Raw genomic sequence first — 55,694 nt, 5'->3', positions numbered from 1 at the left:
GGTGTGAGCGGCTTTCTTTGCTTACTTTCTTTGCCGCGGCAAAGAAAGTAAGTGCCGCCCCGCACAGGGGCAACGCCTGCGCCGCGAGGCGCAATCGCGGATGCCAGAGATAGTGGCAAATCACAAACCGCATCGCGGATGCCAGCGAAAACGGCATAGCGAATCGCATTGCGGATGCCAGCGAAAGCGGCAAAGCGAACCGCGAAAAGCATGAAACCAAACCCAACAGCGTCGCAGACAAAAAAGACAGAGCCATCACCTCGCGGTGTAACCGCCATCCACCGGCATTGCCACCCCGCTAATCATCGAAGCCGCATCACTCAACAAGAACAAAATCGGCTCCGCCACTTCGCGCGGCTCAGCGAACCGCTTCAACGGAATCGCCTGCAAGGCCGGATCGCGTTTGGCCGGCTCGCTCCACGCCTTCACGGCCATCGGCGTCAGCGTCACCGTCGGATTCACGCTGTTCACGCGAATCCCATACGGCCCAAGCTCGACGCACAACACCCGCGTGATCGCATCCATCGCCGCCTTCGACGCGCAATAGCTCAAATGATCGTCGAGCCCGACGAGCGCCGCCTGGCTCGAAACGTTGACAATGCTGCCCGCACGCTTCGCGTCGATCATCCCGCGCGCCACATGCCGCGCGACGAGCGCCGCCCCGCGCGCGTTCACGTTCATCACGCTGTCGAAGCTCGCGGCCGTCGTATCGATCGCGCGCTCCAGCACCGTCGTGCCCGCACAATTCACAAGACCATCGAACACGACATCGAGGAAACCCAGCGCATCGTCAATCGCGCCTTCGTCGCCGACGTCGAGCACCAGCGGCTCGCAGCCCGTCTCCTCCGCAAGCCGCGCCAGTTCGTCGACGTTGCGCGCCGCCGCGACGACTTGCGCGCCGCTCGCGCACAGCAATTCGACCGTCACGCGGCCAATGCCGCTCGACGCTCCCGTGACGAGTATCGAACGCGCTGAAAAATCGAATGACGTGTTCATTTTGCTTGCAGCCGATGCATGATTGGCTTCAACGCCGGGTAGAGATCCGTATAAACGCCGAAGCGCTCCGCGTACACGGCCTGTCGCGCGGGGTCCGGCTTCACGCGCTCGACGAGCTTCACCCAGCCGCCGCGCGCCACTTCCTGCGAAATCAGCTTCGTGCCGTACGCGGCGAGCAGCGCCGCCCCCATTGCCGCTTCCACGTCCTGCTCGATCGTATAGACGGGAAAGCCCGTGATGTCCGCGATGATCGACATCCACAAGTCGGAATGTGCCGCGCCGCCGACGACGATCAACTTGTCGTCGAGCGACTGCGCGCCCTTGCGCCCGGCGACGATGTTGTGCTGCAAAGCGAACGCGACACCCTCGAGCACCGCGCGATACAGATGCGCCCGCGTGTGATACAGGTTCAGCCCGACGAACGCGCCGCTCGCCTTCGCGTCCCATACAGGGCTGCGCTCGCCCATCAGATACGGCAGGAACATCACGCCGTCCGAACCCGCGGGAATGTGTGCGGCGTCTTCTTCGAGCAGTTGATGCGCGTCGCCGTCCGGCAGCGCTTTCGCGGCTTCGATTTCCGCGTGACAAAACTGTTCGCGATACCACGTCACCGATGCGCCCGCCGTAATCGCGCCGCCGAACACATAGATGTCATGCAGTCCGTTGAACACGTGCGGCATGCTGACGAGACCATGCCGCGCATCGACGCCCTGATTGATATACCCCCAGCACATGCTCGTGCCGATCATCGCGACATGCTGGCCGGCGCGCGTGACGCCCGCCGCATAGGTCGCCATCGCCGCATCGACGCCGCCCGCGACGATCGCCGTGCCCGCTTCGAGCCCGAGCTGTTCCGTCCATTGCGACAGCAGGCCGCCCACCACGTCCGACGACTCGACGAGATGCTCGGGCATCATCGTCGCGGGAATGCCGAGCATGTCGAGCGTTTCGTCGGACCAGTCGCGCTTCGCAATGTCGTACACGCCGCCGATATTGCCCGCCGAACTGTGATCGACGGCGACTTCGCCCGTCAGCAGATAGATCACATACGCATTCGGCGGCAAAAAGAAGCGCGTGTTGGCCCACACGTTCGGCTCGTTCTCGCGCAGCCACAGCATCTTCGTATAGCCGTAGTAGCTATCGACGCCGTTGCCCGTGATCGCATAAAGCCGTTCGAGATCGACGTTCTCACGCACCCATTCGACCTGTGCCGTCGCGCGCCGGTCCATCCAGATCAGGCATGGATAAAGCGGCTTCATGTCGCTATCGACGGGAATGCCCGAGCCGCCATACAGGCTGCTCACGCAAACCGCCTTGATCGCCTTCGACGCGACGCCCGCTTCACACGCCTTCGCGACGCAGCGCGAGATGCATTCGACGACCGCCTTCATCCACACGGTCGGCCACTGCTCGGCCCATAGCGGCCTGGGCGTGTCCGGGTGATAGCCGCTCGAATGCTGCGCGACGATTGCGCCGTTCTCGCCGACGAGCACGGCCTTCGTGCTCTGCGTGCCGATATCGACGCCGATGACGTAATTCATAGTGTCTCCGTGTGCGCGTCCTGAGCGGCGCGCACTGTTTATTGATCTGACTATCTGGCTGGCTTCATCAGCACCTTAATCGAGTCGAGCGAGTTGGCGACCTCGATCGCCTCGTCCCACTCTTCGAGCGAGAAGCCATGCGTGACGATGCCCTTCGACGTGACGAGCCCGCGCGCCAGCAGGTCGATTGCAACCGGGTAGCAGTAAGGGCCGAGATGCGCGCCGCGCACATCGAGCTCCTTGCGGTCGCCGATGATCGACCAGTCCATTGTAGTCTCGGCGCCGAACACGGAAAACTCGACGAAACGACCGAGCTTGCGAATCAGATCCATGCCCTGATTCACGCCGGCAGGCACGCCCGTCGTTTCGATGTAGACGTCGCAGCCGTAGTTCTGCGTCAACGATTGAATGATCGCAAGCGCATCGTCCTTGTTCGGATTGATCGTCACGTCCGCGCCGTATTCGCGCGCCAGTTCGAGGCGCTCGTCGACGAGATCGATCACGACGAGCTTCTTCGGCGTCTTCAGATGCGCGACCTGCGTCATCATCAGGCCGAGCGGGCCCGCGCCGGCGATCACCACCACGTCGTCGAGCTGAATGTCGCCGCGATTGACGGTGTGAATGGCGCACGCAAGCGGCTCGATGATCGCGGCATCTTCGAGCGAGATGCCGTCGGGAATCTTGTGGACGATAGCCGTCGGCGGAATGCGCATGTATTCGGCCATGCCGCCGTCCGCGACTTCGCGCTGAAAGCCGAAGATGTTGTGCACTTCGCACATCCAGTACTGGCCGGATTTGCAGTAGCGGCATTTGCCGCACGGCACGATCTGTTCGGCAATCACGCGATCGCCCTTCTTCACGTCGAAATGTTCGGCTGCGCCTTCGCCGAGCTCCTCGACGTAGCCGAAGAATTCATGGCCCGGAATCACAGGCGCTTTCACCCAGGGGCTCGGCCCGCCCCAGAACATCTTGGCGCCGGAATGGCATTTGCAGTCGCTTGCGCAGATGCCGCACGCCGCGATGCGTATCACGAGTTCATGCGCGCGCGCCTGCGGCTTCGTCACGCGTTCGACGCGATAGTCTTTCGGCGCGTGGCACACGATCGCCGTCATGCTTTTGCTGGTGTCCTGAGTGGTCATTGCATTGCCCTGCGAGAAATGGAGAACAAATGGAACGAAAGAGTTTCACTTCTTGCGTTCCCGGCTGATATAAATCGCGAGCAGGATGATTCCGCCTTTGATCACGTTCTGCACGTACGGATTCACGCCGACCATGTTGAGTCCATTGTTCAGCACGCCGAGCAGCAACGCGCCGATCAACGTGCCGATGATCGAGCCGCGTCCGCCCGAAATCGACGTGCCGCCCATCACCACGGCCGCAATCGCATCCAGTTCGAAGCCCACGCCCGCATTCGGCTGGCCACTCATCAGGCGCGACGTCAGCACGATGGCCGCGAATGACGATGTCAAACCTCCGAGCGTGTAGACGATCAGCTTCACGCGTGCGACGCGCACGCCAGAAAGCCTCGTCGCCTGTTCGTTGCCACCGATCGCGTACACGTAGCGCCCGAACGGCATGCGTTCCAGCAGCAGCCACGCGATTGCATAGACGACCAGCATGATCAGCACGGGCGCCTGGATGCCGAACACCTTGCCGCTGCCGAAGAAGCCGACCCAGTCGGGCAAGCCGTCGATGGGATAGCCGCCCGTATAGATCAGCGCGAGGCCGCGCGCGATGCCCATCGTCGCGAGCGTGACGATAATGGGCGGCATGCCCGCGAGCGCAACGAAGAAGCCGTTTGCAAATCCGAACCCCAGCCCGACCGCGATGCCCGTCACGATGGCAGCAACGCCGTTGAGCCCCGCGACCATCAGGCCCGCCGCGAGCGTGCCCGAGAGCGCCATCACGGAGCCGACGGACAGGTCGATGCCGCCCGTCAGGATCACGGCCGTCATGCCGACCGCGATGATCGCGTTGATCGACACCTGGCGCAGCACGTTCTCCAGGTTCGCCGCCGACAGAAAGCTGTCGCTCGCGAACACCATCACAATGCACACGACGAGCAGGCCAATGAACGGATAGAACAGCGTCGAGCGTTTGACGCTCGCCCAGTTCAGGCGAAACGGCGCGCCCGGCGTGTCCGATGCAACCGTCGAAGTCTTGGGAGAAGAGTTAGGCGTGTTCATGCTGTATTGCTCCACGAGTTGCAGCCGATGCACCAGCCGTTGCATAAGTCATCACGGCATTCGATTCGATCTGGCCGCCTTCGAGCATCGCTTCGATACGCCCCTGCCGGAACACGGCGACGCGATCGCACATGCCGACGATCTCCGGCAATTCCGACGAAATCATGATGATCGAGTAGCCGCGCGCGGTGAGTTCGCGCATCAGCAGATAGATTTCCGCTTTTGCGCCGACGTCGATGCCGCGCGTGGGCTCGTCGAAGATGAGGATGTTCGTGTGGTGATTCAGCCAGCGCGCGATCACCACTTTCTGCTGATTGCCGCCCGACAGCGTCGCGACTTCGGTGTTCATCGTCGGCGCCTTCACGCCGACGCGCTTCATGATGTCGGCTGTCGCGCGCGCTTCGCCGCCGTGATCGATGAAAAAGCGACGGCTGCGGTACTTGCCGAGGTTGTTGATCGAGATGTTCTGCTTGATGGAGAACGATGTGATCAGCCCTTCCGTCTTGCGGCTTTCGGGCAGGATGCCGATGCCGGCCTTCAACGCGTCGGCGGGATCGGACAGATTCGCGGGCGCACCGTTGATGCGAATGTCCTTCACATGCGCCGCGTCCGCGCCGATCACCGCGAGCGCGGTTTCCGTGCGGCCCGAGCCGACCAACCCGGCGAAGCCGAGTATCTCGCCTTTGCGCAGCGTGAAGCGGTTCACGGGACCGTCCTTGCGCAGTTGCAGCGCGTTCACTTCGAGCACGGTTTTCGCATCTACGGGCAATGCCGGCTTCGGCGGAAAGCTGCTTTCTATCCTGCGTCCCACCATCATCTCGACGAGGCGGCTCACGTCCGTTTCAGCGACGTCTGTCATGCCGACATACTGGCCGTCGCGCAGCACCGTGATGCGATCGCACACTTCGAAAATCTCTTCGAGGTGATGCGAGATGAAAATCATCGCGACGCCGTGCTGTTTCAACTCGCGCATGATCGAAAACAGATGCGCGGCTTCGGCGGGCGTGAGCGTCGCCGTCGGCTCGTCGAGAATCAGGATGCGCGCGTTCAGCGACAACGCCTTGCCGATTTCGACGAACTGCTGCTGCGCCACCGACAGCTCGCGGATCGGCACGGCGAGATCGATCGCGACGCCGAGCCGGCCGAAAATCTCCGCCGCCGTGCGCCGCATCGTCGAGCGGTCGAGCATGCCGAAGCGGTTGCGCAACTCGCGCCCGAGGAACATGTTCTCGACGGCATTCAGATACGGAATCAGGCTGAACTCCTGAAACACGATGCCGACGCCCGCCGCGACGGCATCGTGATAGTTGATGAAATGCCGCGCCTGTCCATCGATCACGATCGTGCCGCCGTCCGGCTGATAGATGCCGCACAGGATCTTCATCAGCGTCGACTTGCCTGCGCCGTTCTCGCCGAGCAATGCGTGAATCTCGCCGCGCGCGATCTCGAGATGAATGCCCTGCAACGCCTTCACGCCGGGAAAGCTCTTCGTGATGTTGTCGAGTTTGAGGATCGTGTCCATCGTTTTTCCTTTGCGCTTCATGCAGTGGCACGTCACGCGTGCCACTGCATGCGCAATATGTCGCTTACCAGCTGAAGCCCTTCGCGTTGTCCTTGTCGACGAGCTTCACGTCGACGGGAATCGCCTTCGGCACATTGGCGCCCCACTTCTTCGCGAGCGCCACGCCGATCGCGAGGCGGATCTGGTCGCGCGGAAATTGCGCGGACGTTTCGATGAACTTCGAGTTCGGCTTCTGGATTGCGGTGATCGCTTCCGGCGCGCCGTCGACGCTCGTCAGTTTGATGTCCTTGCCCGACGATTCGATCGCGGACAGCGCGCCCATCGACCCGCCGTCGTTCACGCTGAAGACGCCCTTCAGATTCGGATGCGCCTGGATCATGTTCTCGGTGACGGACAGCGCCGTCGCGCGTTCCTGCTTGCCGTTCTGCGTATCGACGAGCTTCACGTTCGGGAACTTCGCGAGGGCCGCCTTGCAGCCGCGCACGCGTTCGAGAATCGGCACGACCGGGATGCCGTCGAGAATCGCCACTTCACCGCTGCCGCCTATCGACTTCGCGAGGTACTCGCACGACATCTGTCCCGCGTCGAAATTCTTTGAGCCGACGAACGAATCAACGGGACCGTTCGCGTTCGCATCGACGGCGACGACCACGGCGCCCGCCTTTTTCGCCGATGTCACCGCCGACTGGATGCCCGTCGAATCGGTCGGATTCACGAGCAGAATGTCGATCTTCTTTTGCAGCATGTCTTCGACGTCGCTCACCTGCTTGCTGACGTCATGGTGCGCATCGGTGACGACGACCGTCGCGCCGATCGATGCGGCTGCGTCATTCAGCGCCTTTTGCATCGTCACGAAGTACGGGTTGTTCAGTTCCTGGAACGTCATGCCGATCTTCAGCGGCGCGGCGCTCGCGCTCGCCGGTGCGAACAGCGGCGCGCCGAGCATCACGGCGGCGAAAGCAAGCGAAGCGCGCACGCGCAAGCTGCGCGTTGGATGCGAAGTGGTGGTGTGGATCATGGCTTGTCTCCGTTTATGAGGATGAGTGCGTCCCTCGCGCAGGGTCGCTGCGCGATGAGCCGTTGAAGCATCGGAAAGATGAAAGCGCGCTAAGGCGTCGTCAGAGGCGGATACGCCGCGGGCGCGGCGCGCGGCTGTCCGCGCGCGTGTTCTTGCGTCTGCGCGGCGGGCACGATCGAAGGCGCGTTGGCGACGCCCTTGCCGAGCGCCGCCGCCGCTTCCGAGGCGACGCGGCTCGCCTCGTTGATGTGCTGGAAGCGGCGGAACTTCGACGGAGCCATGCCTTTCGCGGTGAGAAACTGCCGGTTGAAGTTCGACAGATTGTTGAAGCCGACCTTGTAGCAGATGTCGGTGACGCTCAGTTCATCGTCCATCAGCAGTTGGCACGCAAGGTTGATACGCATCCGGTTTACGTACTGCACGAACGGCAGGCCCGTATGCCGGCGAAAGTAGCGCGAGAATGCGCTGACGCTTTGGCCCGCCAGTTGCGCGAGATCGGATTCGCGCAACTCCGACGCGAGGTTCTTGCCGATATACGACAGCACGTGGTTGATGCGCGTCGATGCGTAGCTGGTCGGGTCGATCTGATACGCGGGGCTTGCGAGCAGTTCGCGGTCGCTCGCGTTCAGCAGGACTTCCATCATCGACAGGAACAGCACGATGCGGCGCAGGCCGCGCGCTTCGAGCAGCTCCATGAAGAGCGGCTGGATCGCCGCGCTGGTCCGCGCGCCGAACGACACGCCGCGGCGCGAATCGGCGAGCAGCGCTTCGAGCGTGCGCCATTCTGGAAAGCTCTGCGTGCAATGCGCGACGAAGTCCTGACCGAACTGCACGACGAGATTGCGCTGCGCGATCGTCACGCCGTCGGGCACTTCGCTGACCCAGTTGTGCGGCAGGTTCGGTCCCATCAGCACGAGGTTGCCCGGCGCGAAGCTGCCGATGTAATCGCCGACGAACATCTTGCCCGTCGTCGCGACGATCAGATGGATTTCAAATTCGGGATGGAAGTGCCAGCGCACCGTACGGTACGGAAAGCCGTGGTACCACGCCTTGAACGACTCGTCGCGGCGCACGCTGACCAGTTCGAGATCGGGTTGCATGTCGGTCTCCGAAAGCCGTCGCTCAAACGAACCGCGATGCGCCGCGCGCACATGGCATCCGATGCGCGTGCTCACGCGCGTTTAGATGCGAGTGCAACCAGGTTGCCGGCATGACGATGCCCTTCATCTGTCTTCCTCCTGTTCCTTCGTCCAGCGCCTCGAGCTTACGTGTCACACGAGGCCCATGCACTTCGTTTGTTTTGTGTACTGAAAGTTAGACCTCTGGCGCACGGGCGGCCACTAGAAATGAGACCGCCGACCGATACTTTTTTGCATTCGGGTTATTCCTGGCCCTTTCACTGTCAAATTTTGATGCAACGCAGCAGCCAGTCTTTGGCCGGATGACTGCGCGACGGCGGAACGCCCGCGACAGCGCCAATGTCCATCCCGCCGCGCTGCGCCACGAAAAGCGCGCTCCTTTGCCTTGACTTTCGAACAGCTGGATACGATCATTAGTTCACATGCAGAGCAAATGCTCTATGCTTCGAATCACCGGCGCACACGGCCGGGGCACCTTCTAGACTTATCTCAAGGAACGCACGCGGAAAGACCGTGCGCACAAGACTTAGGAGACGCACATGAACAGCGGCCAAAGCAGTGGCGCAAGCACGCAGGTGATCCTGCACATCGGCGCAGGGTCGTTTCACCGCGCACATCAGGCGTGGTATCTGCACCGGCTCAACGAAGCCCGTCAGCCTGGCGATCCGCAGTGGTCGCTCACCGTCGGCAATATCCGCAGCGACATGAATGCCGTCGCCGATGCGCTCGCCGCGCAGAACGGCGTCTACACGCTCGAAACGGTCACGCCGCAAGGCGAGCGCGCGTACGAGACGATCCGCTCGATCGAGCGCGTGGTGCCGTGGTCGCAGAATCTCGACGCACTGATCGAAGCGGGCGCCGATCCCGCATGCAAGATCATCGCGTTCACCGTGACGGAAGGCGGCTACTACCTCGACGAGCATGACAAGCTGGACACGGCCAACCCCGATCTCACCGCCGACCTGAACGGCGCACGCACGACCATCTACGGCGCGCTCGCCGCGATTCTCGAAGCGCGCATGCAGCGCAACGCGGGGCCAGTCACGCTGCAGACCTGCGACAACCTGCGCAGCAACGGCGAGCGCTTTCACGCGGGCATGACCGAGTTTCTCGAGCGGCGCGGCGCAAGCGCACTGCGTCAATGGTTCGACGCGAGCACTGCATGCCCGAACTCGATGGTCGATCGCATCACGCCACGGCCCACGCCCGACGTGCGCGAACGCGTGAAGCAGGCGACGGGTTTCGACGACGCCTGCCCTGTGATGGGCGAATCGTTCATCCAGTGGGTGATCGAGGATCACTTCGTCGCCGGTCGGCCGGCGTGGGAGAAGGTCGGCGCGGAGATGGTCGCATCGGTGCTGCCGTATGAAGAAGCGAAAATCCGCATTCTGAACGCGACGCATAGCTGCATCGCGTGGGCGGGCACGCTGGTCGGCCTCTCCTATATTCACGAAGGCACGCTCGACCCCGAGATCCGCCAGTTCGCCTACGACTACGTGACGCAAGACGTGATTCCCTGCCTCACGCCGAGTCCGCTCGATCTGGCGAAGTATCGCGACGTCGTGCTCGACCGCTTCGGCAATCCGTATATTCAGGACACGAACCAGCGCGTCGCCGCCGATGGCTTCTCGAAGATTCCCGGCTTTATCGCGCCGACGCTCTCCGAGTGCTTCGAGCGCAATGTCGAGCCGAACGCGACGGCGATGCTGCCCGCGCTGTTCTTCCGCTTTCTCGACAGATGGCAGCGCGGCCAGTTGCCCTACACGTACCAGGACGGCGTGATGGATGAAGACGTCGTGCGCGGCTTCTTCAAGACGCCCGATCCCGTGCAGGCGTTCTGCGCGGACCGTCTGCTGTGGGGCAGCATGGCGGGCACGGCGTCGCTCGGCAAGGTGGTGCGCGCGGCGCTCGAACGTGTCGATGCGTGGCTCGCAAAACGCAGCCTTTGAAGCCGTTCATATCGATCTGATCGAAACGCAAGTGTCTGGCCGCGCATGGGCACACTCCCGCGCGCGGCCGCTCCCATTGATCGCCGCACTCGATGCCCGCATGGCGTCAGGTCTATTGCGCATGGCATCGCACGCGGCATGCGGCTAAAGTAGCGCATCTCCTACCGACGAAGGTTTCGCGCCCATGTATCTCGGCATCGACCTCGGCACGTCCGAAGTGAAAGTTCTGCTGCTCGCGTCCGATGGTCGCGTTGTCGGCACGGCGGGCTCACCGTTTACCGTCTCGCGGCCGCATCAGCGCTGGTCGGAGCAGAACCCGTCCGACTGGTGGCAGGGCACGCGCGCCGCGCTGTTCGCGTTGCGAGACCGCTTCCCCGAGCAGTTCGCGCAGATTCACGGCATCGGCCTGTCGGGACAGATGCACGGCGCCGTGCTGCTCGACAACGAGGATCGCGTGCTGCGCCCTGCGATCCTGTGGAACGACATGCGTGCCGTCGACGAGTGCGAAGAGCTGTACCGGCGCGCACCGGATCTGCATCGCATCGCCGGCAATCTGGCGATGCCCGGCTTCACGGCGCCGAAGCTGCTGTGGGTCGCGCGCCACGAGCCGGAGATTTTCCGGCAGACGGCCTGCGTGCTGCTGCCAAAGGATTACTTGCGCCTGCAACTGACGGGCGACAAGGTCTCCGATCCCTCCGACGCAGCCGGCACGCTCTGGCTCGACGTTGCGCGGCGCGACTGGTCCGATACGCTGCTCGCCGCATGCGACCTGAACCGCTCGCACATGCCGCGTCTCGCGGAAGGCAGCGCGCCGTCCGGCATGCTGCGCGCTGAACTCGCACGCGAACTGGGCTTGCGCGAGCCCGTCGTCGTGGCGGCGGGCGGCGGCGACAATGCGACGAGTGCGATCGGCATCGGCGCGACGCAACCGGGCGACGGCTTCGTGTCGCTGGGGACATCGGGCGTGCTGTGCGTGATCGGCAACAGCTTCCGGCCGAATCCTGAGTCGGCCGTGCACGCGTTCTGTCATGCGATCCCGGACCGCTGGCATCAGATGAGCGTGGTGCTGTCGGCGGCAAGCTGCTTGCGCTGGGTCTGCAAGCTCACTTCCACCGACGAGCCGACGCTGCTCGCCGAAGTCGAAAAGCTGCCCGACGAGGCCCTCGTCACCGCGCCGCTGTTCCTGCCGTATCTGTCGGGCGAACGCACACCACACAACGATCCGTATTCGCAAGGCGTGTTCTTCGGCATGACGCACGCAACCGATCGCGCGCTGCTCGGTTACGCGGTGCTCGAAGGCGTGACGCTCGCGCTGACGGACGGCCTCGATGCGTTGCGCGCGGCAGGCACGGAGGTCAGCGCACTATCGCTGCTCGGCGGCGGCGCACGCAGCAACTACTGGGCGCAACTGCTCGCCGATTCGCTGAACACGACCACCCGCAAGCACGGCGGCGGCGAGACGGGCGCGGCGCTGGGCGCGGCGCGTCTGGGCTGGCTCGCGGCGGGCGGCGATCCCGCCAGGGTGCTGACCAAGCCGCCCGTCGAAAGCGAATTCACGCCGAACGCGCGGCGTCATGCGGTGCTGCGCGAGCGGCTCGCCAGCTATCGCGCGCTGTACCGGCATGTGAAGCCGATGTTCTCGCCGTCGCGCGAAGCGGCGCCCGCTCGATGACATGCAAAGCGGGATGCCGACGACGGATGCACACGGCAAGCAGCGCAGCAGAACGCTCGATGCGAGCTTCCTGCTGCGCATTGTGAAGTGGCGCGCTCCGGCGCAATTCTGATCAACCCAATCGTGCCCAAGTCCACTGAAAAGCTCGATCTCGCGACGCGCGCCGCCTGGCTGTACTACGTCGCCGGCAATACACAGAACGAGATCGCGGAAAAACTGCAGGTGTCGCGGCCCGTCGCGCAGCGGCTCGTCGCGTTCGCCGTCGAGAAGAATCTGATCCGCGTTCGCGTCGATCATCAGTTGGCGGACTGTCTGTCGCTCGCCGATCAGTTGTCGAAGCGCTATGGCCTGTCGATGTGCGAAGTCGTGCCCGTCGACGACGACAAGCCGGATGAGATCGACCGCAAGCTCGCGGTAGCGGGCGCGCAGGTGATGGAGCGCTATCTGGGCGAAGAAAAGCCGATGGTCGTCGCGGTGAGCAGCGGCCGGACGCTGAAGGCCGTCGTCGATCAGGTCGCCCAGCTGGAGCGGCCGCAGCACCGGCTCGTGTCGATGGTCGGCGCGATTGCGCAGGACGGCTCGTCGAACCGCTATGACGTCGCGCTGCACATCTCGGAGAAGACGGGCGGCAAGCACTTTCTGCTGCCCGCTCCGCTGATCGCCGATAGCGAAGCGGAGCGCTCGCAGTGGTGCAATCACCGTCTGTACCGGATCGTCGAGGCGCTGTCTGGGGAAGCGGATGTCGCGTTCGTCGGCATCGGCAACATCGGCTTGCACTGCCCGCTGCACGAAGACGGCTTTATCACGTCGGATGAGGTGGAAGAGCTGATGTCGCTCGGCGCGGTGGCGGAACTGCTCGGCCTGCCCATCGACGCGAACGGCGCGCGCGTCGAATCGCCGACGGGGCGCCGCGTGACGAGCCTGCGGCTCGATTCGCCGCCCAAGCGTCCCGTGATCGGCTTTGCGGGCGGCGAGCGCAAGCGCAATGCGGTGATCGCCGCGCTCAAGGGCGGCTGGCTGTCGGGCCTCGTGACGGACGAGGTGTGCGCGCGCGCCGCGCTGAATCACGACGCGGGCTCATCCGCGCCGTCACGCGGCTGAAAAAGGCGGCGCGGCGCACGTTCCGCGCGCTTCGATTCAGAGCGCTTCGAGCGCGTGACGCACCCGTTCGACGACGGGTGCCCACTCGCCCAATACCTGCTGCCGGAACAGCCGCGCAGTCGGATACCATGGGTTGGTTTCGCCCGACAGCATCCAGCGCCAGTCGGCCTGCTTCGGCAGCAGCACCCACACCGGCTTGCCGAGCGCGCCCGCCAGATGCGCGACGGACGTATCGACGGTAATCACGAGGTCGAGCGACTCGATCGCGGCAGCCGTCGCGTCGAAATCGTCGAGCAGTTGGCCGAGCGCGCAGATGGGCCAACGATGCGCAAGGCCATCGAGTTGCGCCTCTCCCACGCCCTTTTGCAGCGCGAACCACGCGAGGCCGCGCACCGACGCGAGCGGTTCGAGCGCGCAAAGCGCCGCCGAACGGTAAACGTCGAGATAGTGCTGCGGATTGCCCGCCCACACGAGGCCGATCTTCCTGCTGTCGCCGGCGCTTTGGATCAGACGCGCGCGCCACCTGGCGACCTGCGCAGCATCTGCTGACAGGTAGGGAGTCGCGCAGGGAATCGTGTCGTCTTGCAGCCATGCGGGCACGCTCATCATCCGGCTGTAGTAGTCGTAGCCGCCTTCGGGTGCGTTCGTCAGCACCCGGCGCACGCCACGCACGCGAGAAAAGAGCGGTGCAAGTTCAGCGCTGGTCCACACGTCGACGATAGCGCCTTGGCCGCGCAGCACGTCGGCATAGCGAACGAACTGCAACTGATCGCCCGCACCCTGTTCGCGCGCGAGCAGAAAGCGCTTGCCATCGATCGGCTCGCCCTGCCACTCCGGCATGTCGAGTTTCGGATAGTCACGCAGCCCGCTGCGCGTGGTCTTGCGATGTTCGTAATACGTCCAGCCGCGCTGGTAATTTCCACGCCGCAACTCGGACATGCCGAGCAGCTTGTACGCATCCGAAAGATCAGGCGTGGTTTCGATCGCGCGCCGCAGATGATCGTCGGCCTCGTCATAGCGCGACATGCAAGTCAGCGTGAACGCGATGTTGTTGTGCAGCGTCGACGAGTTCGGCGCGACCTCCAGCGCGCGCTGGTAGGCAGCGAGCGCATCGTCGAACTTCAGTTGCGCATCCGTTGCGAACGCGAGGCCGAAGAGCGCGTGGATATCGTCGGGTTTCTGTTGCAGGATGCGCTGAAAAGCATCGGCTGCTTGCGCGTGTTCGCGCACCGCGTTCAGCGTCGTGCCGAGCCCTTGCAGCACACGCGTGTCGTGTGGCGCGAGTCGCGCGGCATCGCGATAAGCCGCAAGTGCTTCGCCTGGCCGCGACAACTCTTCGAGCACGTCCGCGCTGCCAAGCGCTGCGTCGAAGAAGTCCGCGTCGAGCGCAAGCGCTTGCTGATAGCTGAGCAGCGCCTCTTCGCGCCTGTCGATGCGCCGCAATGCGTTGCCCAGATTGCAGTGCGCCAGCGTATCGTGCGGCGCGCACGCGACGGCTCGGCGAAAAAAGCGCTCCGCGCCTTCATTGTCGGCACATGCGAGCGCCGCGATGCCGCGATCATTCAGGCAATCGGCGTGGTTCGGCGCCAGCGAGAGCGCCGCGTCGAAACGTTCGATCGCACGGTCGATGTGCTGGCGTTGCAGGTACAGCACGCCGAGCATGTAGAGCGTGCCCGCGTCGCAGGGCCGCGCATCGAGGATCGCGAGATAGGCGTTTTCGGCGCCTTCCAGCTCGCCAGCGCGATGGAGCGTAAGCGCATGATCGGCGGCCGGGTTCGTGCCGGCTTCTTGAGGTGTGAATGCGGAAGCGTTGTGCATGGCGTCTTGAGTCGGGCGCACGTCCATGCACGCGCAATGCAGAGTGCAATCGCGCTGATGAAGTGTCCGACGGTATGGACAGGGAACCGACAAAACTCGCGGGCTCCGTTGGCCAGGCGCGCTCTGTCAGACGATGCACAATTTTGGTATGGGATAGGAAGCGAGAATATCGGAAAACTCCGAGTCTCAAATGACAAGTCGTCGTTGCCGCACGGCGACCCGCGCGGCAACGACGCCTATCAGACTGCGCGCTGGATCAGGCAGCCAGCACTTCGACGATCTTGCGATGGAACGCCTGGCCGTCGCTGTCGAACAAATGGCAATGATCCGGCGTTGCGCCGAGCCGGATCGTCGCGCCCTTCTCGTGCCGCTCCAGCGGCGGAATGCGTGCAATCAGCCCATCCGGCGCGACGCTGCTTTCCGCGTACAGATACGCGGCATCGCCGAGCGATTCGACCGTCATGATGCGAGCCGACACGCCGTAGTCGGGCAAGTCGATATGCAGATGCTCGGGACGGATGCCGACCGTCACCTTGTCGCCCTCCTTCGCGCGGCCCGGCTCGACCAGTACGAGCTGCGTCTCGCCCGTTTCGTATTTCACGAGCACGCCCGCCGCCGACACAGACTGCACGACGCCTTCGAGGAAGTTCATCTTCGGCGAGCCGATGAAGCCCGCGACGAAGCGGTTCGCCGGTGCGTGATACAGCGTGTTCGGGCTGCCGACCTGCTCCAGGTTGCCCGCCGACAGCACGACGATCTTGTCCGCAAGCGTCATCGCCTCGACCTGGTCGTGCGTGACGTAGATCATCGTCGTCTTCAGTTCGTCGTGCAGACGCGCGAACTCGAGGCGCATCTTCACACGCAGCGCGGCGTCGAGGTTCGACAGCGGCTCGTCGAACAGGAATACCTTCGGCTTGCGCGTGATCGCGCGGCCGATCGCGACGCGCTGACGCTGGCCGCCCGACAGCTGCTTCGGCTTGCGCTCGAGCAGATGGTCGATGTGCAGGATCTTCGCGGCGTTGCGCACGGCCGAGTCGATCTCCGGCTTCTTCGTGCCCGCGAGCTTCAGGCCGAATGCCATGTTGTCGTACAGCGTCATGTGCGGATACAGCGCGTACGACTGGAACACCATCGCGATGCCGCGCTTGGCGGGCGGCACGTCGTTCATCCGCGTGCCGTCGATATGCAGGTCGCCGCCCGAGATATCTTCGAGGCCGGCAATCATCCGCATCAGCGTCGACTTGCCGCAGCCGCTGGGACCGACGAACACGACGAACTCGCCGTCCTGGATGTCGAGGTTGATGTTGCGCATCACCTCGTTGTCGTCGTAGGCCTTTCTGATGTTGCGCAAAGTTACGCTTGCCATGATGTGTCTCCGTATCGACGGGAGTTCGCGCCTTCGCGCTGACTGCCGTCTCATGCAAAGTAGTTGCAGTTCCCTACTACGTTCAATCGGTTCACCCGGAACCCGGCGTCAAGCTTCACGCCACGGTCACGCGCTGCCGCCATCGCGCGACCAGTTCCGGCAATTGCGTCATATCGTCGAACACGTGTTGCGCGCCCACGCGCCGCAGCGCGCCCATCTGCTCTTCGCTCGCGTGGCCGCCGCCGATGAACCCATACACCGTCATGCCCGCCATCGTTGCCGCCGTCACGCCTGCGACGCTGTCCTCGATGACGAGGCATGCGTCCGGGCTCACGCCGAGATCGCGCGCGGCGGCGAGATACACATCGGGCGCGGGCTTCGGTTGCGGGACGGTGTCCGCGCAGAAGAGCCGGGTGCCGAAATGCCTGACGAGGCCCGTGCGCTCCAGTACCGCTTCGACATACCCGCGATCGCTGTTGCTCGCGCAGGCTTTCCTTAACGGAATGCGTGCAAGCGCCGCCTCGATGCCGTCGACCATCGGCGCCTTGATCGCCGACGCGCTGACCGTCGAGCGAATCGCATCGATGTCGGCGGCCGTCAGCGTCATGCCCAGGGCCGACGCCGCGCCTTGCAGCACACGCTCGGTGCGCATGCCGAGCAGCGGCATCACGACGGGCGCCACGTCCATGCCCGGCCAGCGCGCTTCGAGCTGCTGCACGATGACCGCGGCCGCGACGGCTTCGCTGTCGATCAGCACGCCGTCGCAATCGCAGACGAGGGCGACGCTTCGTGCAGCTTCGGCTTCTGTCCGGATCTCCGTCACTTGACCGCCCCGAAGGTAAGGCCACGCACCAGTTGCTTCTGCGAAACCCAGCCGACGATCAGGATTGGCGCCACGGCCAGCAGCGACGCCGCCGACAGCTTCGCCCAGAACAATCCTTCAGGACTCGAATACGACGCGATGAACACCGTGAGCGGCGCGGCATTCGAACTCGACAGGTTGATGCTCCAGAACGCCTCGTTCCACGACAGGATCACGAGCAAGAGCGCCGTCGATGCGAGCCCCGGCAGCGACATCGGCATCAGCAGATAGACGATCTCCTGCCACGTCGCCGCGCCGTCGATCCGCCCCGCTTCGAGGATGTCGCGCGGAATTTCCGCGAAGTACGTGAACGACATCCACACGGCAATCGGCAAATTGATCAGCGTGTAGACGATCACCAGGCCGGAAACGGTGTCGAGCAGGCCGCTGTTCTTCCACAGCAGATAGATCGGCACCAGCACGCCGACGGACGGCATCATCTTCGTCGACAACATCCATAGCAGCACTTTCTGCGTGCGCCGGGTCGGGAAGAACGCCATCGCGTACGCGCACGGCACGGCGAGTATCAAACACAGCAGCGTGACGCCGACCGAGATCAGGATCGAGTTCCACGCGAAGCCGAAGTAATTGCTGCGCGCGAACACTTCGCGGAAGCTCTCGAGCGTCGGGATGAAGAACAGCGACGACGCGTACGCCTGCTGCTCGGTCTTGAATGCCGTGATCGTCATCCAGAAGATCGGGAAGAACAGCAGCAGCGCGATCAGCCATGCCAGGATGCCCGGAATGCTGCGCCGGACGATGGCGAGCGGCGAATCGGACTTCGACACATGAGTCGTAACGGGTGTAGCAGCAATCTGGCTCATTTTTCGTACTCCCCTTTCAGGTTCTTCGCGAGCATACGCACGAGGAAGAACGACACGATATTCGCGAGCACCACGGCGAGAATGCCGCCTGCCGATGCGAGGCCGACGTCGAACTGTTGCAGGCCGAGCGCGTAGATCAGGTACGACAGGTTGGTCGTCGCGTTGCCCGGACCGCCGCCCGTCGTCGTGTAGATTTCGGCGAAGATCGACAGCAGGAAAATGGTTTCCATCATCACGACCACGGCGATCGCGCGCCTCAGGTGCGGCAGCGTGATGTAGAAGAACATCGAGAACGCACCGGCGCCGTCGATCTTCGCCGCTTCCTTCTGTTCCTGGTCGAGCGACTGGATCGCCGTGAACAGGATCAGGAACGCGAACGGCAGCCACTGCCACGCGACGATGATGATCACGGCCGTCAGTGGATAGTCGGCGAACCAGTCGATCGGCGTGAGGCCGACCGTGCGCATGCCGCTCGCGACGAGCCCGTACACGGGATGCAGGATCATGTTCTTCCAGATCAGCGCGGAGACGGTCGGCATCACAAAGAATGGTGCGATCGCCAGCAGCCGCGCGATGCCCTGCCCGTAGAACTTGCGGTCGAACAGCACCGCGAGCAGCACGCCGCCGACCACGGTGATGACGAGCACGGCGATGATCAATTCCAGCGTATGGGCGATGGATGGGCCGAATGCCGGGTCGCCGGCCAGAAACCGGTAGTTGTCGATGCCCGCGAACCCTTTCTGATCGGGGTTCAGCAGGTTGTAGCGCGAGAACGAAAACCAGATCGTCATCGCAAGCGGGATCGCCATCCATAGCACGAGAACGCCTACGGACGGAGTCACGAGCCAGCGCGCGTGCGCGGCCTTGCGCTCTTCTCGCTCGTGTTCGGTTTGGGGATGGGCATGCATGAGGGGTAGACGCAAGTGTTGACGCATGATGGACCACCTCTTCGGTAGTGCGCGAACCGCGGGGGCTGCGGCACGCTTTGCTGCCAGGGTCCGGCTGACGGTGCGCTGTCAGCCGGCGCTTTGCATCGGTTCGGTCTGAGTGCTGCTTCGGACCCGCCGTCCGCGTCACATCAAAGCAGACGGCGTGCCGATACTACGTTCCTGCATTACTTCTGGTAGCCGGCCTGCTTGGCGGCGCGATCCGCGGTCGCGTTGCCGGCTGCGAGCGCCTGATCGACGGACATCTGGCCCGCCACGGCACCCGAAATGCTCTGGCCGACCACCGTGCCGAACGACTGGAACTCCGGAATGCCGACGAACTGCACGCCCGTGTACGGCACCGGTTTTGCGGTCGGATGGTTCGGGTCAGCCGTCTCGATGGCCTTCAGCACGAAGTCCGCGAACGGCGCGGCCTGCTTGTACTCGGGGCGCGCATAGGTTGACTGGCGCGTGCCCGGCGGCACCGAGGCCCAGCCTTCGTCCTTCGCGGCCAGTTCGATGTACTGCTTCGACGTCGCCCACGCGATGAACTTCTTCGCGGCATCGGCCTGCTTCGACGACTTCGGAATCGCCAGCGCCCACGCCCACAGCCAGTGCGAGCCGTTCGGCGTGGCCTGGGTCGGCGCCGCCGCGAACCCGACCTTGTCGGCGATCTGCGACTGTTGCTTGTTGTACAGCATGCCCGCCGCGACCGTCGCGTCGATCCACATCGCGCACTTGCCGGACGACATCAGCGTGAGGTTTTCGTTGAAGCCGTTCGAGCTCGCCCCCGGGGGACCGTCCTTTTTCAGCAGATCGACGTAGAACGAGACGGCCTTCTTCCATTCCGGCGTGGTCAGCTGCGCACGCCACTGCTCGTCGAACCAGCGGCCGCCGAACGTATTGACGAGCGTCGTCACATACGCCATGTTCTCGCCCCAGCCCGCCTTGCCGCGCAGGCAGATGCCGTAGGTGCCCGCGGACTTGTCGGTGAGCTTGTCGGCGAACTGGGCGATCTGGTCGTAGGTCGGGTTATCGGGCATCTTCAGGCCCTTCGCCGCGAACAGATCCTTGCGGTAATACGTCATCGAGCTTTCGACGTAGAACGGCAGCGCGTACAGCGAGCCGTTGTACGACAGGCCGTCGCGAGCCGTCTTCACGACGTCGTTCAGGTCGTAATCGGCGGGCAGGTTCGTGAGCGGCGTGAGCCAGCCGCGCTTGCCCCACTGCGGCGTTTCATAGGCGCCGATCGTCATCACGTCGAACTGGCCGCTGCCCGTCGTGATATCGGTCGTTGCGCGCTGACGCAGCACGTTCTCTTCCAGAATCACCCAGTTGAGCTTGATGTCGGGATTCGCTTTCTCGAATGCCGGCGACAGCTTCTTCAGCTCGATCATGTCCGGGTTGTTCAACGTCGCGATCGTCACGGTCGCCGCGTTGGCGCTGAATGTGGCGCACGCGAGCGCCGCAGCGCCGAATGCATTGAGCGCGGGTTTGAAGGTGGGCTTCATCGTTTGTCTCCTTTATTCGTACTTGCGTTTTGATCGGCGCTTGCGCACGCCTGCGCCGGACGCCGGGTAACGGGTGCCGGTGCCGGGTGCCGGTGGATGAATGACGGTCAGCTCATCCAGTTGCCGCCGTCGACGTTCAGGGTCTGCGCGGTGATGTAATCCGCATCGGACGATGCGAGGAACAACGCCGCCCCGGTCAGATCCGCCGGCAGCCCCATCCTGCCCAGCGGCACCGCTTCACCGACGAGACGCTTCTTCTCGCCAAGCGGCCGGTTCTCGTAACGCGCGAAGAGCGCATCGACCTGATCCCACATCGGCGTATCGACGACGCCCGGTGCGATGCCGTTCACGTTGATCCCGTGAGGTGCCAGCGCGAGCGCCGCCGATTGCGTATAGCTGAGTACGGCCGCCTTCGTCGCGCAGTAGTGCGACACGAGCGCCTCGCCGCGGCGGCCCGCCTGCGACGACATATTGATGATCTTGCCGCCGTGCCCCTGCTCGACCATGCGCCGCGCGACCGCCTGCATCAGGAAGAACATGCCCTTCACGTTGACGGCGAAGAGCTTGTCGAAGATGTCCCAGGATTCGTCGAGGATCGGGCGCATGTCGAATAGCGCCGCGTTGTTGAAGAGAATGTCGATCTGGCCGAAACGCTGCACCGTTTGGTCGACGATGCGTGCGATGTCGTCACGCTTCGTGACGTCCGCGCTGATCGTCAGCACACGGTCGGCGTCCGTTTCGCGCAGCGCGTGCGCGAATTCGCCTGCTGGTTTCACGTCCACCAGCACGCAACGCGCGCCCTCCTCGAGATACCGGCGCGCCACCGCCTCGCCGATACCGCTCGCCGCGCCCGTCAAAATCGCCACTTTGCGTTGCAGTCGGGCCACAACCTGTCTCCGGTTCGTTTGATTCTTCGAATCAGCATGAGCTAACGCTCGTTTGCCGAGCAATTGCTCTCGTTGTGATCGAATGATCGGATACGAGTCCTGTGATGTCAAGGCGCGCCGCGCAATTTCGATGGTGCAGCGCGGCAGCGTCGCAAGTCCGCTACGGTCGCTTGTTTCTTAAGAATCGGCGATGACTTTGCATCGGGCAATGACAATTTTTCGAGATACGTTATATCATTGCGCCTTCGTTCACCGACTCGCCCGATGGTTACCGGAGGTCGCGCTATGGCCCGTTCATCAGACGCTCAGAACACGCACGCCGCCGCGCCTGTCAAGCAGGCCGCCCGAGTTGCGCAGAAGCTCGCACACAAGCTCGCATGCGCCGATGCGCTCGCTGCCGGGCGCGGTCTCGCGCTGACGACGCTGCGCCGCCAGGTCTACACGCTGATCGCACAAAGCGAACGCCCCGTCGGCGCGTACGAGCTGCTCGCCGCGCTGGAGCCGCAGCGCGGCCGCGTGCCGCCGACGACTGTTTATCGGGTGCTCGATTTCCTCGTCGAGCATGGTTTCGTGCACCGGATCGAATCGAAGAACGCGTTTTTTGCGTGCTGCCAGATGGGCGAGCCGCATCAAAGCCAGTTCCTGATGTGCGACGCGTGCGGCGAAACCGTCGAGATTCCCGGCGACGCACTCGCCGCCCAACTGTCGAAGAGCGCGCCCGCGCACGGCTTCGAAGTGCATCACCAGGTGGTCGAGCTCAGCGGGCTGTGCGCGGCCTGCAAACGCGCGCATGCGTGACGCCGCGAGCAACCCGTTGAACCCGACGCCTCTCAAACCACAGGTCATCCCGATGAAGAAGAACAACCCGCTGTGGACGTTTCTGACGCACGCCGCCGCTTCGATGGTCATGGCCTTCGCGTTCGGTCATGCCGCGCATGCGCAGGACGTGAAGATTCCCGTCGTCGCCGCGGAGAATTTCTACGGAGATGTCGTGCGGCAACTCGGCGGCGACCGCGTCGACGTCACGAGCATTCTGAGCAATCCGGACCAGGACCCGCATCTGTTCGAAGCGAGCCCGAAGACGGCCCGCGCGCTGCAGCATGCAAGCCTTGTTGTGTACAACGGGGCCGACTACGATCCGTGGATGGCGAAGCTGTTGAATGCGTCGAAGAGCGACCAGCGCAAGACGATCGTCGCGGCGGAACTCGCAGGCAAAAAGAGCGGCGACAATCCGCACCTGTGGTACGACCCGCTGACGATGCCCGCCGTCGCACGCGCGGTGAGCGCGGCGCTCGCCTCGGCTGACCCTTCGCACAAAGCCATGTACGATGCGAACCTCGCAAAGTTTCTCGATTCGCTCAGGCCGGTCGGCGACAAGGTCGCCGCGCTGCGCAGCCAGTACGCGCATACGCCCGTCACGGCAACCGAGCCGGTGTTTGGCTATATGTCGGATGCGATCGGGCTCGACATGCGTAACCAGCGCTTTCAGCTTGCCGCGATGAACGACACGGAAGCGAGCGCGTCGGACATCGCCGCATTCGAACGCGATTTGCGCGAGCAGCGCGTGCGCGTTCTGATCTACAACAGCCAGGCTAGCGAGGCATTGACGAAACGCATGCTGAAACTCGCGCAGCAATCGCATGTGCCGACGGTGAGCGTGACGGAAACCCAGCCCGCCGGCACAAACTACCAGCAATGGATGCTGGCGCAGCTCGACGCGCTCGGCAACGCGCTCGCCGCCGGGAATGCCGGCAAGACGGGCGGCGCGAACCAGGGAAAGACTCCATGAACATGCCTCGCCGCCCGCCACCGCCAGTGTCGCCGGGCAACGCGCCCGTGCTCGAACTCGATCGCGTGACGCTCGAGCTCGGCGACCGCACGATCCTGCGCGACACGAGCTTCACGATCAATCAGGGCGAATTCATCGGCGTGCTCGGGCCGAACGGCGCGGGCAAGACCACGCTGATGCGCGCCGTGCTCGGGCTCGTGCCGGCTGCGAGCGGCGAAGTGCGCGTGCTCGGCGAGCCGGTGATGCGCGGCAATCCGTCGATCGGCTATATGCCGCAGACGCGCACCGCCCTCGCGGGCCGGCGGGTGCGCGGCCGCGATTTCGTCGCGATGGCGGCTGACGGGCATCGTTGGGGCCTGCCGCACGCCGATGCGAAAGCGCGCGCGGATGTCGATCGCGTGCTGGACCTGGTCGGCGGCAGCGCACTGGCCGCACGGCCTTTGTCGGAGTTATCGGGCGGCGAGCGGCAGCGGCTCCTGCTAGCGCAATGCCTGCTTTCCAATCCGCGTCTGCTGCTGCTCGACGAGCCGCTGATCAGTCTCGATCCGCATCATCAGAAGACGGTCGTCGAACTAGTGAAGCGTGTGCAGAAGGATCTCGGCATCGCCGTGCTGTTTTCGGCGCACGAGCTCAATCCGCTGCTGCATGCGCTCGATCGCGTGCTGTATCTCGGCAATGGCGTCGCCGCGCTCGGCACCGTCGACGAAGTAATCACGAAGCCGGTGCTGTCGCGTCTGTACGGCTCGACCATCGACGTGATGCGCGTGAACGGCCGCATCTTCGTGATGTCGGGCGACTTCGATGTCGAAAAGCACGATCACGAGCACGAAGACGACGATCATCAGCATGGCGAGCCGCACGGTCATGGGCATTCGCATGGCCACGGGCACGGCCACGCGCATCATCACGCGTCACGCGACGGACACACGCACGATGTTTGAATACGATTTCATGGTGAACGCCTTCGCAGCGTCGGGGATTGTCGCGGTGCTGTCGGGCATCGTCGGCTACTTCCTCGTGATGCGCGGGCAGACCTTCGCGGGACACGCGCTGTCGCACGTCGGCTTCACGGGCGCGACAGGCGCGGTGCTGATCGGCATTTCGCCGATCTGGGGGATGATCGGTTTCACGCTCGCGGCCGGGGTCGGGATGGGCGCGCTCGGCGAAAAACTCGCAGGACGCGACGTGGCGATCGGCGTGACGCTGTCGCTTTCGCTCGGCTTTGGTCTGCTGTTTCTGCACTTCTTTACCGCATACGCGACGCAGGTGACGGCGCTGCTGTTCGGCAACGTGCTCGGCGTGAGTTCGTCGACGCTCGCGGTGCTCGCGGCGATTGGCGTCGTCAGTCTGATCGCGTTGGCCGCGATCATGCGGCCTTTGCTATTCGCTTCGTTGCAGCCGGAGCTGGCTGAAGCGAAGGGCGTCTCGCTGCGGCTCGTGTCGGTGCTGTTTCTGGCGATCGCAGCGCTCGCCGTGGCCGCGTGCACGCAGATCGTCGGCGTGCTGCTCGTGTTCACGCTGATGGTCGGACCGGCGGCGGCCGCGCAGAATCTGTCGACGCGGCTGTCCATTGGACTCGTGCTCGCCGCGCTGCTCGCGCTGGCTCAGGCGTGGATCGGCGTGACGCTCGCTTTCTACACCGACTGGCCGACGAGCTTCGGGATCACGTTGCTCGCGGCGCTCGTTTATGGCGCGAGCTTGCTGGTCGCGCACGTGCGCCGATAAAAAAACGGGCGGCCTTTGCAAGCCATCCCGTTTTGCGTTGAAGCTACGCGCAACGGCGATCAGCCGATCAGCACCTTCGCGTGATGAGCGAGATGATCCTCGATGAACGTCGAGATAAAGAAGTAGCCGTGGTCGTAGCCCTCATGACGTCGTAGCGTGAGCGGCTGACCCGCGGCCTTGCACGCGGCTTCGAATAGATCGGGGTTCAGCTGCTCGGCGAGAAACTGATCGGCGAGACCTTGATCGACCAGAATCCCTTGCGCGAACTTGCGCGCCGCCTTGCCGACGAGTTCGCTTGCGTCGTACTGCTTCCACGCTTCTCGATCCGCGCCCAGGTAGCCGCTAAACGCCTTCTCGCCCCACGGACAGCGCATCGGCGCGGCAATCGGCGCGAACGCCGACACCGACCGATAGATGTCGGGATTGCGCAGCGCAAGCATCAGCGCGCCGTGCCCGCCCATCGAATGGCCAAAGATGCCGAGCCGCGCGCCGTCTATCGGCAACTCGTTCAAGGCCGTCTCGCGCAACTCGTCGCGCACGTACGAGTACATCCGGTAATGCTTCGACCAGGGTTCCCGCGTCGCATCGACATAGAAGCCCGCGCCGACGCCGAAGTCCCACGCATCCGTCTCGCCCGGCACGCCTGCGCCACGCGGGCTCGTATCCGGCGAGATCAGCGCGATGCCGTGTTGCGCGGCGAAGCGCTGCGCGCCCGCCTTGATCGGAAACGTCTCTTCGGTGCAGGTCAGTCCGGCGAGATAAAACAGCGCCGGCACTTTCTTCTGCGATCCCTCTTTGGGCATGAAAACGGAGAAGCGCATCGGCAGGCCGATCGCCTTCGACGCGTGCTTGTAGATGCGCTGCGTGCCGCCGAACGACGCGTGCGATTCGATCAGTTCGAGCATCGCGCGCTCCTTCAGTAGATGACGACCGAGCGGATCGATTCGCCTTTTTTCATCAGGTCGAAGCCTTCGTTGATCTGATCGAGCTTCAGGTGGTGCGTAATCAGATCGTCGATGTTGATCTTGCCTTCCATGTACCAGTCGACGATCTTCGGCACATCGGTGCGGCCACGCGCGCCGCCGAACGCCGAGCCCTTCCATTGACGGCCCGTGACCAGCTGGAACGGTCGCGTGCTGATCTCTTCGCCCGCCGCCGCCACGCCGATGATGAACGACTGGCCCCAGCCCTTGTGCGTGCATTCGAGCGCCTCGCGCATCAGCTTCGTATTGCCCACGCACTCGAATGAGTAGTCCGCGCCGCCGTCCGTCAGCTGCACGATATGGTCGACGACATTCCCGACTTCCTTCGGGTTGATGAAGTGCGTCATGCCGAACTTCTTCGCCAGTTCGACGCGGCCCGGATTGATGTCGACACCGATGATCTTGTCCGCGCCGACCATCTTCGCGCCCTGAATGACATTCAGGCCGATGCCGCCGAGACCGAACACGACGACATTCGCGCCCGCCTCGACCTTCGCCGAATACACGACGGCGCCGACGCCCGTGGTCACGCCGCAGCCGATGTAGCAGACCTTGTCGAACGGCGCGTCTTCGCGGATCTTCGCCACTGCGATCTCCGGCACCACGATGTAGTTCGAGAACGTGGACGTGCCCATGTAGTGGAACAAAGGCTTGCCGTCGATCGAGAAGCGCGACGTGGCATCGGGCATCAGGCCCTTGCCTTGCGTCGCGCGAATCGCCTGACACAGGTTCGTCTTGCGCGACAGACAGAACTTGCATTGACGGCACTCGGGCGTGTAAAGCGGAATCACGTGATCGCCCTTCTTCAGCGTGCCGACACCCGGCCCGGTATCGACGACGACGCCCGCCCCTTCGTGGCCGAGAATGGCGGGGAAGATGCCTTCGGGGTCGGCGCCCGACAGCGTGTAGTAGTCGGTGTGGCAGATGCCCGTTGCCTTCACTTCGATCAGCACCTCACCCGCGCGCGGCCCTTCGAGATCGACTTCTTCGATCGTCAACGGTGCGCCGGCCTTCCATGCGATTGCTGCTTTCGTTTTCATCGTGAATGCTCCTGTGGTTCCGTGAATCTGGTCTGTTCACTACTGCCGTGGACGGTTGCGGCCCGGATTGTCGCTGATGTTCGCGCGCCGCGCTCCGGACATGATCGCCGAAACGCACGACGCGCGGATGGCGTGCCGCGCCGCGCGATTGTCGCCATGCGACGGGACATGGTTAGCGCCCGTCACGCGGGCGGCGGCGCAAACCAGGGTTCGACGCGCTCGTACAGATCGATAAAGCGCGCATAACGTTGCGCAAGCTCCGCGTTGCCCAGCGGGCCCGCGACACGCGTCGCGACAGGTGCGAGCGTGGCGAGGTCGCCCGCCTGCCAGTGTCCACATGCAATCCCGCCGAGCATTGCCGCGCCGCGCGCCGCAGCGTTCGGACAATCGACGGCATGCAGTTCGACCTCCAGCGCATCGGCGAGCAACTGCCTCCACCGTGCATCGACGGAACCGCCGCCCGCGAGACGCAGCGCGGGCACCCGCGCTCCACTGCGGCGGATCGCGTCGAGCCCCGCGCGCAACGAAAACGCGACGCCTTCGAATGCGGCACGCATCATCGCGCCGCGCGACGTGCCGAGCGCGAGGCCAAGCCATCCGCCGCGCGCAGCGGGATTGAGCCAGGGCGTGCGCTCGCCCGTCAGATAGGGCAAGAACGTGAGGCCCGGCGCGGCATCGGACTCGAACGCGTCGCGATACGCATCCCTCCAGTCATAGGACAGCCAGCCACGCACAGCTTCGAGTGCGACACCGACGTTCTGCATCGCTGCCATCCGATACCAATGATCGGTCGCCGCGCGATAGCGATGCAGGCCGGGCGCGGCATCCGGCTCTTGCGTGGCGAGTACGAGAATCTGGCCGCCCGTGCCGGTGGTGAGCAGCGCGTCACCGTCGCTCGCGAGCCCGCTGCCGAGCGCCGCGCATGGCGTGTCGCCCGCACCCGTCGCAAGCACGATGCCTGCTCGCAAGCCGAGCGCGCGCGCTGCTTCGCCCGACAACGTGCCGCCTGCGGCATACGACGGCGCAAGCGGCGCGAACCAGTCATGAGGTAACCCGAGCCGCTCGGACAACGCGCGATCCCAGACGCCCGCGGGATCGGCGAGCGCTGTCGCGCAGGCATCGGACGGATCGGTCGCGACTGCGCCGCCCAGCTTGAAACGCAGCCAGTCTTTGGGCTGCAACGCCCAGCGCGCCGCTTGCACCGATCGCGGCTCATGCAGCGCGACCCAGCGCAGCAGCGGCCCCGCCATGCCTGGCGCAACGGGGTTCGGCTGCGGCGCGGGCCATGCATCGAGCACCGGCAACGCGCGCGTATCGGGCCAAAGCATCGCGGGCCGCACGGCGTTGCCTTGCGCGTCGCTCAGCACGACACCGTGCATCTGGCCTGAGAACCCAATCGCGCGAACGGCGCTGCGCCGCGCCTCAGGCAGCCGCGCAGCGGCTTCGCACAGCGCACGCCACCACACGGTCGGATCGATCTCCGCCCAGCCCGGCTGCGGCGTGTCGATAGCGTACGCAACGCTCGACGCGCATTGCTCGCGGCCTTCGTCGTCGATGATCGCGAATTTCAGTGAACCAGTGCCGAGATCGATGCCAAGAAAGGACATGAATGCAATATGTTGAATACGGGTTGAACGTTGGTGCCGACGGTCAGCGCGCACATGACGATGACGACGTGCGCGTTACTGCGGACCACCTGCGCGCAGCAGATGCGAGGCGTCTCAAATGCGGCCATACAACCGCCCGACGCGGGTTAACCCGCCCCCGCCCGACGACCTGCCGAGAACGCATTATGTGCGAACTGCAATACACATCATATGGGCGCCCACACGTCGCCATGTAGCGCCGCATTGATGTGAATCCTGCAATGGCCCATCGCGCAAGGGCTGCCCGGCGAATTTTCCCGATTTCGTATAAGACCCCCGTTCCAAAACTGGTTCGCGCATATCGTCCCGGCAAAGGTTGAAATAGGACGCCGTGGTCTTGTCGCGCTTTTTCGTCCCGCATACCTTGGAGTCATCCCAAAATCACACATGTGGAGAGAGACAAGATGCACTCGAACACGGTTCATCCGTGCGACGAGCGACTGCCCTTCGGCCAGTTGCTGACGCTCGGCATTCAGCACGTACTGGTGATGTATGCAGGGGCCGTTGCGGTGCCACTGATCGTTGGCAGTGCGCTCAACCTGCCGAAAGAGCAAATCGCCTTTCTTATCAGCGCCGACCTTTTCTCGTGCGGCATCGCCACGCTGATCCAGACGCTCGGCCTGTGGATCTTCGGCATCAGGCTGCCCGTCATCATGGGTTGCACGTTCGCTGCCGTCGGCCCTATGGTCGCGATCGGCACCAACCCCAACCTCGGCATACTCGATATCTTCGGCTCGACCATCGCCGCCGGCGTGATCGGCATCGTGGCCGCGCCATTGATCGGCAAGCTGTTGCGCTTCTTCCCGCCCGTCGTAGTGGGCGTCGTGATCTCGGTTATCGGCCTTTCGTTGATGGAAGTCGGCATCAACTGGGCTGCGGGCGGCGTGGGCAATCCCGACTACGGCAACCCCGTCTACCTCGGCCTGTCGCTCGTCGTCCTCACGCTGATCCTGCTGATCAACAAGTTCGGCAAGGGCTTCGTCGCGAATATCTCGGTGTTGCTCGGCATCGTGGCGGGCTTCGTGATTGCCGCGCTGCTCGGCCGCGTGAACATGGAAGGCGTGACGAGTGCGCCATGGGTCGGTTTCGTGATGCCCTTCCACTTCGGCTTGCCGCACTTCGACCCGCTTTCGATTGCGACAATGGTCACCGTCATGTTCGTCACGTTCATCGAGTCGACGGGGATGTTTCTCGCGGTCGGCGACATGGTGGAACGCCCCGTCGACCAGAAGACGCTTGTGCGAGGCCTGCGTGTGGACGGCCTCGGCACGCTGATCGGCGGTATCTTCAACTCGTTTCCGCATACGTCGTTCTCGCAGAATGTCGGCCTGATTGGCGTGACGGGCGTCAAGAGCCGCTTTGTCTGCGCGACGGGCGGCGTGATCCTCGTGCTGCTCGGCCTGTTCCCGAAGATGGCGCAGGTTGTCGCTTCCGTCCCCGCGTTCGTGCTGGGCGGCGCCGGCATCGTGATGTTCGGCATGGTCGCGGCGAACGGCATCAAGGTGCTGTCCAAAGTCGACTTCGTGAGAAACCATCACAACCTCTTCATCGTCGCGGTTAGCATCGGCCTTGGACTCGTGCCCGTCGTTTCGCCGCACTTCTTCGCCAAACTGCCGCCCGCGCTGTCGCCGTTGCTGCACAGCGGGATTCTGCTGGCGTCGGTTTCGGCGGTCGTGCTGAACGTGATCTTCAACGGCGTAAAGGGCGAACGCGCCGCGACGCGGGACATTCGTCGCGCCGGTCATGACTTCGACGGACGCGGCGGCAACGACGATGCGATTGCCGGCGATGAGATGCTGCGCGCCGCCGACATGCACTAAACCCTGAGCGGCACCCATGCCGTATGCGTGCGCATGGCCAGGGTTGTGCGCACGCAGCTTTCACCGAACCCAGCTTTACCTCGACTCAGGCGACCAGATTGTTGAAGTGTCGCGTCACCTTGGGCTCCAGGTCGCGAGCCTCCTTGATCAGATTGATCTGTTTCGCCGAGCGGGCGATTTCAAACACCTCCGGCGCAATAGCGTAGCCGCCGCGATCGTGCATCCACTCCAGCACGTCCGACAGATGCCACAGCGACGTGCTGCCTTCATGAACGGGCGCCGGAAATTCCGTTGCGTGCGATTGCATCAGCTTGCGCATGTTCTGGCGCGATACCCCTGCCACTTCGGCGACGTCGGTCAGCCCGACAAAATCCGGCGCGGCCTCGACCAGTTGCGCCGTCGGCACGGCGCGACGCACCTCCCTTAGCGCGCTGACGAGGGCATGCGTCGCGCTCCTTGCCTCGCGTGCAAATGCGAGCGCCAGACGCCCTGGTTGGCCAACGCCGATGGTTGCATCGTCGCAGCCTTCTGCCGCAAGGCGTTCGACGATGCTGTCGTGATCGCAGTCTTCCGCGCTCAGGCGGTACTTCAGCGTGAAGGTGTATTCCATGCTTGCTCCTTTTCCTTCCGTTGTTGCTACTGCTCGTGCTGCTGCCCTTGCTGCTCCTGCTGCGCGAGCGCGCGGGCACGTTTTTTCGCTTCGGCGATCACGCGCAAGGACACAACCCTGTGACGGTGCGGCGCGCAATTCTCCACGATGCGGCGCAATGTCCTTGCATGGCCGAATGCATTGCGCGGCGTACACCAGATGCTGGTGATACAGAACTCTGCGCACCTGCATTCGCTGTCGTTGTAGGTGCAATACATTCTTCCCCACGCGTGCCCGGTGCCCGTGCCGGGCACGACTCGCCAACCGTTCGCTTCCGCATAGCCAAGTGCAGATTCGACTTCTTTCTTCGAATGAATTCGACGATTCATAAACAACTCCAGCCTATAGCGTTTCCAGTTGGTTGTCAATTGACAACCAATAGACGAATGTTCAAACTCCGTCTTCCAGGTTTAGATGCTAGCCGCTGACACGATCGAATAACGCTTTGGATACCTTAATTAGCCATTCGGACAAGGTTTTGCGGGACGGCAATAAAAAACGCCACGGCATGCCGTGGCGTCCTGTTGACAGCAGTGGAAAAGACAGAAGCGGCCGCGCATGCGGCCCAGCTGCTCAGCCCGCCGTTGCAGCCGATGCCGCAGCGGGCGCGCTGGCCGCGCCGTAGTCGACGGGTGCGTCGGCGGGACGCGGCTGTTCGCCCGCGCGCTCGATCCAGCCGCCGCCGAGCGCCTTGTACAGATCGACGAGGTTCGTCAGACGCTGTACACGCGCGGTGATCAGCGACTGCTGCGACGTGTACAGATCCGTCTGCGCAGTCAGCACCGCGAGATAGCTGTCGACGCCGTTTCTGTAACGCAGATCCGACAGATCGAGACGGCGCTGTTCCGCAAACGTATTGCGTTCGAGCGCCTTGATCTGCTCGTCGTAAGTGCCACGTGCGGCAAGCCCGTCGGCCACTTCGCGAAACGCGGCCTGAATCGCCTTCTCGTACTGCGCGATCTGAATGTTCTTCTCCACGTTCGCGAGATCGAGGTTGGCCTTGTTTTCACCGCCCTGGAAAATCGGCAGCGTGATTTGCGGCGCGAAACTCCATGCCGCCGAACCCGGCTTGAACAGCCCGCCCAGCGTGGGGCTCAACGTGCCGAAGCTGCCCGTCAGCGAAACGCGTGGAAAGAATGCCGCACGCGCCGCGCCGATATTCGCATTGGCCGCCAGCAGGTTCTGCTCGGCTTCCATGATGTCGGGACGGCGGGTCAGCAGATCCGACGGCAAGCCCGCAGGGATGTCGGTCAACAGGTCCTGGTCGTTGAGCGCCAGACCACCCGGAAGATCGGTCGGCAACGGCTCGCCGATCAGCAGAACCAGCGCATTCTCAGCCTGAGCCCGCAGACGCGCCTGCGACTGCAGATTCGCCTTCGCCTGTTCGACGACCGTCTCAGCCTGACGCAGGTCGAGTTCAGAGCCAGTACCGGTCTCGTATTGCAGCTTGGTGATGCGATACGAGTCTTGCGCGGTCTTGAGCGTGTCCTGCGTGACCTTCAACAGATCGTCAAACGCGAGCACCGTCAAATACTGATCCGCGACCGACGCGACCAGTGCGATCTCTGTCGCCTTGCGCGCCTGGGCGGTCGCCAGATATTGCGCCAACGCCTGGTCTTTCAGGCTGCGAATGCGGCCGAAGAAGTCGATTTCCCACGATGCGTTCAAGCCGACCGAATACTGGTTGGAGATCGTCCTGTCCAGGAACGACAGGTTCTTCGGCGTGCGCTGCTTCGACTGCGACGCTGAAGCATCGACGGTCGGCATCAGCGCCGCGCGCACGATCTGGTACTGCGCGCGCGAAGCCTCGATATTGAGGACCGACACGCGCAGATCGCGATTGTTCTTCAGTGCGATCTCGATCAGCTGTTGCAGGCGCTGATCGATGAAGAAGTCGCGCCAGCCGATATCCACTGCCGCCTGGCCGCTCGCCGAGCGCGCGCCCGCACCGGGCGCGGGCTGCGTCGCGTAGACGCCTTCGCTCGGGAACGCGCCGGAAACCGGGGCGGCCGGACGCTCGTACTTCGGCTCCATCGTGCAGCCCGCGGCGAAGAGCGCGACGGCTACTGCCATCAAAGAATACTTATGCATCTCAATGTCCTCAGCTGGCGTTGCCCGAGCCGCCGCCGCCCTGCGGATCATGCGGATGGTGCTCGTTGTAGTGTTTCAGCGCTTCATCGGGATCTTCCTTCTCGCCGGTGAACTTCGCGCGAATGACGACGAAGAACATCGGGATCATGAAAATCGCGAGGAAGGTCGCCGTCAGCATCCCGCCGATCACGCCCGTACCGATCGCGTGCTGGCTCGCCGAACCCGCGCCGTTACTGATCGCGAGCGGCAGCACGCCGAGAATGAACGCGAGCGACGTCATCAGGATCGGGCGCAACCGCAGACGCGCCGCTTCGAGCGCCGCTTCGATCGGTCCCATGCCTTCGCCCTGCTGCAGCTCGCGGGCGAACTCCACGATCAGAATCGCGTTCTTCGCGGACAGACCCACCGTGGTCAGCAGACCGACCTGGAAGAACACGTCGTTTTCGAGTCCGCGCAGCGTCGCGGCGAGCAGCGCGCCCAGCACGCCGAGCGGCACGACCATGATCACCGAGAACGGAATCGACCAGCTTTCATACAGCGCCGCGAGACACAGGAACACGACGAGGATCGAGATGCCGTACAGGATCGGCGCCTGCGAACCGGACTGGCGCTCCTGGAATGACAGCCCCGTCCATTCGTAGCCGATACCCGCCGGCAGCTTCGCCGCGAGCGCTTCCATCGCCGTCATCGCCTGACCCGTCGATTTGCCCGGCGCCGCCTGGCCCTGGATTTCGATCGACGAGATGCCGTTGTAGCGTTCGAGCTTCGGCGAGCCGTAGATCCATTGGCCCGTGGAGAACGCCGTGAACGGCACCATCGAGCCCGTCGAATTGCGCACGTACCAGTCGTTCAGGTTCTCCGGCGTCATGCGGAACGGCGAGTCGCCTTGCAGATACACCTTCTTGATCCGGCTGTCGGTATCGAGGAAGTTGTTCACGAACGCCGATGCCCAGGCAATCGAGAACGTCTGGTCGATGGCCGCGAGGCTCACGCCCTGCGCCGCCGCCTTCTCGTGGTCGATCGACACTTTGAACTGCGGCGTATCGTTCAGGCCGTTCGGACGCACCTGCGCGAGCGTCGGGTCCTTCGCGGCCATGCCGAGCAACTGGGCACGCGCCGCCATCAGCTTTTCATGGCCGAGACCCGCGCGATCCTGCAGTTCGAAGTCGAAGCCCGATGCCGTGCCGAGTTCGGGAATCGACGGCGGATTCACGGGATACACCAATGCGTTCTTGTACGACGAGAAGTGCATGAACATCCGCCCGACGAGCGCCTGCACCTTCTGATTCGCATGCTGACGCTCGGCGTAGTCCTTCATCCGCACGAACACGAGACCCGCGTTCTGGCCGCGGCCCGCGAAGCTGAAGCCGTTCACGGTAAATGCCGATTCGACGATCGATTTCTCGTCGTTCAGCAGATAGTCGGACACGTCCTTCAGCGCGCGCGCCGTGGTCTCCTGCGTCGAGCCCGCGGGCGTCTGCACCAGCACGAACATCGTGCCCTGGTCTTCATCCGGCAGGAACGACTTCGGCAGACGCACGAACAGCAGGCCCACCGCGACGATCACCACCAGATAGATGAGGAGCCAGCGGCCCGAGCGCTTGATGACGTGGTGCACGCCCGAGTGATACTTGTCGCGGCTCTTGTCGAAGGTGCGGTTGAACCAGCCAAAGAAGCCCTTCTTCTCTTCGTGATGGCCCTGCGGAATCGGCTTGAGGATCGTCGCGCACAGCGCCGGCGTCAGAATCAGCGCGACCAGCACGGACAGCACCATCGCCGCCACGATGGTCAGCGAGAACTGACGGTAGATCGCGCCGACCGAGCCGCCCGAGAAAGCCACGGGCACGAACACGGCGGACAGCACCAGCGCCACGCCGATCAGCGCGCCCGTGATCTGCTCCATCGCCTTGCGGGTTGCCTCGCGCGGCGGCAACCCTTCTTCCGACATCACCCGCTCGACGTTCTCCACCACCACGATCGCGTCATCCACCAGCAGGCCGATCGCGAGCACGAGGCCGAACATCGACAGCACGTTGATCGAGAAGCCCACCGCGCTCATGATCGCGAACGTGCCGAGCAGCACCACGGGCACGGCGATCGTCGGAATCAACGTGGCGCGCAGGTTCTGCAGGAACAGGTACATGACCAGGAACACCAGCACGATACCTTCGAGCAGCGTCTTGACCACTTCCTCGATCGACAGGCGCACGAAGGGCGTCGTGTCGTACGGGTACTTCACGACGAGACCGTGCGGGAAGTACTTCGACAACTGGTCGATCTTGTCGCGCACGGCCTTCGCCGTGGCCAGCGCGTTCGCGCCCGTCGCCAGCTGGATACCGAAGCCCGCCGTCGGCTGACCGTTGTACTTCGTGTCGAAGTTGTAGTTTTCGCCGCCGAGCTCGATGCGCGCGACGTCCTTGATGCGCACCTGCGACCCGTCCTGGTTGACCTTCAGCAACACGTTGCCGAACTGCTCGGGCGTTTGCAGCAGCGTCGCCTCGGTGATCGTCGCCTGCAGCAGCTGGCCCGGAACCGACGGCGTGCCGCCGAGCGAGCCGCCCGCGACCTGGACGTTCTGTGCCTGCAGCGCGACCTGGACGTCGACGGGCGTGAGCCCGTAGTTGGTCAGCTTGTGCGCGTCGAGCCAGATCCGCATCGCGTACTGCGTGCCGAACAGCGTGACCGTGCCGACGCCGTTGATACGGCTGACAGGGTCCTGCACGTTCGACGCAACGTAGTTCGCGAGGTCATACTTGCTCATGCTGCCGTCCGTCGACACGAACGCCAGCACCAGCAGGAAGCTGCTGCTCGACTTCGTCACCTTCGTGCCGAGCTGCTGCACCACCTGCGGCAACAGCGGCGTGGCGAGCTGCAGCTTGTTCTGCACCTGCACCTGCGCGATGTCCGGGTTGGTGCCGGGTGCGAACGTCAGCGTGATGGTTGCCGTGCCCGAATCGTCCGAAGTCGACGACAGATACAGCAGGTGATCGAGACCGCTCATCTGCTGCTCGATCACCTGGGTGACGGTGTTTTCAACCGTCTTGGCCGATGCGCCCGGATACGTCGCGCTGATCTGCACGGCGGGCGGCGCAATAGTCGGATATTGCGCGACCGGCAGCGTGAAGATCGACGCCAGACCGGCCAGCATCAGAATGATGGCGATCACCCACGCGAAGATCGGGCGATCGATAAAAAACTTTGCCATGAAGCAGGCTCCCTTTGATTACGCGCCCGACGCCGCGGAGGCGGCGGCCGCGCCGCTGGCTGCCTGTTCGCCGCCCGCTGCGGACGAGCCCGGTGCGCCTGCCACGGCTGGGCCCGACGCCGGCGGCGCCGGCGGCAGTTGCGCCGGCACGCCCTTCGCCTGCATGCCCGGACGAACCTTGTCGGTGCCCTGCACGATCACGCGGTCGCCGGGGTTCAGGCCGCCTTCGACGACCCAGTACTGGCCGTACGTCGCCGTCGTCTGCAGCGTGTGCAGTTCGACCTTGCCGTCCTTGCCGAGGACGAGTGACGTTGGCTGGCCCTTCTGGTCGTGCGTGACGCCCACTTGCGGCACGAGCAGCGCGTTGTCGTTGACGCCTTCCTCGATGCGCGCACGCACGAACATGCCCGGCAGCAGCACGTGGTCCCTGTTCTGGAAGATCGCGCGGATCGTCACGGAGCCCGTGGTCTGATCGACGGTCACGTCGGTGAACTGCAGCTTGCCCTTCTCCGAATAGACGCGGCCGTCTTCGAGCACCAGCTCGACTTTGGCGGCGTTCGGGCCGTTCGTCTTCAGCTTGCCCGCCTGAATGTCGCGGCGAAGCTTCAGGCCCGCGAGGCTCGATTGCGTGACGTCGACGTAGACGGGGTCCAGTTGCTGCACCGTCGACATCAGCGTCGCCTGGCTTGCCTGCACGTATGCGCCCGGCGTCACCTGCGAGATGCCGACCTGGCCCGTCACGGGAGACACGACGTCCGTGTAGCCGAGGTTGATCTGCGCGGTATCGACGGCGGCCTTGCCTGCCGCGACATCGGCTGCCGCCTGGCCTTCGGCCGCCACGGCGTTGTCGTAATCCTGTTTCGACACGGCATTCGCGGCGACCAGCACCTTGTAGCGGTTCGCCTGCGCAGTCGTCGACGCGAGATTCGCCTGCGCCTTCGCCAGCGACGCCTTCGCGTTGTTCAGCGCGGCAATGTACGGCGCCGGGTCGATCTTGTAGAGACGCTGGCCGGCCTGGACCTGCGTGCCTTCCGTAAATTCGCGGCGCAGCACGATGCCGTCGACCCGCGCGCGCACCTGCGCGACGAGGAACGCGCTGGTGCGGCCCGGCAATTCGGTGACGACGGGCACGGATTGCGGCTCTACCGTGACGACGCCGACTTCGGGGGTTTGAGGCGGAGGTGCTGATTGTTTTTGTCCGCACGCTGCCAGCATTACGGCAGCCGTCGCGGCAGTGAGTAAGCGGAATGGAACCCGTTCGACGCGCATGGAGCGACCTCTGTCAAAGACTGAGAAGGAAAAAGTGCGTGCAACTCTCTCCGGAGAAGGCTGCGCACATTGGCGGCTTGTCGACGCCATGACCGGACGCTCACGAATGCTTTTCCTGCGGGTGCACCCATTGCGAAATGCGCCAAACCGGGAAATGCCGCACTGCGCCGTCCCATTATTCGAGACAGCGCAAGTACCTGGAAGAACAACAGAGACGGATATTAACCGTTCACTCCAACATGAGTCATCCGATCGATGGGGTGCTATTATATATACATTCATGAATGCACGTAAAAGTGCGTTCAGCTTTGAAAGAACGCCTTCCCGAAAAGATCCTGCGCGCATTAACCCGGCATGTGAAACGATCTTTATCAGGCGCGTTTAAAAGCGTCAGGGAAACCCCGTAATCACCGCAGCAGGTCAAACGAATGGTCCGTCGAACCAAGGAAGAAGCGCAGGAGACGCGCACCCGCATTCTCGATGCAGCCGAACAGGTCTTTTCTGAGAAAGGGGTGTCGCGCACTTCGCTCGCCGATATCGCGCAGATGGCGGGCGTCACGCGCGGGGCGATCTACTGGCATTTCGCCAACAAGGGCGAACTTTTCACGGAAATGTTCGACCGCGCCCTGCTGCCGCTCGATGAATTGAAAGCGGCTTCCGTCGATCCCAACGAGGCCGATCCGCTCGGCCGCCTGATCGATATCTGTACGGTGTGTCTGCGCAACACGGCCATTGACCCGCATCGCCGCCGCGTGTTCGACATCCTGTTTCACAAGTGCGAGTTCGTCGAGGAGATGGGGCCCGTGATGGCGCGCTATCAGAACAACATGCGCGAGGGCCTGGCGAACATTCAGGCGTGCATGCGCAACGCGATTTCGAAGGGGCAGTTGCCGGCCGATATGAATGTGCCTGTTGCCGCGTCGATGGTGCATGCGTTCGTCAGCGGGTCGCTTCGAGACATGCTGTTCGTGCCGGAAGCCCTCGACTTCGGCAGGCACGCGCGGCGGATGGTCGAAGGCATGATCGACGCGCTGCGCAGTCCCGCTCTGCGCATGGGTGACTGACGGCAACGCTTTTTTGCAGCGTCCTTTGCGGCGCCGCTTCGCTTCTCGCCGCATTCCCTGCTTTATTCCGCCCGGCACCCGACATGCCGAGCCGGCACAGGCGCCGGCCAGCCTCGCCGTCCGCCGCAAGCCGGACGCCCTCTTCCTTCACTCAGGCAGCGGTCCTGGCGCGCGCCTTCTGATTCGACGCGTAGATCGAGCCGCGCTCCAGTTGCGCGCCGGACTGCACGGCGGCAATCCACGCCTGCGTGTCCGCGACCGCCGCGAAGCGCGACTGCAGCACCACGCTGAACACGCGATGTATTTCCTCGGCGCTCGCGAAGCCCGCGCTGTTCTCATAGGGCACCGAACCCGTTGCGTCATGCAGGAACTCGACGGCCAGCCCCATGTGCAGCGCATGAACGATCGTCGACGCATCGCAGTTGTGCGTCATGTAGCCGACCACCGTCAACGTATCGATGTCGCGCGCGGCAAGCCAGTCGGCCAGATCCGTGTTCGTGAACGCACTCGGCAGGCCTTTCTCGACGTAGTGATCGCGCTCGCGCGACGCCACCACGGGATGCAGCTCGGCGCCATCGCTGCCGCGCGCGAAGATCGGCGACGTCGGCGGTGCGAAGTTCTGCACGACGACGACGGGAATATGCGCGGCGCGCGCCGCGTCGATCGCGCGGCCGATGTTCGCGAGCGAAGTCTGCACATCAGGGTATTCGATGGGCAGATCGCCCGTGACGTATTCGTTCTGGACATCGATGACGATCAGGGCGCGGCGGGGCGTCGACATGGTGGCTCCTTTTTGAAGTTGGCATCGGGCGGCGGGCGGTTGCAGCCGCGATGTGCGCATTGTTCGCTTTGGACCGATACGGCAACAGTGACCCGAACGACAATTTTCGCTAGGATCGGGCCATTCGTATTTCCACACGGGAGGCCGCGATGGCCCGCTCAGCTTCTCGCCCGTCCGGCGTCGTCAAGCGTCGCGGCGCGGCGAAAGAGCCGCGCATGCACGTTGTCGCCACCATCGCCTTCGATGGCATCAGTCCGTTTCATCTGTCCGTGCCGTGCGTCGTGTTCGGCGAAGACCGCAGCGACGGCGGCGTGCCCGCGTTCGATTTCCGCGTCTGCTCGATCGAGCCGGGCCCGCTGTCGACGACGGCCGGATTTTCGATCGCCGCGACGCATGGCCTCGATGCGCTCGGCGACGCGGACATCATCATCGTGCCCAGTTGGCGCGATCCGCACGAAGATCCGCCCGCCGCGCTGCTCGACGCATTGCGCATCGCGCACGCACGCGGCGCGCTGCTGGTCGGCCTGTGCCTGGGCGCGTTCGTGCTCGGCGCCGCGGGTTTGCTCGACGGCCGTCCGGCGACCACGCACTGGGCCTGGACGGGCGACTTCGCGCGCCGCTTCCCCAACGTGAAGGTCGATCCCCAGGTGCTGTACGTCGACGACGGCGACATTCTCACGTCGGCGGGCACGGCGGCGGGACTCGACTGCTGTCTGCATGTCGTGCGCAAGCTGTGCGGCGCGCAGAGCGCCAGCTTCGTCGCCCGGCGCCTCGTGGTGCCGCCGCATCGACAGGGCGGCCAGGCGCAATACGTGCAGCAGCCGATGCCGCAGGACATGCGCGGCAATCGGCTGTCGGCGCTGATCGACTGGGTGAACGGCTCACTGGATGCGTCGCATACGCTCGATTCGCTCGCGGCGCGCGCGGCGATGAGCCGGCGCACGTTCACGCGGCATTTCAAGGCGGCGACGGGCACGACGGTCGGCGCATGGCTGCTGTCGCAACGGCTCGCACGCGCGCAGCAGCTACTCGAGAGCACCGACGAGTCGATCGAGTCGATTGCGGGCATGGCGGGGTTCGGCTCGACGGCGTCGCTGCGGCAGCATTTCACCGACGCGTTCAGAACCTCGCCGTCCGCATGGCGGCGGGAATTTCGCGGCGTCTGAAGGATGTGGGCGTCACGCGTTCGGGCCGCATGGCCGACAGGCCAGCAAAACCTGTCAGCCCTGCGTGAAGTAGCGCGCGACGTACAGCAGCAACGCGACGAAAAAAATCATCGCGGCCCAAGCCCAATGCGGCAGCACATGTGGATCGTGCTCGTGATGCAGACCGTGCAGCAGCGAATGCACGGCGCGCCCGGTGAGCGTGCCGCCATGATGATGGTCGTGCAGCCTCGCTCGGCGCGCGACGCCCGAAAGGCTGATCGGCCGCAGAAACACATGCTGGCGGCGGCTTTGCCCGCCCGGTGCGCGGTTCGGCCCTTTGCCGTGCTTGGCCTGCACGACTGCGCAGAACTCGGTGAAGAAATCGTCGGCGAGTTCATGCAGCGCATTCTCGATCTGTCGCGCGGGCAGTTCGGACAGCGGCCCCGTCGAGGTTGCCCACACCGAATAGTCGATGCGCGTGGTCGGCTCGCCGCCCGGCAACAGCAGCGATTCGTCGGTGCGCAGCGCCACGTCGATCTGCCCGCGCAGCGAGCCGACGCCCTCCGCGCGCGCCTTGAAGTTCAGCGTGCGATGCCGCGCGGCGCTGTGTGCGCCCTCCTCGTTCGCAACATGCGCGCGCACCTGGTAATGCGCGCGCAACGGTCCCAGCGGCACTGTCATCGTCAGCGAATACTCGCCGCCGGGGAGCCGACGCAACGACTCGCAATTGTCGAGACTCGCGCGCAGCAACGCGAGATCCTGCAGCGCGTCCCAGACTTCGGACGGCGCGAGCGGCACCCTCAACGCGTCGTTCAACTCCATGGCAGCCTCCCGGATTGACGTGCGACTGCGGGATCAGGACGTCTGATCGATGCGGTCGACATGCGATGCATAAAACGCCAGATACCCTGCGATCTGCTTCACCCCGTCCAACGGGTTTTCATAGCTCCAGACGGCGTTCTCGATCAACTCGTCTTCCGTGTGCAGGTGAAAGTACGATGCCTCGCCCTTGAACGGGCACTGCGACGTATGAGCCGATCGTTCGAGCCGCGCCATGTTGACATCGGCGCGGGGAAAGTAAAACACATCGGGATAACCGGTTTCACTCACTGTGAGCGCCCCGTGAGTATCCGCGAACGTCACGCCCTGATGGATCACGCGCACCCGATGCCGGTTGACCGTGATAACGATCTTATGAGCCGACCGCCCGTTTCCGCCGTGCGCTGGCGCACCGCCGGATGCATCCTCGCCGCCTGGCTGTCCGGCAGCGTCTCTGTCAGCGTCGCCAGGGCTTGCGCTGGCTGGTGCATCGTTCATGTCTCGTCCGCTCCGTTGGTGGCACCCGCGTGCGCTCTCCGTTCGGCCGCCCGGCTGAACCGTCAGCCCGGCACTCGCGGCGCGCGCCGCCTCGTTGTGATTCTGCGGTGCGCCCGCCCGTCCACCCAGCGTCGGCTTCGAAACGCAAAAGCCACGGAGCGTGTCCGTGGCTTCAATTATTGACCAAACGCGTCGGGATTGCGCGCCCTTCGTTGACTGCATCGGGTCACTACCGATTGCCGCCGCGCGCGCGTTGAGGCGTGCTCTTACTGCGTGTTCCAGTAGAAGGCCGCCTTCGCCGTGCCCTTGGCCGGAATCGTGACGGGCCTGGTCTGGTCGTTATCCTTGTAAGCGGCGTGTACGGTATAGCGGCCGGGGCGCAGCCGCACCAGCATGTAGGGCCCGCGCGAGGTCGTATCCAGCACGTTCCCGCCGTGTGCGTCGACGATCTTCACCTTGACGTCTGCGAGAAAGTCCGAGCCGGGGCCCGTGAAGCGCAGCGACAACGGCCACTGGCTTTGAGCGGATTGCAGCGCCTTCGATTCATCGAGGCCGACGCCACCCGACGTGTACGACACGTCGCCCTGCTGCTGTACCTGCGGCAGGCCGCCGCCGTTGTCATTGCCCGCGCTGGTGCTGTCGGTGGTGCTGCCGCCCGTGACTTCATTTGATTGCTGCGCGTACGCGCCACCTGCCAGACCGAGCGTGAAGATAGTCGCGGCCGCGGCCGACACGGCGCGTGAGACGATACGACGAGGCATCATTTGCGTGGCTCCTTTTTCGGGGCGATCCCAAACAGTCCTGACGACTGTCCGCACGCAATCTGCATGCCCGTCCAGAGCGTAACTGTGCCGCCGCATCCGCATGCACCGTCGTTGGCGCCCGAGGCCGATAGCACGTTGCACCCTTCGCCGCCGCTGTACTTTTTCCCATTACCCGGCAGCTTTTACCGGCCGGCGCATTGCGCGCCGGCCGGTACTGCCTTCGTTCTCGGATCAGCCCAGGTCGACGGGCACGAAGATCTGCGCGTTGTCGCGCTGGATCAAAAGCGCGAGACTGTTGCCGGCCGCCGATACCGCCTGCTTCAGTTGCTCGACGTTCGCCACGGGACGTCCATTGACAGCCAGAATCACGTCGCCCGGCTGAATGCCCGCACTCGCCGCCGCGCCGCCCGAATCCTGCACCAGCAGACCGTGCGACACCGACGCGCTGCTCTTCTCCTGCGGCGTGAGCGGACGTACCGCGACGCCGAGACGCCCTTGCATCTGCGCGGCGCCGCCGTCGTCGTTAGACGCCAGCTTCGCGTCGGACAGCGAACCGATCGTCACCTTCAGGTCCTTCGTCGACTTGTCGCGCCATACCTGGACGTCGGCCTGCGTGCCCGGCTTAATCGAGGCGATCTGCGACGGCAGGTCCGAAGAGTCCGTGACGTCCGTGCCGTTCACCGACAGGATCACGTCACCCGGCTGCAACCCTGCCTTCGCGGCGGGACCGCCCGCCTCGACGGAGCTGACGAGCGCGCCTCGCGGCTTCTTCATGCCGAACGAATCGGCAAGCGTCTGGTTCACGCTCTGCACCGAGACGCCGAGACGTCCGCGGCTCACATGGCCCGTCTTCACGAGATCGTCCTTGACCTTGATCGCCTCATTGATCGGGATAGCGAATGAAAGGCCCTGGAAGCCGCCCGTCTGCGAGTAGATCATCGAATTGATGCCGATCACTTCACCTTGCAGATTGAACAGCGGTCCGCCCGAGTTGCCCGGATTCACGGGCACGTCAGTCTGGATGAACGGCGTGTAGTTCTCATTGGGCAGCGAGCGCGACTTCGCGCTGATGATGCCCGAGGTCACCGTGTTGTCGAAGCCGTACGGCGAGCCGATCGCGACGACCCACTGACCGACCTTGCTCTGGCGCGGATCGCCGATCTTCACGGTCGGCAGATCCTTCGCGTCGATCTTCAGGACTGCGACGTCCGACTGCTTGTCCGCGCCGACCACTTTCGCCTTGTACTCGCGCTTGTCGGTGAGCTTCACCGTGACGACGTTCGCCCCGTCGACGACGTGCGCATTGGTCAGCACGTAGCCATCGCTGCTGATGATGAAGCCCGACCCAAGGCTCGCGCTCGGCTGGTCACCGCCGCCATCGTCGTCGCCGCCACCGCCGTTCGGGCCTTGCATGCCCGGCATCTGGCCGAAGAAGTGACGGTAGAACTGATAGAACGGGTCGCTCGGATCGATGGGCAGCTGTTGGCCGTTGCCGTTGCCGCGCATCGCCGTCCGCTTGACGACGTGCTTCGCGCTGATGTTGACGACGGCGGGGCCGTATGTTTCCACGAGACCCGAAAAATCGGGAATGCCCGTTTTCGCCGCGGCCTCGGCGGGCATCATCGCGGCGGCCGCGGGCGAGATGACCTGCGGAGCGGGCACATCGCGGTGGCCGGCCACGTAGCCCGCCGACAGCGCGACAACGACGGCTGCAGCGACGGCGCTGCGGGTCAGCATTTTTGCTTTCATCGTGTACTCCTGATTGCGAGAGTTGACTCTTGATGAATCGGAGAGTACGTGGCGTCGCTTAAATCAATCTTAAACAACGCTGACAGGATGAAAGCCTTGCCGGCGAAGGGGTTCAGAAGCGCACGGTGACCCGCAGGCCGCCTGTGGACGAATCGTCGAGTGCGACAGTCGCGTGATGCTGAAGCGCGACGCGCCGTACGATCGCAAGCCCGAGGCCGCTGCCTGAGACATCCGTGCGCGCGCGGCTCGCCCCCGTGCCGACGCGGTAGAAACGGTCGAACACCCGCGCGCGCTCGGCAGCCGGAATGCCCGGGCCGCTATCGGCAATCTGCACGACGGGCCGGCCGTCTTCGACGCGCAGGCACACGTCGACCCGCCCGCCCTCTGGTGTGTATTTGGTCGCGTTGTCGATCAGGTTGTTGAGCATCACGCGCAGCGCTTCCGCGTCGCCCGCCACGGTTGCCGGCTCGCTCGCCTCGATGCCCAGATCGACGCGGCGCTCCTGCGCGAGCGGCAGATACGCGGTCACACAATCATTGACGAGCGCATCGAGGTCGACCGTCGCAGTCGTCGCATGTCCATCCGGTTCGGAGCGCGCGAGCGCGAGCAGTTGCTCGGCAAGACGCGTCGCGCGCGTGACGCCTGCCTGCAAATCGCCGAGCGCTTCGCGACGCTCCGTTTCGTCGTGCGCGCGCGCCACCAGTTGCGCCTGAATCTGCACGGCGGCAAGCGGCGTGCGCAACTCGTGCGCGGCATCGGCGACAAAGGCCTTCTGCGTATCGAGCGCGACGGCAAGCCGTTCGAGCAGGCCATTCAGCGCGCGCACGAGCGGCTGCACTTCGAGCGGCAGGCGCGAGTCGGGCAACGGATCGAGCGCTTCGGGGTGACGCGTGTCGAGTGCGCCCGTCACGCGCCGCAAAGGCGCAAGCCCGCGCCCGACGACGCCCCACACGGCCACGCCCATCAGCGGCAGCAACACGATTAGCGGCCAGAGCGTGCGCAGCGCGACGTTGGCCGCGAGCCGGTTGCGCACCGACAGCGGCTGCGCCAGCTGCACGACGTTGTCGCCGACGATCGCACCATACACGCGCCAGTCGCCGCGTTCGGTGCGTTCCGTCGAAAAGCCGAGCTCGGCGCGCGGCGCGAGCGGCGCGCGCGGATGCGAGTAGTACATCAGCACGCCGTTGCGATTCCAGATTTGCAGCACGATGCCTTCTTCGCCCGTGTCGCGTGAGCTGAGCACCTGCGAGAACGGCTCGGCGGGCAATGCGGCGGCGATTTCCTGCAACTGGTAATCGAACAGTTCGTTGGCTTCGGCGAGCGCCTGGCGGTAGATCAGCCAGCCCGCGATGCCGACGCCGAGCAACACGATGGCGAGCAGCCAGAACAGCAGTTGACGGCGAATCGAACGCATCGTGTCAGGCTTCCTTCGCGATCATGTAGCCGAGACCGCGCACGTTGCGGATCAGCTCCGCGCCGAGCTTCTTGCGCAGCGCGTGGATGTAGACCTCGACGGTATTGCTGCCGATCTCCTCGCCCCAGCCGTACATCTTTTCTTCGAGCTGGCTCTTCGACAGCACCGCGCCCGGACGCGCGAGCAACGCGGCGAGCAGCGCGAATTCACGCGCCGACAACGCGACAGGCGCGCCGTCGAGCGTCACCTGATGCGAAGCGGGGTCGAGCGTGAGATTGCCGTGACGGATCGTCGATTCGCTGCGCCCCGACTGGCGGCGGATCAGCGCGCGCATCCGGGCGCCGAGTTCGTCGAGATCGAAGGGCTTCACGAGATAGTCGTCGGCGCCCGCGTCGAGCCCCTTCACGCGATCGGCGACGGCGTCGCGCGCGGTGACGATCAGCACGGGCAAGGCCCGGCCTCGCGCGCGCAACGTGCGCAACACGTCGAGACCGTCGCGCTTCGGCAGGCCGAGATCGAGCAGCACGAGATCGTATGGCTGGCCCTCGACCGCGTTCAGCGCGGACTCGCCGTCCTGCACCCAATCGACCGCGAAGCCGTCGCCGCGCAGCGCCTTGCGTACGCCTTCGGCGATCATGCGGTCGTCTTCAACGAGAAGTATGCGCATCGCGTTTGTTCCGTCCGTTCCGGCAGTGGTTGCCGATGGCAGCATTCTAGCGTCCGGGTGCTTTTTTTATCCGTGCGGTTTGCTTTGCCCTTGCGCGGGCATCCGCGATGTGGCCTGTTTTGCCTTGCGTGGGCATTCGCGATGCGGTTTGCTTTGCACTTGCGCGATCATCCGCGATGCGGTCTGCCTTGCCCTTGCGCCGACATCCGCGATGCATCCGCGATGCTGTTTGCTTTGCCCTTTCGCAGGCATCCGCGACGCGCCTACCGGCGCCGGCGTTGCCCCTGTGCGGGGCGGCACTTACTTTCTTTGCCGCCGCAAAGAAAGTAAGCAAAGAAAGCGGCTCACACCGTCAGTACTTGACGTTTATCCGCGGGCTCTCAACGGCCCCATACATCGCGCGGCGGCGTTCATTTCGATGTCCGTTGCCAGCGCTTCGGCGGACTGGCTCCCCCGTTCATGCACCCGCGACACAGCCAGCCAAATCGAATCTCCCGCGCCGTTTGCGGCCAACTCTGTGTTGGCGATCGCGCTGCACAGGAAACCATCGCACAGCGAGGTCTTCTCTTATACGTGCGTTGCCGTGTACGTCGCGGCAACCTGCATATGTTTGCCGCAATTGGGCGTGAAACGCTCTAGCCCGTTTGCTGTCGTACGCGTGCCCGACGCGGGAGAGGCATCTCATCAGCGCGCTGGCATCGGGCATGGCGAGCACGCCGCCGCGCGAAGTGCGGGGACGCCAAGAACCCGTGGATAAACGTCAAGCACTGACGGTGTGAGCCGCTTTCTTTGCTTACTTTCTTTGCGGCGGCAAAGAAAGTAAGTGCCGCCCCGCACAGGGGCAACCTCCGCGCCGCGAGGCGCATCGCGGATGCCCGCGCAGGGGTAAAGCAGACCGCAACGCGGATGCCCGCGCAGGGGCAAAGCAGACCGCATCGCGGACGCCCGCGCAACGGCAATGCAACCCACATCGCACCATGCCCATGCAATCTGCAAGCAACACAACAACCACCTGCGATCATTTTTTTCTCCGTGCCACCGCAACTCTCTACAATGAGCGCTTTTGCAGGACGTAGCGGGTCGTTCCCGCCTTGCCGCGCGCTTGCAATTGCCTTTGCGCGCCGTCACTTCGCCGATAGTGTCCGTACATGCCGCTTGCCTTTGTTTCACTTGCTTCGTCGTATGCCTGCTCGCTCAGGCGCCGTATCGCCTCGCTGAGGTCTGCCCACGCTGATCCCGCGTCGCCATCGCCATTGCACTCCCGCCCGCGTGTATCGGCGCGCGCCGCCGCCGTGCTGTTCACCTGTGCGGCGCTCGCCGCCGCCGCGCCCGCCGACGCGCGCAAGAAAGCGCTGCATCCCGCCGTCAACGTCAGCACGGTGTTGCCCCCACCCGTGATGGCAGGCCTGCAGCGCGCGCAGGTGCCGCTGTCGTCGATCAGCGTGGTGGTCGAGAAGATCGGCGACCGCACGCCGATCCTCGCGCTCAACGCAGGCAAGCCGATGATGCCCGCCTCGACGATGAAGCTCGTCACCACCTACGCGGGCCTGTCGATGCTCGGCCCCGACTACCGCTGGAAAACCACGGCCTACGCGCAGGGCAACGTGGACGGCAACGGCGTGCTGCACGGCAATCTGTACGTCCAGGGCACGGGCGATCCAAAGCTCGTGCCCGAGGAGCTGATCGATCTCGTCCAGAAAATTCGCAAGTCGGGAATCACAGGGATCGACGGCGCGCTCGTGCTCGACAAGCGCTTCTTCGACCCGTCGACGCGCGACCTGCCCGCCTTCGACGAAGACGCCAACGCGCCGTACAACGTCGGCCCCGATCCGCTGCTGTACGCCTTCAAGTCGCTGTCGTTCACGATGTCGCCGTCCGACGACGGCAAGGTGCAGATCGACGTGCTGCCCGCGCTCGCGCAGCTGCAGATCGACAACGAACTGCGCGCGACGCGCGGCCCGTGTCGCGGCGAGCTCGTGACGCCCGCCGTCACGCCGGCATCGAACGGCGTCGTCAATGCATCGTTCGTCGGCGATTATCCGTTGCGCTGCGGCGAGCGCACGGTCAACGTGGCCGTGCTCGATCACACGGCGTTCTTCGCGGGCGGCTTCCTAGCGCTGTGGCAGCAGACGGGCGGCACGTTCACCGGCACGACGCGCGAAGGCGCGGTGCCCATCGATGCAAAACTCGTCGCGACTCACCAGGGGCCGGTGCTGTCCGACATCGTTCACGACATCAACAAGTTCAGCAACAACACGATGGCGCGCAACCTGTTCCTGACGATCGGCGCCGTCACGAACCGGCCGCCCGCCACGCCCGCGAAGTCGGCATCGGCGATCGAATCGTTCCTGCATCGCAGTGCGCTGCCGATGGAATACCTGTCGCTCGACAACGGCTCGGGTCTCTCGCGCGACGAACACATCACGGCGCTCGCGCTCGCCGACCTGCTGCAAAGCGCGAACGCGAGCCCTGTCGCGCAGGTGTTCGTCGATTCGCTGCCCGTGGTCGGCGTGGACGGCACGATGCGCAACCGGCTGACGTCGAAGCCCGTCAACGGCAACGCGCACATCAAGACGGGCACGCTGCGCGACGTGCGCGCGATCGCGGGCTATGTCGCGTCAGCCGACGGCCAGAGCTATGTGGTCGTCAGCCTGATCAACGATCCGCACGCGGAAGCCGCGCGCGCCGCGCACGATGAACTGCTCGAATGGGTGTACCAGGGACCCTCGGCGATGCTTGCCAGTGCGGCCGCGGCCGCCGCTGACGAAACCGCCGAAGAGCCGCGTCGTAAAGTCAGGAAAAACCCTCAGCGGCGCGGTGCGCACTGAGGATTCCTTCTATTGAAGCGGTGCGCGGCGTGCCGCCTGGCGTTGTACGCTGTCGGGCAGTTGCAATAGACACAGACAAGCGGACGCAAACAAGCGCGCATGACGGCGCGCGCGATATCTGCCCGTTGCCGGACAGCGCCGCATTCAAACAATAACGACAATGCAGGCCTTCTCGAAGGAGGCCGCAGAGACTCGGAGGGAGACGTCAATGCAATTCGATGCCGAATTGCTACTGCTCGCCATGGCGCCGATGTTTCTCGCGTGCATCGGCCGGGAAGCGCGGCACGCGCGGCGCATGCATCCCGAAGCACGCATGCACGGCTGGCGCGACACGTCATGCAACACAGCGCTCGCGTCGATGCCCCGGTTTCAACGATGCAGCCATCCCATGCGCTGGCTGTGGGCCACGCATGTCGTACGTCACTCGTCCGGGCGAATGAACTTCTCTTCGGCGTTTCGCCGCAGCCTCATGGATCCCGTCGTGGGCATGGGGGTCTTCTGGATTCCACTCGCGTTTCTCGGCTTTGCGCCGCAGCACATCGTTGGCGTCGTGCTGCTCGATCTGGCGTTTCGGTTCCTCGTGCCTACGCAGTCGATCGACAAGCCCGGCTTGCTCGGATACGTGCTGAACACGCCGTCGGTTTATCCTTCGCATCACGAGCACAACGAAATAACAACGCGGATCGTTAGACGCCGCAAGAACCAGGGTAGGCTTTGCAATCTGCCGCGACGTCCGCTCGACGGCGCTGCCTGCATCAAATGGCTCACGAGCCACCTGACTCAAGGCCAAGTACAACATGAGGAGATGAGGATCTTATGAAGCAAGCATCAAACAACACTGGCGTCGTGCGCTTCGCACGGATCGCCGTCGCGTGCGCGGCATTCGCGACGCTCGTCGCGTGCGGCGGCAGTGACAACAACAACAGCAGCAATGCGAGCACCACGCCTGCGGGCGGGGTCAAACTGCAGGTGGTCTCGTTCGGGGACAGTCTGTCGGACGTCGGCACGTATTCGCCTGTGATCACGGCCAGCTTCGGTGGCGGACGCTACACGACGAACCCCGGTGAAGTCTGGACCCAGAAGATCGCCGAGTACTACGGCGACACGCTGACGCCGGCCTATGTGGGCGGGTTCGGCCAGCCTCTGAAGGCAAATGGCGGCTTCGGCTACGCGCAAGGCGGCTCGGATGTGTCGCGCGTGGACGGCATCGGTTTCGCGCCCAACAACATGGCGCAAACGACATGGCCCGTCACGCAGCAGGTGCAGCAGTATCTGACGGACCACGGCAACTTCAATGCGAATCAGCTCGTGCTGATCAACGGCGGCGCCAACGACGTTCTGCAAAACCTGACCGCGATGCTGACGACGATCGAGACGCAAGTCGCGAAGCTGACCGATCCGACCCAGGCGCCCGGCGTCGTCCAGTCGGTCGCGCTGAACACGGTCGGCCCGATGGCCAAGACGCTCGCCGTCCAGATCGCCACGATCGTTGCCAAGGGCGCGACGCACGTGGTTGTCATGGACGTGCCCGACATCGGCAAGACGCCGCTGGCGACCAGTCTTGCCGCGCAGTTCGGCTCGTCGCAGATTCCGCAGGTGATCTCCGGCATCGTCGCGACGTATAACGGCGTGCTGCAGCAAGCGCTGGCAGCCGCCGGCGTCTCCACCAAGGTCGTCTACATCGCGATGAGCGACTTGTTCACGCCCGTGCTCGCCAACCCGGCGGCGCAAGGCTTCAGCAATACGACGGGCACGGCGTGCAACGTCGCGCAGATGTCCGCAAACGCGACGGCTTACGCGAAGGCGAACCCGTCCGTGCTGACGGGCGGTATCACAGCCGAACAGTACGGCCAGCTGTTTGGCTCGTCGCTGTTCTGCTCGCCGAATACGTTGGTCGCGGCAGGCGCGGACCAGTCGTACGTCTTCGCCGACGCGATCCACCCGACGACGCACGCGCACGCCGCAATCGCGACGTTCATCGAAGGCAAGATCGCGGCGACGGGTCTCGGCAAGTAAGCGGCGCTCGACGCCTGGGGGGAGCCGGGTTCTCGCCGGACGTCACCTCCCGCCTCGTTCGATACGAAAAAGCCCGGCTCTTGCGAGTCGGGCTTTTTAGTTTCGCGTATCGGACTTTGCGCACCGGGTTTCGCACGTCATGTGAATGACCCGCTGCGCACCGCGCGACAGCACGTCAGGTCTCGTGCGCCTCGAAGGCCGCGGCGGCACGTCCAAGCCGGTCGTTGACGGCAATCCATTCGATCGTATCGGGCAACTTCTCGATCAGAATGCGCGAGACATTCGCGCGATCCAGTGCGCGTAGCAGGCCGTACAAGTCGCGCGCGTATAGATGCGGATCTTCCGGCGCGGCGACGAAATGCACGCCCTCCGCTTGCGCCCAGCGTCCCGCGCGCGATGCACGCGCGACGAGTGCAACGCGTTCGTCAGGGGCGCGCGCGGCCAGCATCGGTTCGAGCACATCGAACGGCAGCAGCGCGAGCGGCGTGCGCGGCGCATAGTGCGCCTTCAACGTGCCGGACGCGCGCGGTGCGCTCGCGTCCGATCCGTCAGGCAGGCGCGGCATTTCGCCGAGCACGTCGGCGATGTCTTGCGGCGTCACATGGCCCGGCCGCAGCAACGCGGGAAAACCGCGCGACAGGTCGATGATCGTCGATTCAATACCGACGTCCGACGGGCCGCCATCGAGCACATGAATCGCATCGCCGAACTCGTCGCGCACATGCTGCGCGGTGGTCGGACTCACATGACCAAAACGGTTCGCCGACGGCGCCGCGACGCCGCCATGCCCGTTGCGTCGCGCGCTGAACGCGGTGAGCAGCGCCTGCGCGACGGGATGCGACGGACAACGCAATCCGACCGAATCCTGGCCGCCGCTGACAGCAGCGGGAATATGCGCGGCGCGTTTGAGAATCAACGTGAGCGGACCAGGCCAGAACGCATCGATCAGACGCTGCGCGTCGGACGGCAATTGTTCGACCCAGTAACTCGGATCGCCGTTCGGCGCGAGATGCACGATGACGGGATGAGTCGCCGGCCTGCCTTTAGCGGCGTAAATGCGCGCCACGGCCTCGGGGCTTTCGGCGTCGCCGCCGAGCCCATAGACCGTCTCAGTGGGAAACGCGACGAGCTGTCCCGCATCGAGCAGCGCTGCGGCCTGCGCGATCTCATCGGCGCCGACGCTCGATGCCGCGTCGGCAGGTTTCATTTGATCCGGCATGGAGGCTACCGCTCAGCTCGTCGGAATATGCAACAGGCGCGCGCAATCGCGCGCGGCCGCGCGCGCACGCTCGAGCGTAGCGGCCGTGAAGTTCACGTGGCCCATCTTGCGGCCAGGACGCGCCTCTTCCTTGCCGTACAGATGCAGACGCGCTTCCGGCATCGCAGCCACTTCATGCCACGGCGGCGTGACGGCGGCGCCCGGCTTCTCGCCCTTCGCATTGACGGGAAACCACACGTCGCCGAGGATGTTCAGCATCACTGCGGGCGAATGCTGGCGCGCGTCGCCGAGGGGCATGCCCGTCATCGCGCGCACCTGCTGCTCGAACTGGCTGGTTGCGCACGCATCGACCGTGTAGTGGCCGGAGTTGTGCGGACGCGGCGCCATCTCGTTCGCGACCAGTGTGCTGTCTTCGAGAATGAAAAACTCGACACACAGCACACCGACATAGCCGAGCTTGTCCGCGATCTGCAGCGCGGCCTGCTGCGCCTGTTCGACGAGCGTCGCGCTGGCGTCGGGCGCGGGCACGATGGTATGCGACAGCACGCCGTGGCGATGTGTGTTCTGCGCGAGGGGATACACCGCAGAGCAACCGTTCGCACCGCGCGCGATCAGCGCCGACACTTCGAACTTCAGCGGCAAGCGCCTTTCGAGCACGCAAGGGACGCCGCCCAGCGACGCATGCGCCGCGCGCACTTCGGCCGCATTGCCGACACGCACCTGGCCTTTGCCGTCGTAGCCCATGCGCGCCGTCTTCAGGATGCCGGGCAGCACGGCTTCGAGCGTTGAGTTGTCGAGCGCAGCGAGCGCATCCGAGGTTTCGATCACGACATGCGGCGCAACGGGCACACCCGACGACGCGATGAACCGCTTCTCCGCAATGCGGTCCTGCGCGACGGCCACGCAACGCCCTGCCGGGCTCACGAACGTCGTGCGCGCGAGAAAGTCGAGACTCGCGGCGGGCACGTTCTCGAACTCGGTCGATACCGCCGCGCACAAACGCGCGAGTTCGGTGAGGGCCGCTTCATCATCGTAGGGCGCGCGCAGGTGGCGATCCGCGACGGCGCCCGCCGGACTGGCTTCATCCGGATCGAGCACGGCGACGCGATAGCCCATCGCCTGCGCGGCGAAACAGAACATGCGGCCGAGTTGGCCGCCGCCGACCATGCCGAGCCATGCGCCGGGCATAATCGGTGAAACCGGAGTGTTGTCTGGATTCATCTTGGTGGTCGGTCACGGCCGATGCGGGATCGGCCGGGTCATGCATTGGACTTCTACGAGTACTGCTCTTTTCTCGAACAATAGTGCTTACAGCGGCGGCAGCGTCATCGCGTGAGCGGCTTCGTTCTGGCGCACGCGGAATGCAGCGAGCTTCTCCGCGTATTCCGGCGACGTGCCGCTCAACAGCGACACCGCGAACAGTGCCGCATTCGCCGCGCCCGCTTCGCCGATCGCGAACGTCGCGACGGGCACGCCCTTCGGCATTTGCACGATCGAATGCAGCGAATCGACACCCTTCAGATACCTGCTCGCGACGGGCACGCCCAGCACGGGCACCGTCGTCTTGGCGGCGAGCATGCCGGGCAGATGCGCGGCACCGCCCGCGCCCGCAATGATCGCGCGGATGCCGCGCTCGCGTGCGCTTTCAGCATAGGCGAACATTTCGTCCGGCATGCGGTGCGCGGAAACGACTTTCGCTTCGTACGGGACGCCGAATTCCTGCAGGATCGCGACCGCGTTCTTCATGACTTCCCAGTCGGAGCTGGAACCCATCAGCACGCCGACGAGAGGCGCGTTATGCGTATGTGCCTGAACTTCACTCATCTTGCTTGTTCCGTATGCGTGGCGCTCAGGCGAGCTTTTGGCCCGTCAGGCGCTCGAGCGCTTCCTGATACTTTTCGGCCGTCTTGGTGACGACCTCGTCCGGCAGCTTCGGCGCGGGAGGCTCCTTCTTCCACGGCTGGGTTTCGAGCCAGTCGCGCACGAATTGCTTGTCGAACGAAGGGGGATTCGTGCCGACCTGATATTGATCCGCCGGCCAGAAGCGCGACGAGTCAGCCGTCAGCGCTTCGTCCATCAGATACAACTGGCCTTTATCGTCCAGACCGAACTCGAACTTCGTGTCGGCGATGATGATGCCGCGCGTCGCCGCATAATCCGCCGCTTCCTTGTACAGGCGGATGGAGATGTCGCGGATCGTCGCCGACAGTTCGGTGCCGATGCGGCGCTCCATCTCATCAAACGTGATGTTTTCGTCGTGGTGGCCCATTTCGGCCTTTGCCGCCGGCGTGAAGATCGGCTCGGGCAGCTTCTGTGCGTTTTGCAGGCCTTCCGGCAGTTGCACGCCGCACACGGCGCCCGTCGCCTGATAGTCCTTCCAGCCGCTCCCCGCCAGATAACCGCGCACGACCGCTTCGACGAGAATCGGCTCGAGGCGCTTGACGACCACGGCGCGGCCCTTCACCTGCTCGACTTCGTCCGGCGCGACGACGGACTCGGGCGCGACGCCCGTCAAATGATTCGGCACCACATGCTTGAGCTTGTCGAACCAGAAGTTCGCCATCTGGTTCAGCACGCGACCCTTACCCGGAATCGGCTCGCCCATGATGACGTCGAACGCGGACAGGCGGTCCGTCGTGACGATCAGCAGCTGGTCGTTGCCCACCGCGTAGTTGTCGCGGACCTTGCCGCGGCCGAGCAGCGGCAGCGAGCGGAGCGTGGATTCGTAAAGGGTAGACATCGTCGTGATTCACTAAAATGGGGCAAGTACTGCCCGGAACAAAAGGGAAACGCCGTTCCCCGGATCATGCGGGAACGGCGATCTGACGACAACCTGGCCAGATGGCCAGGCGCGTGAGTACGCACAACGCACACAGGCGGGCGCTACGCCGCGCCCGTGTGCTGCTTAGCGAACGACTTGCGCGAGCTCGCCCGCCTTGTACTTCTCAGCGATCTTGTCCAGCGAGATCGGCTTGATCTTCGACGCCTGGCCTTCGCAGCCGAACGCCAGATAACGGTCCACGCAGACCTTCTTCGCGGCTTCACGAGCCGGCTTCAGGTAGTCGCGCGGATCGAACTTCGAACGGTTCTCCGCCATGTAGCGGCGGATCGCGCCCGTGATCGCAAGACGCAGATCGGTGTCGATGTTGATCTTGCGCACGCCGTTCTTAATGCCTTCCTGGATTTCCTCGACGG

General features: G+C 64.3%; 47 protein-coding genes and 1 pseudogene (1 of these 48 cut by a window edge). 13 read left to right on the top strand and 35 right to left on the bottom strand.

The window, feature by feature from the left end:
* The 8 genes from J8I87_RS22785 to J8I87_RS22750 all read right to left on the bottom strand — a co-directional run.
* Nucleotides 1-256: hypothetical protein (locus J8I87_RS22785; RefSeq protein WP_209934184.1), on the bottom strand; the 256-nt coding region annotated here is incomplete at its 3' end.
* The gene (locus J8I87_RS22780; RefSeq protein WP_209934183.1) at nucleotides 256-996 is read right to left on the bottom strand and encodes an SDR family oxidoreductase; all 741 of its coding nucleotides are present in this window, start codon (nucleotides 994-996) and stop codon (nucleotides 256-258) included. The genes J8I87_RS22785 and J8I87_RS22780, both read right to left, overlap by 1 nt.
* The gene (locus tag J8I87_RS22775; protein ID WP_209934182.1) at nucleotides 993-2,537 is read right to left on the bottom strand and encodes an FGGY-family carbohydrate kinase; all 1,545 of its coding nucleotides are present in this window, start codon (nucleotides 2,535-2,537) and stop codon (nucleotides 993-995) included. Before J8I87_RS22775 ends, J8I87_RS22780 begins: the two co-directional genes overlap by 4 nt.
* Nucleotides 2,538-2,587: 50 nt before the next feature.
* Nucleotides 2,588-3,676: an alcohol dehydrogenase catalytic domain-containing protein gene (locus J8I87_RS22770; protein WP_209934180.1), complete on the bottom strand. Its 1,089-nt coding sequence runs from the start codon at nucleotides 3,674-3,676 to the stop codon at nucleotides 2,588-2,590.
* A gap of 45 nt (nucleotides 3,677-3,721) precedes the next feature.
* Nucleotides 3,722-4,723, bottom strand: a complete 1,002-nt coding sequence (locus J8I87_RS22765) for an ABC transporter permease (RefSeq protein ID WP_209934179.1) — start codon at nucleotides 4,721-4,723, stop codon at nucleotides 3,722-3,724.
* Nucleotides 4,710-6,245: a sugar ABC transporter ATP-binding protein gene (locus tag J8I87_RS22760; RefSeq protein WP_209934178.1), complete on the bottom strand. Its 1,536-nt coding sequence runs from the start codon at nucleotides 6,243-6,245 to the stop codon at nucleotides 4,710-4,712. Before J8I87_RS22760 ends, J8I87_RS22765 begins: the two co-directional genes overlap by 14 nt.
* Before the next feature lie 64 nt (nucleotides 6,246-6,309).
* Complete coding sequence (locus tag J8I87_RS22755; protein ID WP_209934177.1) at nucleotides 6,310-7,263, bottom strand: ABC transporter substrate-binding protein; 954 nt, start codon at nucleotides 7,261-7,263, stop codon at nucleotides 6,310-6,312.
* An 89-nt stretch (nucleotides 7,264-7,352) separates the two neighbouring features.
* Complete coding sequence (locus J8I87_RS22750; protein ID WP_209934176.1) at nucleotides 7,353-8,363, bottom strand: AraC family transcriptional regulator; 1,011 nt, start codon at nucleotides 8,361-8,363, stop codon at nucleotides 7,353-7,355.
* A 578-nt stretch (nucleotides 8,364-8,941) separates the two neighbouring features.
* Between J8I87_RS22750 and dalD the strand changes: the two genes are divergently transcribed.
* From dalD to J8I87_RS22735, 3 genes are all read left to right on the top strand, one after another.
* Nucleotides 8,942-10,351 (top strand): D-arabinitol 4-dehydrogenase, encoded by a 1,410-nt coding sequence (gene dalD, locus J8I87_RS22745; RefSeq protein ID WP_209934174.1) that lies wholly within the window; start codon nucleotides 8,942-8,944, stop codon nucleotides 10,349-10,351.
* A gap of 184 nt (nucleotides 10,352-10,535) precedes the next feature.
* Nucleotides 10,536-12,023: a xylulokinase gene (gene xylB, locus J8I87_RS22740; protein WP_209934173.1), complete on the top strand. Its 1,488-nt coding sequence runs from the start codon at nucleotides 10,536-10,538 to the stop codon at nucleotides 12,021-12,023.
* A 123-nt stretch (nucleotides 12,024-12,146) separates the two neighbouring features.
* Nucleotides 12,147-13,124 carry a sugar-binding transcriptional regulator gene (locus tag J8I87_RS22735; protein ID WP_209934172.1) on the top strand — a complete coding sequence of 326 codons (978 nt, stop codon included), beginning with the start codon at nucleotides 12,147-12,149 and terminating at the stop codon, nucleotides 13,122-13,124.
* A 36-nt stretch (nucleotides 13,125-13,160) separates the two neighbouring features.
* On the opposite strand, the gene J8I87_RS22730 is transcribed toward J8I87_RS22735, so the two are convergent.
* From J8I87_RS22730 to J8I87_RS22700, 7 genes are all read right to left on the bottom strand, one after another.
* On the bottom strand, nucleotides 13,161-14,942 hold the full coding sequence (locus tag J8I87_RS22730) for a tetratricopeptide repeat protein (protein ID WP_245254085.1): 1,782 nt from the start codon (nucleotides 14,940-14,942) through the stop codon (nucleotides 13,161-13,163).
* Nucleotides 14,943-15,198: 256 nt separating this feature from the next.
* The gene (locus tag J8I87_RS22725) at nucleotides 15,199-16,308 is read right to left on the bottom strand and encodes an ABC transporter ATP-binding protein (protein WP_209934170.1); all 1,110 of its coding nucleotides are present in this window, start codon (nucleotides 16,306-16,308) and stop codon (nucleotides 15,199-15,201) included.
* Nucleotides 16,309-16,423: 115 nt separating this feature from the next.
* The gene (locus tag J8I87_RS22720; RefSeq protein ID WP_209934169.1) at nucleotides 16,424-17,131 is read right to left on the bottom strand and encodes an HAD family hydrolase; all 708 of its coding nucleotides are present in this window, start codon (nucleotides 17,129-17,131) and stop codon (nucleotides 16,424-16,426) included.
* Entirely contained in the window at nucleotides 17,128-17,994 is an 867-nt protein-coding gene (locus tag J8I87_RS22715) for a carbohydrate ABC transporter permease (protein WP_209934167.1), read from the bottom strand. Before J8I87_RS22715 ends, J8I87_RS22720 begins: the two co-directional genes overlap by 4 nt.
* Nucleotides 17,991-18,929: a carbohydrate ABC transporter permease gene (locus tag J8I87_RS22710; protein WP_209934166.1), complete on the bottom strand. Its 939-nt coding sequence runs from the start codon at nucleotides 18,927-18,929 to the stop codon at nucleotides 17,991-17,993. The genes J8I87_RS22715 and J8I87_RS22710 overlap by 4 nt, the downstream gene beginning before the upstream one ends.
* 179 nt (nucleotides 18,930-19,108) lie before the next feature.
* Complete coding sequence (locus J8I87_RS22705) at nucleotides 19,109-20,431, bottom strand: sugar ABC transporter substrate-binding protein (protein WP_209934165.1); 1,323 nt, start codon at nucleotides 20,429-20,431, stop codon at nucleotides 19,109-19,111.
* A 107-nt stretch (nucleotides 20,432-20,538) separates the two neighbouring features.
* Nucleotides 20,539-21,318 (bottom strand): L-iditol 2-dehydrogenase, encoded by a 780-nt coding sequence (locus J8I87_RS22700; RefSeq protein WP_209934164.1) that lies wholly within the window; start codon nucleotides 21,316-21,318, stop codon nucleotides 20,539-20,541.
* A gap of 285 nt (nucleotides 21,319-21,603) precedes the next feature.
* Between J8I87_RS22700 and J8I87_RS22695 the strand changes: the two genes are divergently transcribed.
* From J8I87_RS22695 to J8I87_RS22680, 4 genes are read left to right on the top strand one after another with little or no spacing between them, the layout of a single operon-like run.
* A complete protein-coding gene (locus J8I87_RS22695) occupies nucleotides 21,604-22,116 on the top strand; it encodes a Fur family transcriptional regulator (RefSeq protein WP_209934163.1) in 513 nt (170 codons plus the stop codon).
* Between the two features lie 52 nt (nucleotides 22,117-22,168).
* A complete protein-coding gene (locus tag J8I87_RS22690) occupies nucleotides 22,169-23,107 on the top strand; it encodes a metal ABC transporter solute-binding protein (RefSeq protein WP_209934189.1) in 939 nt (312 codons plus the stop codon).
* Nucleotides 23,104-24,048, top strand: a complete 945-nt coding sequence (locus J8I87_RS22685) for an ABC transporter ATP-binding protein (protein ID WP_209934162.1) — start codon at nucleotides 23,104-23,106, stop codon at nucleotides 24,046-24,048. The genes J8I87_RS22690 and J8I87_RS22685 overlap by 4 nt, the downstream gene beginning before the upstream one ends.
* Nucleotides 24,041-24,832: a metal ABC transporter permease gene (locus J8I87_RS22680; RefSeq protein WP_209934160.1), complete on the top strand. Its 792-nt coding sequence runs from the start codon at nucleotides 24,041-24,043 to the stop codon at nucleotides 24,830-24,832. The genes J8I87_RS22685 and J8I87_RS22680 overlap by 8 nt, the downstream gene beginning before the upstream one ends.
* A gap of 59 nt (nucleotides 24,833-24,891) precedes the next feature.
* Here the strand turns inward: J8I87_RS22680 and fghA are convergent, their stop codons facing one another.
* The 3 genes from fghA to J8I87_RS22665 all read right to left on the bottom strand — a co-directional run bounded on the left by fghA (nucleotide 24,892) and on the right by J8I87_RS22665 (nucleotide 28,462).
* Nucleotides 24,892-25,737 carry an S-formylglutathione hydrolase gene (gene fghA, locus J8I87_RS22675; RefSeq protein ID WP_209934159.1) on the bottom strand — a complete coding sequence of 282 codons (846 nt, stop codon included), beginning with the start codon at nucleotides 25,735-25,737 and terminating at the stop codon, nucleotides 24,892-24,894.
* An 11-nt stretch (nucleotides 25,738-25,748) separates the two neighbouring features.
* Complete coding sequence (locus J8I87_RS22670) at nucleotides 25,749-26,855, bottom strand: S-(hydroxymethyl)glutathione dehydrogenase/class III alcohol dehydrogenase (RefSeq protein ID WP_209934158.1); 1,107 nt, start codon at nucleotides 26,853-26,855, stop codon at nucleotides 25,749-25,751.
* Nucleotides 26,856-27,037: 182 nt separating this feature from the next.
* Nucleotides 27,038-28,462, bottom strand: a complete 1,425-nt coding sequence (locus J8I87_RS22665; protein WP_209934157.1) for a xylulokinase — start codon at nucleotides 28,460-28,462, stop codon at nucleotides 27,038-27,040.
* 443 nt (nucleotides 28,463-28,905) lie between these two features.
* Here J8I87_RS22665 and J8I87_RS22660 point away from each other — a divergent pair, with 443 nt between their 5' ends.
* Complete coding sequence (locus tag J8I87_RS22660; protein ID WP_209934156.1) at nucleotides 28,906-30,321, top strand: nucleobase:cation symporter-2 family protein; 1,416 nt, start codon at nucleotides 28,906-28,908, stop codon at nucleotides 30,319-30,321.
* 85 nt (nucleotides 30,322-30,406) lie between these two features.
* On the opposite strand, the gene J8I87_RS22655 is transcribed toward J8I87_RS22660, so the two are convergent.
* The 5 genes from J8I87_RS22655 to J8I87_RS22635 form a co-directional block, all read right to left on the bottom strand.
* Nucleotides 30,407-30,931, bottom strand: a complete 525-nt coding sequence (locus tag J8I87_RS22655) for an AlpA family transcriptional regulator (protein ID WP_209934154.1) — start codon at nucleotides 30,929-30,931, stop codon at nucleotides 30,407-30,409.
* A gap of 26 nt (nucleotides 30,932-30,957) precedes the next feature.
* Nucleotides 30,958-31,299 carry a hypothetical protein gene (locus tag J8I87_RS22650; protein ID WP_209934153.1) on the bottom strand — a complete coding sequence of 114 codons (342 nt, stop codon included), beginning with the start codon at nucleotides 31,297-31,299 and terminating at the stop codon, nucleotides 30,958-30,960.
* A 244-nt stretch (nucleotides 31,300-31,543) separates the two neighbouring features.
* Nucleotides 31,544-33,061 (bottom strand): efflux transporter outer membrane subunit, encoded by a 1,518-nt coding sequence (locus tag J8I87_RS22645; protein ID WP_209934152.1) that lies wholly within the window; start codon nucleotides 33,059-33,061, stop codon nucleotides 31,544-31,546.
* A 10-nt stretch (nucleotides 33,062-33,071) separates the two neighbouring features.
* Nucleotides 33,072-36,266: an efflux RND transporter permease subunit gene (locus J8I87_RS22640; RefSeq protein ID WP_209934151.1), complete on the bottom strand. Its 3,195-nt coding sequence runs from the start codon at nucleotides 36,264-36,266 to the stop codon at nucleotides 33,072-33,074.
* Nucleotides 36,267-36,284: 18 nt separating this feature from the next.
* Nucleotides 36,285-37,535, bottom strand: coding sequence for an efflux RND transporter periplasmic adaptor subunit (locus tag J8I87_RS22635; protein WP_209934150.1), 1,251 nt, complete (start codon nucleotides 37,533-37,535; stop codon nucleotides 36,285-36,287).
* A gap of 428 nt (nucleotides 37,536-37,963) precedes the next feature.
* On the opposite strand from J8I87_RS22635, the gene J8I87_RS22630 reads away from it, so the two are divergent.
* Nucleotides 37,964-38,599 (top strand): TetR family transcriptional regulator, encoded by a 636-nt coding sequence (locus J8I87_RS22630; RefSeq protein WP_209934149.1) that lies wholly within the window; start codon nucleotides 37,964-37,966, stop codon nucleotides 38,597-38,599.
* Nucleotides 38,600-38,750: 151 nt separating this feature from the next.
* Here the strand turns inward: J8I87_RS22630 and J8I87_RS22625 are convergent, their stop codons facing one another.
* Nucleotides 38,751-39,380 (bottom strand): cysteine hydrolase family protein, encoded by a 630-nt coding sequence (locus tag J8I87_RS22625; RefSeq protein WP_209934148.1) that lies wholly within the window; start codon nucleotides 39,378-39,380, stop codon nucleotides 38,751-38,753.
* Between the two features lie 149 nt (nucleotides 39,381-39,529).
* Here J8I87_RS22625 and J8I87_RS22620 point away from each other — a divergent pair, with 149 nt between their 5' ends.
* Nucleotides 39,530-40,546: a helix-turn-helix domain-containing protein gene (locus tag J8I87_RS22620; protein WP_209934146.1), complete on the top strand. Its 1,017-nt coding sequence runs from the start codon at nucleotides 39,530-39,532 to the stop codon at nucleotides 40,544-40,546.
* A gap of 54 nt (nucleotides 40,547-40,600) precedes the next feature.
* Here the strand turns inward: J8I87_RS22620 and J8I87_RS22615 are convergent, their stop codons facing one another.
* The 6 genes from J8I87_RS22615 to J8I87_RS22590 form a co-directional block, all read right to left on the bottom strand.
* Entirely contained in the window at nucleotides 40,601-41,347 is a 747-nt protein-coding gene (locus J8I87_RS22615; RefSeq protein ID WP_209934145.1) for a CoxG family protein, read from the bottom strand.
* 33 nt (nucleotides 41,348-41,380) lie between these two features.
* Nucleotides 41,381-41,842, bottom strand: coding sequence for a DUF427 domain-containing protein (locus tag J8I87_RS22610; RefSeq protein ID WP_209934144.1), 462 nt, complete (start codon nucleotides 41,840-41,842; stop codon nucleotides 41,381-41,383).
* 266 nt (nucleotides 41,843-42,108) lie between these two features.
* Complete coding sequence (locus J8I87_RS22605; RefSeq protein ID WP_209934143.1) at nucleotides 42,109-42,606, bottom strand: carboxypeptidase regulatory-like domain-containing protein; 498 nt, start codon at nucleotides 42,604-42,606, stop codon at nucleotides 42,109-42,111.
* Nucleotides 42,607-42,837: 231 nt separating this feature from the next.
* Nucleotides 42,838-44,355 (bottom strand): DegQ family serine endoprotease, encoded by a 1,518-nt coding sequence (locus J8I87_RS22600; RefSeq protein ID WP_209934142.1) that lies wholly within the window; start codon nucleotides 44,353-44,355, stop codon nucleotides 42,838-42,840.
* A gap of 112 nt (nucleotides 44,356-44,467) precedes the next feature.
* Entirely contained in the window at nucleotides 44,468-45,769 is a 1,302-nt protein-coding gene (locus tag J8I87_RS22595; RefSeq protein ID WP_209934140.1) for an ATP-binding protein, read from the bottom strand.
* A 4-nt stretch (nucleotides 45,770-45,773) separates the two neighbouring features.
* Nucleotides 45,774-46,436 (bottom strand): response regulator, encoded by a 663-nt coding sequence (locus J8I87_RS22590; protein ID WP_209934139.1) that lies wholly within the window; start codon nucleotides 46,434-46,436, stop codon nucleotides 45,774-45,776.
* Between the two features lie 1,148 nt (nucleotides 46,437-47,584).
* On the opposite strand from J8I87_RS22590, the gene dacB reads away from it, so the two are divergent.
* The 3 genes and pseudogenes from dacB to J8I87_RS22575 all read left to right on the top strand — a co-directional run bounded on the left by dacB (nucleotide 47,585) and on the right by J8I87_RS22575 (nucleotide 51,280).
* Complete coding sequence (gene dacB / locus J8I87_RS22585) at nucleotides 47,585-49,264, top strand: D-alanyl-D-alanine carboxypeptidase/D-alanyl-D-alanine-endopeptidase (RefSeq protein WP_209934138.1); 1,680 nt, start codon at nucleotides 47,585-47,587, stop codon at nucleotides 49,262-49,264.
* Nucleotides 49,265-49,472: 208 nt separating this feature from the next.
* A pseudogene (locus J8I87_RS22580) lies at nucleotides 49,473-49,934 on the top strand (sterol desaturase family protein); the annotation flags it as partial.
* A 146-nt stretch (nucleotides 49,935-50,080) separates the two neighbouring features.
* Nucleotides 50,081-51,280, top strand: coding sequence for an SGNH/GDSL hydrolase family protein (locus tag J8I87_RS22575; protein ID WP_209934135.1), 1,200 nt, complete (start codon nucleotides 50,081-50,083; stop codon nucleotides 51,278-51,280).
* Nucleotides 51,281-51,455: 175 nt separating this feature from the next.
* On the opposite strand, the gene J8I87_RS22570 is transcribed toward J8I87_RS22575, so the two are convergent.
* The 5 genes from J8I87_RS22570 to fba all read right to left on the bottom strand — a co-directional run.
* Nucleotides 51,456-52,499 (bottom strand): L-threonylcarbamoyladenylate synthase, encoded by a 1,044-nt coding sequence (locus J8I87_RS22570; RefSeq protein ID WP_209934134.1) that lies wholly within the window; start codon nucleotides 52,497-52,499, stop codon nucleotides 51,456-51,458.
* Nucleotides 52,500-52,511: 12 nt separating this feature from the next.
* The gene (locus tag J8I87_RS22565; protein WP_209934133.1) at nucleotides 52,512-53,720 is read right to left on the bottom strand and encodes a 5-(carboxyamino)imidazole ribonucleotide synthase; all 1,209 of its coding nucleotides are present in this window, start codon (nucleotides 53,718-53,720) and stop codon (nucleotides 52,512-52,514) included.
* A gap of 87 nt (nucleotides 53,721-53,807) precedes the next feature.
* Nucleotides 53,808-54,323 (bottom strand): 5-(carboxyamino)imidazole ribonucleotide mutase, encoded by a 516-nt coding sequence (gene purE, locus J8I87_RS22560; protein WP_209934132.1) that lies wholly within the window; start codon nucleotides 54,321-54,323, stop codon nucleotides 53,808-53,810.
* Nucleotides 54,324-54,348: 25 nt separating this feature from the next.
* Nucleotides 54,349-55,239 (bottom strand): phosphoribosylaminoimidazolesuccinocarboxamide synthase, encoded by an 891-nt coding sequence (locus tag J8I87_RS22555; RefSeq protein WP_209934131.1) that lies wholly within the window; start codon nucleotides 55,237-55,239, stop codon nucleotides 54,349-54,351.
* Between the two features lie 165 nt (nucleotides 55,240-55,404).
* Nucleotides 55,405-55,694: the end of a class II fructose-bisphosphate aldolase gene (gene fba / locus J8I87_RS22550; RefSeq protein WP_209934130.1), read on the bottom strand. It continues 775 nt past the right edge of the window; 290 of the gene's 1,065 nt are visible here — the last part of the coding sequence; its start codon lies off the right edge, out of view; it ends in the stop codon at nucleotides 55,405-55,407.

It is taken from the genome of Paraburkholderia sp. LEh10, assembly GCF_017814945.1.
Taxonomy (GTDB): domain Bacteria; phylum Pseudomonadota; class Gammaproteobacteria; order Burkholderiales; family Burkholderiaceae; genus Paraburkholderia.
The sequence above is the reverse complement of the archived record's forward strand: the minus strand, read 5'-3'. Positions and strand labels throughout refer to the sequence as shown.

Coding starts and splice junctions, on each gene's coding strand:
- J8I87_RS22565 (WP_209934133.1), bottom strand. CDS start 53,720: ATGAATCCAGACAACACTCCGGTTTCACCGATTATGCCCGGCGCATGG.
- J8I87_RS22660 (WP_209934156.1), top strand. CDS start 28,906: ATGCACTCGAACACGGTTCATCCGTGCGACGAGCGACTGCCCTTCGGC.
- J8I87_RS22600 (WP_209934142.1), bottom strand. CDS start 44,355: ATGAAAGCAAAAATGCTGACCCGCAGCGCCGTCGCTGCAGCCGTCGTT.
- J8I87_RS22715 (WP_209934167.1), bottom strand. CDS start 17,994: ATGAGCCAGATTGCTGCTACACCCGTTACGACTCATGTGTCGAAGTCC.
- J8I87_RS22590 (WP_209934139.1), bottom strand. CDS start 46,436: ATGCGCATACTTCTCGTTGAAGACGACCGCATGATCGCCGAAGGCGTA.
- J8I87_RS22655 (WP_209934154.1), bottom strand. CDS start 30,931: ATGGAATACACCTTCACGCTGAAGTACCGCCTGAGCGCGGAAGACTGC.
- J8I87_RS22665 (WP_209934157.1), bottom strand. CDS start 28,462: ATGTCCTTTCTTGGCATCGATCTCGGCACTGGTTCACTGAAATTCGCG.
- J8I87_RS22755 (WP_209934177.1), bottom strand. CDS start 7,263: ATGATCCACACCACCACTTCGCATCCAACGCGCAGCTTGCGCGTGCGC.
- J8I87_RS22770 (WP_209934180.1), bottom strand. CDS start 3,676: ATGACCACTCAGGACACCAGCAAAAGCATGACGGCGATCGTGTGCCAC.
- J8I87_RS22780 (WP_209934183.1), bottom strand. CDS start 996: ATGAACACGTCATTCGATTTTTCAGCGCGTTCGATACTCGTCACGGGA.
- J8I87_RS22710 (WP_209934166.1), bottom strand. CDS start 18,929: ATGCGTCAACACTTGCGTCTACCCCTCATGCATGCCCATCCCCAAACC.
- J8I87_RS22570 (WP_209934134.1), bottom strand. CDS start 52,499: ATGCCGGATCAAATGAAACCTGCCGACGCGGCATCGAGCGTCGGCGCC.
- J8I87_RS22620 (WP_209934146.1), top strand. CDS start 39,530: ATGGCCCGCTCAGCTTCTCGCCCGTCCGGCGTCGTCAAGCGTCGCGGC.
- J8I87_RS22775 (WP_209934182.1), bottom strand. CDS start 2,537: ATGAATTACGTCATCGGCGTCGATATCGGCACGCAGAGCACGAAGGCC.
- J8I87_RS22730 (WP_245254085.1), bottom strand. CDS start 14,942: ATGCACAACGCTTCCGCATTCACACCTCAAGAAGCCGGCACGAACCCG.
- J8I87_RS22635 (WP_209934150.1), bottom strand. CDS start 37,535: ATGCGCGTCGAACGGGTTCCATTCCGCTTACTCACTGCCGCGACGGCT.
- J8I87_RS22750 (WP_209934176.1), bottom strand. CDS start 8,363: ATGCAACCCGATCTCGAACTGGTCAGCGTGCGCCGCGACGAGTCGTTC.
- J8I87_RS22625 (WP_209934148.1), bottom strand. CDS start 39,380: ATGTCGACGCCCCGCCGCGCCCTGATCGTCATCGATGTCCAGAACGAA.
- J8I87_RS22725 (WP_209934170.1), bottom strand. CDS start 16,308: ATGGCAAGCGTAACTTTGCGCAACATCAGAAAGGCCTACGACGACAAC.
- J8I87_RS22575 (WP_209934135.1), top strand. CDS start 50,081: ATGAAGCAAGCATCAAACAACACTGGCGTCGTGCGCTTCGCACGGATC.
- J8I87_RS22765 (WP_209934179.1), bottom strand. CDS start 4,723: ATGAACACGCCTAACTCTTCTCCCAAGACTTCGACGGTTGCATCGGAC.
- J8I87_RS22690 (WP_209934189.1), top strand. CDS start 22,169: ATGAAGAAGAACAACCCGCTGTGGACGTTTCTGACGCACGCCGCCGCT.
- xylB (WP_209934173.1), top strand. CDS start 10,536: ATGTATCTCGGCATCGACCTCGGCACGTCCGAAGTGAAAGTTCTGCTG.
- dacB (WP_209934138.1), top strand. CDS start 47,585: ATGCCGCTTGCCTTTGTTTCACTTGCTTCGTCGTATGCCTGCTCGCTC.
- J8I87_RS22595 (WP_209934140.1), bottom strand. CDS start 45,769: ATGCGTTCGATTCGCCGTCAACTGCTGTTCTGGCTGCTCGCCATCGTG.
- J8I87_RS22555 (WP_209934131.1), bottom strand. CDS start 55,239: ATGTCTACCCTTTACGAATCCACGCTCCGCTCGCTGCCGCTGCTCGGC.
- J8I87_RS22695 (WP_209934163.1), top strand. CDS start 21,604: ATGGCCCGTTCATCAGACGCTCAGAACACGCACGCCGCCGCGCCTGTC.
- fghA (WP_209934159.1), bottom strand. CDS start 25,737: ATGCTCGAACTGATCGAATCGCACGCGTCGTTCGGCGGCACGCAGCGC.
- J8I87_RS22685 (WP_209934162.1), top strand. CDS start 23,104: ATGAACATGCCTCGCCGCCCGCCACCGCCAGTGTCGCCGGGCAACGCG.
- J8I87_RS22670 (WP_209934158.1), bottom strand. CDS start 26,855: ATGAAAACGAAAGCAGCAATCGCATGGAAGGCCGGCGCACCGTTGACG.
- J8I87_RS22605 (WP_209934143.1), bottom strand. CDS start 42,606: ATGATGCCTCGTCGTATCGTCTCACGCGCCGTGTCGGCCGCGGCCGCG.
- J8I87_RS22650 (WP_209934153.1), bottom strand. CDS start 31,299: ATGAATCGTCGAATTCATTCGAAGAAAGAAGTCGAATCTGCACTTGGC.
- dalD (WP_209934174.1), top strand. CDS start 8,942: ATGAACAGCGGCCAAAGCAGTGGCGCAAGCACGCAGGTGATCCTGCAC.
- J8I87_RS22645 (WP_209934152.1), bottom strand. CDS start 33,061: ATGCATAAGTATTCTTTGATGGCAGTAGCCGTCGCGCTCTTCGCCGCG.
- J8I87_RS22640 (WP_209934151.1), bottom strand. CDS start 36,266: ATGGCAAAGTTTTTTATCGATCGCCCGATCTTCGCGTGGGTGATCGCC.
- J8I87_RS22705 (WP_209934165.1), bottom strand. CDS start 20,431: ATGAAGCCCACCTTCAAACCCGCGCTCAATGCATTCGGCGCTGCGGCG.
- purE (WP_209934132.1), bottom strand. CDS start 54,323: ATGAGTGAAGTTCAGGCACATACGCATAACGCGCCTCTCGTCGGCGTG.
- J8I87_RS22630 (WP_209934149.1), top strand. CDS start 37,964: ATGGTCCGTCGAACCAAGGAAGAAGCGCAGGAGACGCGCACCCGCATT.
- J8I87_RS22615 (WP_209934145.1), bottom strand. CDS start 41,347: ATGGAGTTGAACGACGCGTTGAGGGTGCCGCTCGCGCCGTCCGAAGTC.
- J8I87_RS22680 (WP_209934160.1), top strand. CDS start 24,041: ATGTTTGAATACGATTTCATGGTGAACGCCTTCGCAGCGTCGGGGATT.
- J8I87_RS22610 (WP_209934144.1), bottom strand. CDS start 41,842: ATGAACGATGCACCAGCCAGCGCAAGCCCTGGCGACGCTGACAGAGAC.
- J8I87_RS22760 (WP_209934178.1), bottom strand. CDS start 6,245: ATGGACACGATCCTCAAACTCGACAACATCACGAAGAGCTTTCCCGGC.